Raw genomic sequence first — 54762 nt, forward strand, 5'->3', positions numbered from 1 at the left:
GTGCGGCGACTGACATGTCCAGGCCGACGATATACAGACGGCTCGAACGCTTAGCCGAGCACGGGCTCGTCCGGACGGAGCTGGAGTTCGATCCGGACGGCCACCACCGAAAGCGGTTCCACGCCACCGTCAGCGAGTTCGACTTCGACCTCGGCTCCGACGGGATCGACGTGCATCCGCGAACTCCGGACGACGAACGGTCCTGACAGCGCCGCGGACGGCGCGTCCGCTCACCCGCAGTCGATCGATTCGCCGACGGCGCGGACCGTCTCTCTCGGGGCGTCGCCAAAGACCGTATAGCGATATCCGTCACAGGACCAGATCAGCGACGTGCCGCTTTCGAACGACTGGATCACTGCCTCCTGTCCGTTGATGTCGAGGCGATCGCCCTCGGGGAGAGTACCACTGTCGCCTCTCGGTTCGGACTTCGTCACCCGGAGGGTCGCCGACCCGTTCGTATACTGGAGTGACGTGCGGACCGTGCCGTTGTCGTCGAAATATCGCGCGGAATCGAACTCCAGGGGTTCGGGCACGTCCGGATCGGGAATCGCCATCTCGCTTGCGGCAGCCAGTTCACCGCTGGTCCCGAAAGTCCGGCTGACGATCCTCCGTTCGGTGACCGTCACGTTCGCCGGCGGGTCGAACGTGAACGTGCCGGCCGGGATCGCGGGATTGAATGTCACGTTCCGGTAGGTCGTCGTCACGGTCCGTCGCTCCGTATCGACGACGATCGTCGAGTTCCACTGGAGCGGATAGTACCACTCCTGGTCGATCCACAGCGTGATATTGGCCGTGTTGACGTCCGCCTGTGGGACGGCTTCCACGACGTACGCCTCGCGACCGGCGACTGTCCCGGTCCCTTGGTAGTGCAGCGAGGCGTTTTCGAAACTCTCGACCTGTCCAGTGAACGGCTGTGGGCCGCCGCTTCCGGCAGCGGGTAAAATGAGTGGATCGAGTGCCGCTTCCCGCTCGGACTCGTCCGCCGGTGCGTTCAATCGCCCGAAGATCGACCGCATCGCTCGCGAAATGCTGGTGGTTGACTGCTGGTCCCCCTCGACCCGTCGCGTCCGCTGGACGGTGTTCGCGGCTCGATCGTATCGCCACGTCACGGAGTCGTTTGCGACGACGAGTGACCGCGTTTCACCGGTCTATGTCGTCGATCGACGCCGGTCGGTTCCGACCTCGAACACGGTCTGCCGGGCCGTGATTCGTGTCCCGTCCAGTGTGGACACGACCGTCGCATTCACTGCGTCAAGATCGGCGAGCGACCCCTCGACCGCCTCCGCCGTCGGCAGGTCCGACTGCTGGCTCCCCACTCCTGCACAGCCTGTGAGGACCGCGAGGATCGCGATCGACACCAGGAGGAGCGGTCGAAGCCGGGAGGTGGAGGGCGTCTGCATGTGACACAGTACGTATAGATCCCGAAAAACCTGATGGAGGTCGCTCAGATCGCACACGGTGTAAGCGATCCCCAAACAGTGTGTACCGGAGCCCGAAGGTTCGTGTCCCCGGCACACATGATATCTGTATGGAAGGACCCAGCGTGGTTGTCGTGATCGCCGTCCTGCTGGCCGGCTGTACGCTACCGGGCATCCAGCCGGACGCCGGGACGGCCACATCACCAGAAACCGGTGGCACCGCCGCGGAAACGCCGGCGACGGGGACGCCAGTACTCCCGGCGGAGGAGACCTGGACGGTGACGGTCGTCGAGGTGATCGACGGCGACACGATGGACGTCCGGTTCGCGAATGGGTCCACCGAGCGGGTCCGGTTGCTCGGCGTGGACACGCCCGAACCCTACGCGGAAGTGGCTCCCGCTGAGTGGGACGGCGTTCCCGATACGGAGGCCGGGCGAACGTGGCTTCGCGGCTGGGCTGACAACGCCACGGCGTTCGCCGAGCGGCGACTGGCCGGCGAGGACGTCCGGATCGTCACCGACGAGGTGGCGGGTAGCCGTGGGGGATACGGCCGACTGCTCGTCTACGTAGTGGTCGACGGCGAGGTGTTCGGCGAGCAGTTACTCGAGAAGGGCTACGCGCGGCTGTACGAGACCGAGTTCGGGCTGTACGATCGGTTCGCCGCGGCCGAGGTGCGGGCACAGACGGCCGAAAGTGGCGTCTGGGGGTTCAGCGGCAGGTCACGGTAGCCCGAGGCGATCGTTCCGAGCAGCCCGCGCCGGACGGCCAACCATGTCCGTGGGTTTATATACCAGAGTCAAACCAGGGCAGGCATGACCAAGTCGTACGACATCGAGGGCATCGAGTTGACCGACGACCGCTACACCGTCGTCCAGTCGCTGATTCGCAACAAGTACCGGGCCGAGGACGAGCAGGGGAACGTCGTGCTTCGGGGCAAGCAAAAGCTGTTCAAGCTGAAAGAGAAGTTCCCGTTCGTCGACGCCGACGGCGAGGAGGTCTTCACCGTCACGGCGGGCGGGATCCTCGACGTCGCCGGCGATTACGTCCTCAGCGACGCCCGGACCGGCGAGGACATCGTGATCCTCGACAACGACTACTCGATCTTCCAGGACACGTGGAAGATCCGGGACGCCCGGACGGAGGCCAAACTCGCGGAGATCAACTCCCGGGGCGCGATGGTGACGCTGGCGCGAGCGTACGTCCCCTTCGGTGGCTGGATTCCACACAAATACGAGATCACGGACCTCGACGGCGACCACGTCGGGCGGATCGACGGCGAACTCTCGCTGAAGGATCGCTACGACATCGTGATCGACGATGCGAGTGACGTCCCGAAAGAGCCGATCGTGGCCGCCGCGATGGTCGTCGACGCGATCCAGGGCCACTGACGAGACTCACAGCGACACCGTTGCTCGGCCACCCACGAACCGCCACGGCTTTGTCTCGCCTGGCGAACGTCGAAGTATGACTGCAGTCCTCTGTGACATGGACGGCGTGATCGTCAGTTCCGAGGCCCACTGGAAGCGCCACGAGAGCGAGGACATCTACCCGGCGACGGTCCCCGACCAGGAGGTCCCGCCAGAGGAGACCACGGGCATGTACTACCGCGAGATCTACGACTATCTGGACGACAATTACGGCGCGGCGATCTCTCGCGAGGAATTTCTCGAACTCTTCGAGGAAGCGGGTCGGCAGATCTACGGCGAGGAGGCCGAAATCGTCGCGGGTGTCCCCGAACTGCTCCGGGACGTTCGCGCCGACGGGCACGGCGTCTCGCTGGTGACCTCCTCGCCACATCACTGGATCGATGTCGTGCTCGACCGGTTCGACCTCGAAGACGATTTCGACGCGATCGTCAGCGCGGCCGACGTCGAAGCGGGCAAGCCCGCCCCGGATGTCTACGAGCGGGCGGCCGAGCTTGCCGGCGAGGATCCCACTGACTGTATTGCGATCGAGGACTCGACGAACGGGGCGTCGGCGGCCAAAGCGGCGGGCGCGTTCACGATCGGCTTCACCGGCGTCCACAACGACATCGACCGCTCGATCCCGGACGTCGTCGCCGAGGACGTCGCTGAGTTGCGGGAGCGCCTGCTCGAACGATTGTAAGCACCGACCGTCTCAGTCCGGAGTGAACGACGTCTCCTCGTCGGCCGTCCGGCGACAGACGGCCCGACCGCGCGCCAGGTCGTGCTGGACCCAGACACAGGCCCCGAGCACGAGGCACGCGCCGATCAATGGGGGCTGAATCCGTCGCAGGACGTCCGTAGCCAGCCATGTGGCAGCCCCACCCAGCCCGGCCGGAAGGTCGCTCGTCATCATCAGCAGGGGCTCGGGCGGGATAGCGAGCCAGAGCAGGATCGTGCCGATCGCGAGGACGCGTACTGCCGGATGGTTCTCGATCCGGTAGGCGACCAAGACGAGGGGCGCGACAGCGAGCGTGAAGTAAAACCATTCCAGCGGGACGACCGCAAGCAGGCCGATCACCGTCGCGAGAAAGGCCGTCTCGGCACCGGCCGGCTCGTCGAGTCGACGATAGCACGCGAGCACTGGCGGGCCGAGGAGGCCAGCAGCCCCGATCCAGAGCCACGGGCCCGAGACGCCCAGTGCCGACAGCGGACGCATGACGGTCACGTGGGCCGGTCGAAGCGGCGGCCCACCCGCGAAGACGGCGGTCGAAGACTCCTCAAAGAGGACCGTCGTGACGTAGGAGTGGGTCAACTCGATGCCGACCACGAGGTTCCCTAGCCACCCGACGGCCAGGACCCCGATCGCGACGGCAAGTGCCCGCCAGGAGCGCCGGGCAAACAGCCAGGCCCACGTCCCGCCGGGATAGACTTTGATGAGCGCCCCCAGCCCGAATCCGACCCCTCCTCGCCAGGCGCGGTCGGTGAGGGCGACGAGGAAGCCGCCACCCACACAGAGGGCCACGACCGGGGATATCTGTCCCATCACGAACGTGCTGGTGACTGGCCCGGCGGCGAGGATCGCGAGCGCGGCGAGTCGCCGGTCGATCCGAGACCTCGTTGGGAGGCGAGCCAGGACGAGCCACGCAAGGGTGCCGAGTGCGAGCAGATTGACGCCGACCTGCGTGACGTAAGCGGCGGTCGGCCCGATGAGCCCGTACCCGATCGCGAGAACGGCGACGACAGGTGGGTACTTGAACGTGAATCCGGGGGTACCGGTCGGGCTCACGGCGTAGACCGCCTCGCCGTCCAGCATGGCCCGGCCCGCCCGGGCGTAGACGTCGGTGGCGACCGAGAACTGTGCCGGACGAACCACGGCCATCGAAATGACTGCGGTGAGACCGGCGAGCAGCCCGACGACGAGGGAAAGGCGTACCCACCACCGGCCGCTCGGCCGGTCGCCACCCCCCACCGACGGAATCGAGTTCGGCAGCGCCATATCCCATCTCCAACCGGTCTTCGGAGAAAAGTATCGGTTCGACACTGGGGTTGCTAGCTCGGAGTCGAATCCCGTCCAGGGTGGTTCGATCCAGCGGTGGCCCCGCCGACACCGGATGACGTGCTACTGAGGCGAAAAGGGCTCGATCGGGCCAGCTTCGACCGGACGGCTACAAGAGGGACGGAAGCGTACCCGGATCTGATGTCGGACCTCGAACTCACCGTCGACGATCGAACGCTCGAAGCCGAATGGCTCGACGAGAATCCCGACCTTCGGGACACCCTGGCTGATGCCCTGCCGGTCGAAGGCCAGGCGGCCCGGTGGGGTGACGAACTGTACTTCGACGCGAGTCTGGACGGCCAGCCGGAGACGACGAGCGAGGAAGTGCCGGTCGGCACGATCGCCTACTGGGCAGGCGGTGAAGTGATCGCACTGTTCTGGGGACCGACGCCGGCGAGCACCGACGAGACACCGAAAGCGGCAGCCCCGGTCGCGCCACTCGCGCGGATCGAAGACGTGCGTCCGCTGGCGGATCTCGACGGCGGGGCGACGGTTCGGATCGATTCAGTGGAGTGATTAACACGGGCGCACCGACGAATCGCGTGCAAGAATTTGATCCCGACCACGACTGCAGCGACGACACGCCGGTCAAGCGTGCGTGTGCAAAACGTCGAGCGGTCGGACGAAAATACATATCGCCAAATTCATATTTCTCCTATATGATTTGAATCAGTAACGAGAATTATTTGTGAGAATGGATGAACGACAAAATGAAACTAATCGGCGACGGTTCCTCGGCGTGGTGGCGACAGCACTCGGATCGACGGCCGGTTGTGCAGAAATCAGTCGCCTTCTCGGGGAGCCGAGGGCGCGAAAACGAACGAATCTGAGCTGGCGCGCGTTTGAACCGTACGTGAAGGGGCAACCGACCCTCGATGCGGCACCGGCCGCGGACGCCTGGCTTGCGACCGATCCGGACTGGATCGAACGGAACGTGAGATGGGCAAATCTGACGGGTCACGAACAGGATAGTATGCGCCAATTGCAACAGCGGTTCGAGCCGGGCGAATACTTCTTCACGGCGATCGTCGGTGCGCTCCCGTCTGACTATGGGTTGGGAAAGTACAGAGATGTCAGAATCGACGAGCAAACGATTCACGTCTACGCAAACGGTGCGAAGATGTCGATCGGTGGTGGTTCGGATCCGGATCCCGGCGAAACGGAGTATACCTACGACTACACGTTCACACTCTGGAAACTTCGGGACAATCTGAGCGCGCCGACCGACATCGACTTCAACTTCCGACGTGGTGAATTGCCGACCGACATCTGGTCGAACAGATAGCCCCAGATTCACTCCACCGCGACCAACCGGCCCTCCACCACCGGCCCAATGGCACGTCCGGGAGCGCCACCTCGATCGCGAACTTCAGTTCCTCGGTATCGCCGCCGACGGGCAGCGTCAGGCCCATTCCTGAATTCCAAAGATGAGGTACTTGAAAATCTCAATACCCGGTCGATTAGGGGCTGGATCACCGCAGTAGTAGTCCGTGTCACCCCGAGGACTCAGGCTCAGCCTCTTCAAGCATGGAGTACAGCGACGAAAGAACACTTCCGAGTAGCGCTATCCCTCCAAGTAATAACGGAAGTTTTGCCTGCTGTTCCGCGATGGGGTCAACTCCCCCTATTTCGGTCTGTACTGCCCACAGCATCAATAGGATACTGAATAGGAGCGCGTCTCTTGACAGCGACATGTGTGAATTGGTTGTAGGCATATTTATAAAAATTTTCGTTCTACTGACACCATCGGCGACGAGAACGCCACCTGCCTGGACGCACCACCGGTTGAAAATGCCCACGCGAAATGTGCACTTGCAACCGTCGTTAGGCAAGAGAAGACCCACACCACTGCGGCGGCTTGGCGAAAACGGGTGGTCCCGAGTATGGGGTCACTCAGTCGACACGAACATGCAAATGTGATAGCAGGATAGAAAGACTGATATGATAATCGGATTGGAGATTGTGTATAATGCGTCGACGAAAGTTCCTCTCGCTGGCGTCTACGTCGTTCGCACTGGCAAGCGTTCCTGTATTACGCAGTGTGATGGGACCGACAACCGTCAGCGAGACCGTCTTCGGCGCGAGTGAATCTCCCCTCTCAGAGGCGGACATCAAAACGGCCAATCGACGGGCACTGAAGAATACAGACGAGATCGCGGCCCAGTCGAACGGTGGGGATGCTGCTGCGATGATGCCGTCGCCGGTGACCGGTGAGAACGAAGCCGTCGTCGGCTATCGAGTTGCAGTCGATAGTAGCGGGCATGTCGATTACCTACTCGGGAGTGTCAGTACCGGCCGTGGCGACGAACGACGACGATCCCACGACACGACGGGGGGACGCCAACGCCGTGACAGCGAGGCCACAACCGGCGCGGCCAGTGACGAAAGTCCCGCTCAAAGCGCCGTCGAAAGGGTACACGAAGGATTGAAAGGCGCAACTGATCGAACGGATTCAGCACGATCGGGCGGGTGCTTCGAACCAAGCGGCCTGTTCTCGGATGACACGAATCTGGAAGCGTGGACCGACCAGTGGGGGTGCCCTGATACGAGTGGTCGCAGAGTCACAATCGGGGAGGCCGCCGGCAGAGATCAGTTTACCAACAAGGATGTGGAACGGGCGTTCGGACAACTGTTCGTCGATGAATATGTCTTCCGGCAGAAACGAGACGGCGAGCAACTCATCAGCACCCTGAGCGAGTACGAACTGCGGCCAGGCGAAGCCATAGATGAGGACGGTTTCAAGAACTACAAGCTCGAGGGATTTGAGCCCACCCATGACTACGGAGTGGCCACCAGAAACGAAGTTCGCCAGATCGAGGGGGCACCAACCTACAAAAACGAAGCCCCTTCCGACATTACGGGGTTCTCGATGGATGCCGGTGTCACGCCAGTCAGTATTGATCTGAGTTGGAGCAACGAGCCCGACGAAATTCAGCTGATCAAGCACGGCCATCCTGCTGATGCTATCAGATGGGAACACACGTGGGCGAAGACACAGGCAACACCGACGGTGTTCGCGGCGAGCGCAGCCAGAGTCGCTGACGAGTTTGCGGACGGTGAGAAAGTGCTCCGGACCGAAGCAGAAATGGACGTGATAGATCCAACGCCGTGGTATTTGCCGTTACCAGGGAGCCACGGGTCACTTTTGACCGCCGTGGAATATTATGTGGGAGAAGGGGAGAGTTCGTAGATGAGTGGAGTGGGCCGAATGATCTGAACGGAGCATTCCACCTGATGTAGGAGGACACAGTGACAAACGATCACCTCGGCACCATGTTCCCCGGTACCATACTACTGGATTGCGATGGAACCGGCGATATGATTTGTACCCAGATACCAGCCGGAGTTTCGACAGGGTCGTCGCTCAGACAACTTCGACCGTCCGCGTCTCGACGACCGGCTGAATCGGGAGTTCCGGGAACGACACTTCGACGCGGAAAGTCAGTTCGTCGGCGTCACCCCCGAAGACGCCGACCGGAAGCGTCGCCTCGCCAAGGTAGGTCTCGCTCGCAGTCATCTCGACGCCGTTGACGGTCACCCGGATGCCAGCCTGCCCGCCGCCGGCCGTGTTCCGAATCGTCACCTCGCACATCTCGTTCTCGCCGTGGGGGATCGACTCGGGGAAGGCTCCCCAGTCGATCTCGACCACCGGCAGGTCACGTGCACTCTCGAGGACGCGCTCGGCGACGCCCTCGCTCAGGCCCGCATCGACCAGGCCCTCGACACCCGCCGCGACCACGTCGGCTGGCGTCGCCAGTCCCTCGGCGGCGAGTTTGCTCGCCCGACCGGACCCGACGCCGTCGATGGCCGTCAACCCGACCGCGTCGTCGCTGATGCCGTGTTCGACGCGGGCCTCGATCCGACGGGCGAGGTTCGCCGCGCGTGCGCCGTCGAACTCCGCGAGGAAGGCCTGAAGTGCAGCCAGGAGGCGATTGGCGTTCTGGCGGATCACCCAGGCGTCGCTCTGAAGTTCGGTCGGCGTCGTTCCCCGCATGCTGGCCTCCAGAATCGCCAGGACCTTCCGCTGACCCGAATCGAGATCGACATCGACGACGGTCTCCTGATCGGTCCGGTCGTCGCCCAGGACCGCGTGGACAGCGTCGCGTTCGTCGGTTCGGGCGCTGACGCTGTCGAACTCGCCGGCCCCCGCGACGGCCGAGAGTATGTCCCGTTCGGTGAGTTCGGCCTCGCCCGCGGCGTCGGCGAGATCGCCGAAGTGCCGGGCAGTATCCAGCCGGAGGTAAAAACGCGAGGCGAGGCGGCCAAGGGCGGTCGCCGAGACCCGGAGATCGTCGTCCATCTCGACGAAGCCCCGATCGACGAGCCCACGCATCGTGGAACTGGCCTGCTCCCGAAGCGATCCCGCGGCGTCGTAGCGATCGGGGGCATTGTTCGCGCGCACGTAGTAGAACGTCGTCTCCAGCCAGTCGAGCACGTCATCGAGATCGCGGATCGTCCCCATCGCGATCTCGGCGTTGAGGTGGGCATCCAGACTCTCGGCCAGCCGTGACTCGATCTCCTTGCCGTCTCGGAGGAGTCGTCGGTACTTGTCGGCCTCGCTGCGGTCGGTGATCACCCAGGCGTACCCGTGTTCGTCATAGCCCGGCCGGCCCGCCCGCCCGAGCATCTGAAGCACGTCGAGGGGGCTCATGTCGACCTCGCCCTCCAGCGGATCGTGGAGTTTGGTGTCACGGATCACGACACACCGGGCGGGCAGGTTGACGCCCCACGCGAGCGTGGACGTCGAGAAGAGGATCGCGAGTTTGCCCTCGCGGAACCACTGTTCGACGAGATTCTTGTCCTCCCGGGAGAGGCCGGCGTGGTGGAACCCGACGCCGTCGAGGACCGACTGCCGGAGGGTGTTGTTGTTGAGTTCGGAAGCGTCGTTGTGAAAGTCGTAGTCGCCCCGGGCACCGATCGGAATGTCCCGTTCGGCGAGTTCGTCGCGGGTCTTCTTGGCCGCCTGGACCGTGTCCTGCCGGGAGGAGACGAACACGAGTGACTGCCCGTCCTCCCGGAGGTGGGGTTCGACGAGATCGAGGGCTCGATACAGCCGCCGGTACTTGTCGGCGAAGGCGTTCTCGCCGTGGCTGTAGGTCTTGACGTCGGCGTTGAGGGGGACCGGTCGATAGTCGTCGCCGAAGGCGAAGGTGCTCTCGGCGGGGGCCTCAAGCCACTCGGCGACGTCCCCGATGTTGGTCATCGTCGCCGAGAGGGCCACGATCCGGGGGTCACAGAGGCGTCGAAGTCTGGAAATGGTGACCTCCAGCACGCTCCCGCGACGGTCTGCGTCGAGTAAGTGGACCTCGTCGATGACGACGCAGTCGACGTCGGTGACGAAGCTGTACCGACTGGAGTCGTGCTTGCGGGTCGCCGAGTCGGCCTTCTCGGGCGTCATGACGAGGACGTCCGCGCGTTCGGCACGCCGGGGGTTGAGGTCGCGCTCGCCGGTGACGACGTACACCGAGTGGCCCAGTTCCTCGAAGCGATCCCACTCGCTCTCCTTTTCATTGGTGAGTGCCCGGAGCGGCGCGAGAAAAAGCGCCGTCCCGCCCCGATCGATGGTCTTCGCGATGGCAACCTCCGCGACCGCGGTCTTGCCGCTGGCGGTCGGCGCGCTCACGACGACGTTCTCGTCGCGCTCGAGCAGCGCCGGCAGGGTCTCGGCCTGCATCGCGTTGAACGACTCGAAGGGAAACGCCGGCGCGAAGTCGGGCAATACGTCGGCGACGGGCACCGCTTTTGGGCTCTCGACTGGCTCTGCCACGCGTAGGTCAGAGACGGGGCGGCGCGTGCATAGGCGTTTCTGTCGCGGGTCCCAGCCCGATCGGCCGATCGAGATACCTGGCCAACCGGTCGACACTGGCGGCGACCGGACAACCACCCCGGACAGTCCCCCTGTTTTATCCTGCCAACGAATGAATGCGACCCTATGTACGACCAGATCCTCCTCCCGGTCGACGAGCAGACTGGACCCGCCGAGGTACTCCACCATGCCGGCGAGATCGCCCACCACTTCGACGCAGAGATCCAGATCCTCTACGTCGCTGATACCGACGAGTACAGCGTGACAGTCGTTGACGAAGGGGTGGTCGACGGGCTCGTCGAACACGGCAAGCAGGTCGTCGCCGACGTGGGCGAGACCCTCGACTCCCTCGACGTCGCCCACAGCGCCGATGTCGTCCAGGGGACGCCGGCCGAGACGATCGTCAAGTACGCCAGCGAATACGGCTACGACCTGATCGTGATGCCGACCCACGCCCGCGAGGGACTCTCGCGGTTCCTGCTCGGTAGCGTCACTGAAAAGGTCGTCCGACTCGCGGACGTGCCGGTGCTGACCGCCCGGATGATCGAAGAGGATGCGTTTACCTTCCCATACGAGCGCATCCTGCTCCCGACCGACAGCAGCGAATCGTCACGTCGCGCCGCCGAGCACGGCCTCGACCTCGCGGCGGCCATGGACGCCGCGGTCGACGTGCTCTCGGTGGTCGAGACCGCCGCGCTCGGGCCGGATATCGGCTCGAACGTCACCAGCGGCGACTTCGACCAGGGTGCCCACGAGGCGGTCTCGGAGGTCGCGGGCATGGCCGAAAAGCGGGACGTCGAGGCGAGCACACACGTCGAGACCGGGTCGCCCGACGAGGAGATCCTCTCGGCCGTCGACGAGTACGACTGCCAGGCCGTCGTGATGGGCACGACCGGCCGCCGCGGCGTCGATCGAATCCTGTTGGGCAGCGTCGCCGAGAAGACCGTCCGGTCCGCGCCGGTGCCGGTCGTGACCGTGCGTGAGGAGTGAGCACGCAGACGAGACCGCTATCGGCAATGGATTTTGCGTTCCCCGTGAGTACAGCATCTCCCGCTCGCTTTCGTCGTGACCGGTGACGACTCCGGATCAGAACATATTTATTAGATTTACTGCAAGATTCGATATCATATCGGAGATGATCTCGACATGAACCGACGTCGGTTTCTCGCATCGCTGGGCGGGGCAGGCGCGATCGGTGGCGCTAGCTACATCGCCCTGGATCCATTCCAGCGAGAACACCGACTCTGGTTCGTTCGTCTCAACAGATCGTGGCCTGGAGAAGTCGAAGTCGATGCCCGGGTAAAACGCAATGGCACAGTCGTCTGCGAAGATAGCTACGAAATCCCAGGGATGGACGCGAGTGAAACGCTGGACGAGAAGCCATTAGTTTGGGTTGACGTGAACAGTAGATTACTCTACGGCTGGGATACCGACCCTGCGGCGTTCACTGTCGAAAGTCGCATCTCCGGCCGGGACGAATGGGTGAGTCAATCCTTCGGTCACGTTGAAGCCAATACCAGCATCGGAGCTACCGTCAATATCTTTGGCCTCGGAGTCGCCGGGACCCGCGCACACGAATTCGGATCCGCAACGCAAGCGAAACAGTTCCTCGAAGAAGTCAAACCAGCCAATAGAGATCAGTCGTCCGGGAACACCACCAAGTGACCAAGCCGTCACTCGATGGCAGGCCCAAACAGGCAGATGCGCAGAACCGCGTCGACCCTATTCATGACATCCAAAAATAAATTGAGATCGGCCGAGTGAGGTACATTTTTACCGTATCTTCCCCAGATTCTGGGCATGGAAATCAGTCGGCGTGAGGCCCTCCGACTCGGTGGCACGTCGACGCTGGGCGTTCTCACGGCCGGGTGTACGTCGCTTGGCGGCAAGTCCGGGACGGATACCACGGACGATCTCGAGACGGTCCCGGCAGGTGTCTCGGCCGTGGCCCACGCCGACGTGGCAACCCTTCTGGACGACGATGCAGTGCGGCGCGTCGTCGACGCGGGGCTGGCTCCGCTATTGCCCTGGGAAGATGGCGGTTCGGATGCCGAGAGCCAGTCAGCGCTCGCTGCGCTTTCGACGCGAACTGACCTCGATCCGGCGAACGCAGAGACGGCAGTCGGCTTCGCGAAATACCGGCCGGACACCGACCGTCGATACGTCGGCCTCCGTATCGATTCGAACTGGTCGGCGAAGTCGTTCGTCGACGCCGTCGAGCAGGCCGATTTCCCGCTCACTCGCCACACGTACCGCGACCGGCCGCTGTACGAATCCGGCGACGCCGGCCCGTCTCTCGGGGTCATCGATGACGGGAGCTATGCGATCGGAACGCCGCCGGCAGTCCGGGCGGCGATGGACGTCGATGCAGGCATTCTCGACCCCGTCGACAGCGACCTCCGGCGTCGGCTGGCGGCGACACGGTCGCTGCCGTTCGGTGCCGCCGCGCGCGTGCCCGACGAGTTGCCGTTCGGGACAGCCGGGATCGGCGGGATGGTCGATCCGGGGCAGTTCGTCGCGCTCACGTCGGTCACCGGCAAGGCGTATCGGGACGACGACGGCGTCGGTGCCGTCGTTCGGCTGCACGCCGAAAGTGCTGCCGACGCCGAGGATGTCAAAGCCACCGTCGACGGCGCACTCGCGGGGGCGCGAAGTCTCACGGCCGACGGGGACACACGCGAGGGGCTGGGGGCGGTGACCGTCGACAGGAGTGCCTCGACGGTCGTGGTCGAGGTGTCCGGGCCTGCCGATGTCGCGGTGACTGTCGTTGAGGGCGCTGCCGAGTTCCTCGCGGGGGTGACTGGCGTGGACCTCACAGACACAACCAGGAACGCCGGCGAGCCATGAGGGGCATCGGTCCGCTGCTCCGGAAGGACATCGCCTGGGGGAAACACCGCCTCGCTGCCCTTCTCGTGCTGTTCGTCCTCGTCCCAGCCGTCGTGGCCGGCGGGACGCTGTTCTTCGAGCACACCCTGCCCGAGAACTCCCCGGTTGCGATCACGCCGGCGGACGAGGACGTGACTGAGGCGGACCTCGACGTAGTCCGGGGCGGCGTCGCGTTCGTCTCCGATCCGAAAATCGTCGACTCACGCGACGCGGCCTTTTCCCAGCTCCGTCGTGAGCAGGTCTATGCCGTCATCGAGGTCCCCCCTGGAATCACTGACACCGACGGATCGGCGACGATCGACATCTCCGTCCACGGAAGCGTCACCATCTATCGCATGCCGTCCCAGGTGCTCGGTACCATGCTGTCGGATTCGCTCGACGAAATGCTCCCGGCGGATATCACGGGCGAGCGATACGTCATCGGCGACCGGAAGAGTCTCTCGGAGTACCTCCTGCCGACGATGGCCATGCTCGTGGTCATGCTGGTGGCGTTCGCGTACGTCCCTGCCGTGCTCGCCAGAGAGGCCCAGGTGTTCGACCGCCTCCGGCTGGACAGTTCACTCCATCGGCTGGTGGTCGCGAAACTCGTCTTCGTCACGGGGCTGGTCCTCGTGAGTCTGGGCGTTATCTACCTCGTCGGTCGACTCCTGGGCTACGGCCTCCAGCCGCCATCGGTCGTTGCCGTCGGCGTGTTGGTGTTGTCGTTTCTCGGCCTCTCGGGGCTGAGTATCTCGATCTCGTTCGCGACCGACTTCAGCGACGCCGGCCGCGTCCTGAACGTCGTCTGCTTTTTCGTGTTGGTCGTGCTGTCGAACCTCGCGTATCCGGCCGGGTTTTTCTCCCCGCTGAGCAAGTTCGTCGCACGGCACAACCCACTCCACTACGCGATGATCGTCGTCCGGAGTGAACTCCTGCGGGCGGTTCCGGCCAGAGTGTACGCTCCCTGGATCGCCGCCGTTGCGGTCGTCGCGGGACTGTCACTGTCGGGAATGTGGCTCACGATCGAGACGTACAAACGAGGACACTGATGAAACCGATCGAACTCACGGACGTCGAGAAGTCCTACGGCAAGGCAACGTCCCTCGAAGCGATCTCGCTGTCGTTCGAGCCGGGATGGCACATCGTCCTCGGACCCAACGGCGCTGGCAAGACGACCCTGTTTCGACTCCTCCTCGGGTTGACGGACCCCGACGCCGGACAGCTATCGATCCCCGACGGCTCCGTCGGCTGTAGCTTCCAGGAACCGCAGGTGTACGAGGGGCTCACGGTCCGGGAGAACCTCGAAACCTTCGGGGAGATCGCCGGCTCGTCGACGGACTGGCTCGAAACGCTACTCGAGCGGTGTGGATTGACCCGGATGGCCCATCGACCCGCCGGGGCCCTCTCCGCGGGATTTCGGTCCCGACTCGACGTCGCCCTGGCGTTCGTGAATCGACCGGATATCGTCCTGCTCGACGAACCGCTCGCGGACGTCGACGACGAGTACGTCGGTCGACTCCGGGAGTTCTTCCTCGAGTATGCCGGACCGGACCGGCTGTTCGTCGTCGCGACCCATCACCACGACCGGTTCATCGAGATCGCGGACACGGTGACGATTCTGGCCGATGGCCGCGTCCAGTGGACGGGCGATCCAGCGACGGCACCCGCTCACGACGGCGATATCACGGAACTGTACCGTGACTCGATCAGTGTCGACGGAACGTGATCAACGGCTCCGGAGAACGGCCCCCACCATCCGAGGCTGTAGCCGACGCGTTCAAGAGGAGCCACGGCAAGGGTCTGACAATGGTAGGATCGAACGCGAAAGGCGACCGCCGGGAGCGCGAACTCGTCAACGAACTCGACGAGGCGGGCTTCGCCGTGATGCGTGCGCCCGCGAGCGGGTCGGCCACCGAGCGCGAACTCCCGGACGTGCTGGCTGGCGACGGCGAGGACTTCTATGCGATCGAAGCCAAGTCAAGCGCCGGCGATCCCATCTATCTCGACGGCGAAGAGGTCGAAGCCCTGCTGTTTTTCTCGCGGAACTTCGGCGCGCGCCCGCGGATCGGCGTCCGGTTCGACCGGGAGGCGTGGTACTTCTTCCACCCGGCCGACCTCTATACGACCGACGGCGGCAACTACCGCGTCAAGCGCGAGACGGCGATCGCCGAGGGGACTGACTTTGCGGAACTCGTCGGTCACTCCGAGAAGGTCCGCCTCGACGAGGTCGGTGACGACGGCCCGGATTCGGCGACACTCGACATCCTCGCGGCATTCGAACGCGGCGACATCTCCCGGGAGGAAGCCGCTGAAATGCTCGAGTGATCGGTCGCCCGGTCGTCGGGATCTCCACCTGAAACGTGGGGCTGAAGACACTCGGCCCCCGGGTGGAGCCGTCGGGATGGGGCCCCAACGACAGCAGCGCTTCGAAGCGCTTTTGGACCGCCCTGTGGAACGAACGGGCGAGACAATGGAGCGCCAAACCGCCCTGGAGGCCGCTGTATCTATCACTATCGTCGTGGGATTTATCGGCGCGTTAGCAGTTCTTACCACGGTGTATTCGACCGACGGCGGCCTCGGGCCGACCGGCGGATACGCACTGGTCGCCGCACTGGTCGGGTTCATCATCGTCATGTCCGGGGTCGGACTCGTTCTCACGCGGATGGATTCGGCCGAGGCGGTCGATCCGACGGAAGACGACGACAGCGAGTAGTGGACCTGGTCGACGAACGACCCGCAGCGGGTTCTCGGAATTGTCAAAACGATTAGTCGTCCGCAGCGTCGCGCTCACGCCAGTCGATCATCTCCTCCTCGTCGGCGTCTTCGAGTTTCGCCTCGTAGTAACTGAGCGGATGCGAGATCTCCTCACACAGGTCGTCCATGTTGACACAATCACCGTAGGACTGCATGGTTGCACACGCGGGCGGGGAGTACTCCGTCGGCGATGTTTCCCCCCGAATGTGATCGGTCTGATAGCGGGTCATCTCCTCGCCAAAGCCCGGATTGACCTCGTAGAGGTCGACGATGTCGTCGGTCGCCATCCCGATCGACGCCAGGAACGAGGTGATCGCAAACCGCGAATGATGCGCGAGGTGTTCGCCCTTCTGGACCTGATCGAGCAGTGCGGTCATACACGGCGGGAACAGTTCCGGGACGACAGTGTCGATTTCGCGGGTCAGATCGAGTTCGTCCAGGCGCTCCTCGACGGCCGCGACATCCTCGGCGAGCGCGTCGGCGATCGGTTCCGGAACGGTGAGCGGCAATCCCGCAAAGATCCGCTCTTCGACAGCCTGCCGGAGTAGTTCGAGCAACTCCTCGCGGTCGACCGGCACCCGGCCGTCGGCAAGCGATCGGTTGACGAGTCGCCATGGCTCGCCACGTTGCCCGGCCGCGAGGTCGAGATACGCCCCGACGGCGACCGAAAAGCGGTCCGCCTCCCTCAGTCCGCCGGTCCCGCGGGCCTCGATAGCCCCCGTCAGGTCGAACTCGGCGAGCAGGGTCCGCAGATCGAGTTGCTGTCGGTCGGTCGACCGGAACTCCCCCGCGGCGAGTTCCGCCGTGAAACGTTCGTGTGCCGTTTCGGCTTCCGCGCGGGCGTAGCGATGTGTCAGCGCCGGCTGGTCGATCAGCGAGACGATGACCCGCGCGACTGGATACGAAAGCAATTCGACGCGAGTCTGGCGGTGGGTATCACCGACAGCCCCGTCGAACAGTGCCGACTCCACGCGCTCGCGTCCACGGTCGACGGCCGGGCCGCGCTGGGAAACGACCGTCGCGAGATCGACATCTGCCGCCTCGACGGCCTGCCGGGAGGCGTCGAGGAACGGATACCGGGCGTGAAGCGACTCCATCGACATGGCGATTGGACTGTCCGGGGATAAAGCCTCGGGACTGCAAATGACTCACTGCTCGTACTTCGACTCGATTTCGCGGATGACCTGCTCGTCCTCGCCGCCGTCGCTGATGGCGGCCGCGTATCGCTGATAGTCGTCCCGACTCACTTCGAGGACCCGGGACTCACCCTGGCGCGTCACGCGCAGGCGAACGGTGCCGTGCGGGTCGTTCCGGACGTGGGAGTTCGCAAGCGTGGCAAAGACGAACCAAAGCGAGAGCGAGCCCCCCAGGAAGTAGACGGCCGCAGTGTGAAAGGCCAGCGAGTGCTGGGTTGCCGTCCAGTGGGCCGGATAGGCGTACCAGAAGAGCCCGACGCCGGCAAGCGCGACGATAGTTCCGAGGGCGACACCGAGTCGCTGGCGGCGACTGGAGGGCAACACGGCGACGACGCCCAGGAACGTCCCCGGCACACCCACGCCTGCAACCACTCCGGCAACCCGGTAGGTCGTCGTCGAATCCAGCCCGAGCGCGTCCGAGAGTGGCGTCGTGACGAGCGTGATCGCGACGACGACGGCAAGCGCACCCGCGAGGAAGACAGCGATCCCGGCGTGAATCTGGCGCGGGCGGCGATCGCCCCAGCGGGCGTCGTCGTAGGCTTCGCCGAGGCTCGGCATACCGAAGCCGTCGGTCCCCACACACAAAACGCTACGTCAGACGGACGCAAGACGAAAGTGGCTGTTCGGCCGCAAAACGGGAGAGTCGCCATCGTGCGGTCGAACCGACGGGCTGTTCCGGACCGAAAGCGTGGTCTCGGGTCCAGTCTCGCCGTCTAGTCGCTCTGGACCCGCGGCGCGAGCATGTAGGTGACCGAACCCTGCCCCTCGGCAATATCGAAGTGCATCTTGACGGGGAACTCCTCGCCGAGTTCCATCGTGACCTCGGCGTCGTTCGGGATCGCCTTGTTCATGTCCTTGAGATAGTCCAGCGAGAACAGCGACCGGGCGGACCCGGCGGTCAGGTCGATGAGGTCCTCGCGACCGAGTTCGAGATGGACGTCGTCGGTGTCGCCCTCCGCGTCGACGTAGAACAGCTCGTCGGTCTCGTCGACCCCAAGGGCGACGTGATCGCTAACCATGTCCGAAGCCGTCACGGCGCGGTCGACGTCTCGACCTTCGAGGACGATCTCCGAGGCGAGATCGAGATCGGGCAGATCGGGCTCCTGGCGGATCGAATCCGGGTCGATCAGTGCGAGGGTATATTCGAGGCCGTCGATGGCGATCTCGAGCTTGCGGGTCTCCTCGTCGAGTTCGAGGTGGATGAGTTGGTCGGAATCGGCCATCCCGGCGATGTCTTCGAGCCGCGAGAGATTGACCCCGATGACGCCGCCGTCGGTCTCGTAGGACTCGAAGGCGGCAGCCGACAGCGTCAGATCGACCATGCCGACGTTGGCCGGGTCGACCGCTCGGATCTCCAGCCCGTCCGCTTCGAGCCGCAGCTTACACTCCTCGACCAGCACGCTGACGGAGTCCAGTGCCGTCCGTAGCGTGTCCGCACTCACGATGGCGTTGAACATCTTGGAGCGAGGTACGACCGCATCCATTAAAAAGACTTCACGTTGTGTCGGCGACGGCTCACAATTTGTCCCTTGATAAGTCCAACCGGAAATTATTTTTAAATGGTGTATGTTTTCGACAAATATGTCCTGGAGTGGTGGGCAATGGAAATTGTTCGCGGTCGTTGCATCGGTTCTCATGATCGTCTCGATAGTGCCAGCAGGGACGGTATCTGCCGGGACAGTCACAGAAACCGCGGGGAATACAGCGCCGGTTGATACTGTCCCGAGGTGGCAATGGACGGGCCGCCGGTGATGTTGAAAGCCCAAGCCATGGAACAAGTCGAGAATTTCTCAACCCCTGCGACCGATCTCGAAGCAGCCAGAGAGCGCGCCCGCTCGCGCCTGAACGAGTCGTTCGCGTATTACCAGGATCCGACACGCATCGACGACCAGCACGCGTTCATTCGCGATGCAACAGCGCTCCGCGCACTGACTGACTTCGACGGGACTGATCAGAGCACGCGACTCGACCAGATCGTCGAGTTGGTGGCGACAGCAGACAACCGGTCCGCTCGGCAGGTGATTCGTGATGCCGAGTATGCCTTCACAGCGACTGAAGCGGACCTCGGTCCGGGAATGATCAACAGTGTCGAAGCGCACATCGACAACGCCCGGCGACAACTCGACCGGGCCGAGCGGATTCGTGATCGTGCTGGCAAGAAGTCGGGTGCCCAATCCATCCGCACGACTGCGCAGGCCATCCGGACGTGCGGCTCTGCACTCAAACAGGCCCGGACCGCGTTGCGATTGATCGATCGCAAGGTCGGCTCGGACGTGACGCTGACCCGACGGACGGATCCGATCCGCAACGGGAGCGAGTCGGTACAGTACACACTCGTCGGCAACGTCACGAATCCGACCGGCCTCGACACAACGAACGTTACCGCGACGATCAACGATGACCGTTCAGTCGACCTCCCGCTTCGGAATGACTATGCCAACGGCACTTTCGCGAAACCCATCAACCTCACCGAGCGGGTGAATACGATCGAAATTGCGGCTGTCGAAAGCAAAGACGGTCAGCAGTCGAAAAACAGCAGCGATGGCGGCTCACCAGGTCAATCTAAGGCATCTCAGACAAGTACGGTTGTCCTTCGACTAGACGGTGACGGATTACCCGATACCTACGAGGAAAATATAACGGGCACGGATCCGCTAGATCCGGACAGTGACGCACCGTCGACGGCGGTGAACGAGGCTAATAATGGCACGATCGACGGGCGTGAGGACTTCGACGGCGATCGGTTGATCACTGCTCGCGAACGCAAACTGGGTACGGATCCGCTCGATGCGGACACTGACGATGACGGCCTTCTTGATGGCTGCGAAACCGGGATTGGGACAGAGCCGCTCGACGCCGATACTGACGACGATGGAACACCTGACGGCGAAGAAGACCTCGACAGCGACGGGTTGACCAACGCCGAGGAATACGACGCCGGGACACCGCCACAGTACGCCGACATCGACGGTGACGGGTTGACCGATTCCCAAGAACTCGCCAATGGGACTGATCCGTGGCAAGCCGACACTGACGACGACGGCCTCGACGACGGCGTCGAACCCACCGAACCGTTTGCGACAGACCCACTCGATCCCGACACTGACGACGACGGCACTCAAGATGGCAACGAGACATACACAACCAGAACGAGCAATGAAAGTCTGGGCGTTGACGTTGAGATAACCGGTCAGGGGAACGCTGCAGCCGAAACAACAGTGCAAAAACCGTCGAACGTTCAATTCTCGGAAAAGTATGGTCCGCCGAACGTCTCAGCATCGTCGTACGTCTCCATCGAAACCCAGGCCGAGATAGACAACGCGACAGTACAGATCGACTATGACGCAGCCAATATATCGAACGAATCAGCACTCGCTGTATACACGTTCAATCAGACCAGGAATACCTATCAACCGCTCCCCAGTACCGTGGACGCTTCGAACGAATCAGTAACAGCACGAACGGAGCATTTCTCGAAGTTCGTCGTCTTCAACCAGCCTGCCTGGCACGCGTTCCTCGACCGCCGCGCAACGTCTCCGATTGAGACGCATGGGATCAGCGTGATCAATGAGACGTTCGAGAACCTGACGAAGTGGACGTGTTCAAATATCCCGCGGGATCCAGACGACTCCTCCCTCGATTCGCCGACGAAAGGATTCTGTAAAATCGAGGACGGCGCGGCAAAAGTCCAGGAGGAGACCAACCGGGCGAGGTTCCTCAATCGGACGGTTCGTTTACCCCGTTCGGAGCTTCTCGGTAACCGTTCATTGTACTTCAAGAGTTCTCTCCAGGCACACGTCAATGCCGAGTGGTCAAACGCAGCGATCAATCTATATATTTCGCCAGTCAGCGACACCGATGCCGGAACGAAATCCCAGCGGATTTTCACATTGAGTAACGACGGGAGCAACGAAGACGAGACGGTGGCTGCCGCGCCAACCATTGACATCAGCGAGTATGCCGGCCAGAATGTCCGTATCTCGCTCGAAGCGGACGGACGGTGGACCTATCAGAATCAGAATACGACGGCGTGGATCAAAGTTGACTACATCAACATCAGTACGGCGAAGGCGGCGGGTGAAAATGCCGATCGTGACGGTGACGGCATTCCGGATCGTCTCGAAAAACGTGGCGTCCCACTCGCGAACGGGGAGCGCGTCACCCTCACGTGGCTTCCAAGCGAGACGGAATCAGAAGAAGCGCCCGGATACGATACGGACAATGACGGGCTTGCAGATAGCCAGGAAGTGCTGATCGACCAGCCGGTGTACGCGGACACCAGCTATCGAGGAAGGACGTTCGTCGGATACGAGTGGCGGAGTCATCCGACGGATCCGGACTCCGATGACGACAAATTGCTCGACTCGACGGAAGTCAACGGTTGGGAGATCGATACGATCAACAAGAGCGGACAGGCGTATCGATGGGCAAACAGCACCGAACAGCCAGCGAATGGGACACTAGAAGTCTCCTCGGATCCCCAATCCACGGATTCGGACGGTGATGGACTGACCGACTTCGAGGAGAAGAGACACACGCATACGGATCCGCGGAGTTCTGTGACGTATTCACTCTCTCAAGAAAGAGCAGAATTACTTGATGGTGTACGAATGCACCGGGATAAAGAGTTCCTGATGGATGTTCTGGGTGTCTCTCCTCAGCTGGCTCGCGGTCCGATCGCGGCGCAACCGGGTATCGTTGACGACGCCGGAACTGATTTCGACTTCGTCGTCGATGATTCGGTATCCCCGGGCGGATCTAAACCTCGACCAATCGACCGCGTGACGTTCATCGGCCTCGATGACAAGAATCAAACAGATATCTGGATGTCGAACGAGGAAGAACTCAGCTGGAAGGCACCTCCAAGGTGGGACGCAGAAAAACCGCTTGACCCGTGGGATCCTGACACTGATGACGATGGCCTGACTGACGGCCAGGAAGTGGATGGACGTTCCGTGGCTACTGGCGGGTGGAATGACCATCAGTATACGTGGGATCGGATGTATGATTCTTCGAACCCGACCGATCCTGACACGGACGGCGACGGCTACTGGGACGGCTTCATTGGCGTCCACGGTGTCGGGTATTCGGAGAACGTGATTCTGTATCGGGAACACTTACACGATAGTGATTCAGGTGTCCCAGCACCGAGCGGGGTTCGCGGGGATGAAACGGTCCCTGAGCAGGCGTTACTGCACGAGGTGTCCGGAGAGACGCCGGGCGCTAATATCTACGATAATGGGACTCGGTATCACTCGAAGGTTCACGTCGGTGAGTTGCATTGGGGCACGTCGCCGACTGACGAACACAGCGAACCCGACACGTCCTGGACGATCGAAGTGGATTTCTACGATGGGATCCAACACGAGGCGATCAACACGTCAACGTGGGAAAACGGTATTGAGCAGAACATGCAGTTGTACGGTCTGGACGTGGATCTGATCCGTGACGAAACGATAACCGACCAGATGTTTCGCAACAAAATAGGTGAGGAACCGAAAGGCATGCCAGATCAGGAACTAACCGATGGAATCTCATATACTCTCCCGGAAGGGGGCAAGGAGTTAGAAACGACATACGGCAATTTCGGCGAATCCCGACAATCCAGCGACGAATGGCTTCTCGTCGGTCCGAATATACAAAACAATCTCCAGTTTACCCTTTACGGAGGGAACCCCATCGGACCGACGATGGCCGTACATGTGCCAGATCTCCAATCACTCCGCTCTAATATTTCGGTGCCAGTCCAGCACTCACCCTATCAATCGGAACTGGCCATGCTGACGGCCGATACCACAATGCACGAGATCGCCCATTCGTATTGTGTGGGTCTCGCCGACGACGAGGGTGTGGATATGAACAAGTGCCTGATGCAGGATGAAATCTACAGTGGAAGCAACGCGGATGAGACACCGGAATACATTTGGAATGAAAAGGAGCGATCGTTGATGGGTGTGAATTACAGGCTACAATTTGGCGATCCGATGGAAGGTGAATATTTCATCTTCAGCATTCAGGAATTGTTGAGCACCAATGAACCCGAATAAGCGAACCATCGTCATTGGGATCGGTCTGTCGGTCGTCATTGTACTCGTGAGCGTTGTCGCATTTCAAAGTATTTTCTTGCACGAACAACCAGAACCGTCAGGAGATCGCTCACGGATACACACGAGAGTTGACTTTGATGGACAGTTCTCAGTAGAACCACAGTTCAATATCAACGGAACAATCGGAACGTACGGAATTGGTCAACGCCAGACGCGGTTCAATAACCTCAGTATTAGACTGTATCGCGAAGACGGCACACTCATCAAGAGCCAGTGTCTGGGGACACTCACGTACGAACACAATATATATTTCTCTCTAAGGTCGGAGGAGTTGCCAAAGTACGTGGTCTTTGTGTCGCCCGAATTCTGGACAAAACCTACCGTAGACGATTTTCAGGTGGATTATTTCTATTACGGAAATGGAAATTATTTGCCGATCACCTGGACGGAGCCATCTGACGTATCGATCGACCTCAAGCGCCATCGACCATGCCAGAACACCGACCAAAGCCGCTGAATCCCGCTCATCATACCACAATGCACGAGATCGCCCATTCGTATTGTGTGGGTCTCGCCGACGACGAGGGTGTGGACATGAACAAGTGCCTGATGGAGAATGAAACCTACAGTGGAAGCAACGCGGATGAAACGCCGGAAGAGATCTGGGATTTATATCGACGATCGTTGATGAGCTCAAATTACAAGCAGCAAGCAGGCACGCCGATGAACGGTCGTTACTTTATTTTTAGTATTCAAGAGTTGCTAACGATCCATGAACCGAAATAAAAGAGTTATCGCTGTCAGTCTCGTCTTGGTAGTCTTGATAGTTGCGGGTAGTTTCATCTTTATATTCGAGGATAGTTCAGAGACAAATGCCGATAAACAGCTGAATCCTCCAAGACAGCATAATATCGTCTACTTCAGTGGGGATATCACCGCCGAACCGGGGTTCAATATCACGGGAAATATTCAATTATCTGGTCTTCATCAGCAACAGACGAGGTTCGACAATTTCAGTATCCGGCTGTACCGAGAAGACGGATCACTCATCAAGAGCCACTGTATGGGAACGCTCACGGATAATCGGAATCTGAACGTCTCACTCACATCTAACGAGTTGCCAACGTATGTGGTTTTTGCGTCCCCCGAGTTCTGGACCAAATCTACCGTAGATGATTTTCAGGTGGCGTATTATTATTTCGGGAATGGCGATTATCTCCACATTCGTTGGACGGAACCATCTGACGTATCGATCGACATCAAGCGCCATCGACCATGCCAAAACGCCAACTGAACCGACAGAACTCCGCCGGTCGTCTATTCGATTTAGAATCTACTAGTAGGACTGAAGCCACTGTCAGCAATCAAGAGCTGCTAACGATCCATGAACCTGAATAACAAACTCCTCGTTGGGAGTCTCATCTTCGTGGTTCTAGTAGTGGCTGGTGGTTCTATATTTGTCTTCACGGGCGGTATTGGTCACGAGGAGAAACAAACACCGAACTCACCACCACAACAGCATACGGATATCGATTTTGATGGAGATATTTCAACAGATCCACGATTCAATCTCACGGGGACTATTGAGATTGGAGGCATACTCAATGGATATCCCTCTTTCACAAACGTAAGCATCCGACTCTATCGAGACGATGGGTCGATTATCGATAGTCGTTGTCTAGGAACTATCTCTGAGGAAAAGGCATTGAACGTCTCACTCACGGCCAACGAGTTGCCAAAGTACGTCATCTTTGCGTCGCCCGAATTCTGGACAAAACCTACCGTAGACGATTTTCAAGTGGATTATTTCTATTACGGAAATGGAAATTATTTGCCGATCGCCTGGACGGAGCCATCTGACGTATCGATCGGCCTCAAGCGCCATCGACCATGCCAGAATACCGACTAAAGCGATAGATCCCCGCCGACCACCCATTTCCTTCAAAATCCACTTCCAAGACCGAAGCCACTGCTATCATCCGGTAGTTGCTAACAGATCGGGCACTCTATAGCGATACTATCGGCCCGGACACGACAGTGAGGCGATCCCTCACCGAACAGTATCGGCCCCCAGCCACCAACCGCCACTGTCATTGAGCACCATGACCAGGGGACAGACATGGATGAAATCTGGTTCGTCGCCGCCGGGGTGGGCCTCGTTCTCGCGATCGTGATAGTCCTGTGGTGGGGCCGATCGTCGGAGAGGGCCGCCTCGCGGCAGGCACACGAGGCCGCCCAGGGCCGGGAGCCACCGGTCGAACTGGGCGAAGTCTACGAGTTCGGCGTCGTCGAGTTCACCGATCACCACTCCGGCGAGCGAATCGCCGTCGGAAAGGTCGAGGGGTTCGTGCTATTTACCGAGGACGTCCCGGCCGCCGTCAGCGAAGGTGATGTCATCCGGGCGAAGGTGCTCTCGTTCAACGAGGGCCGGACCTCGGCGGACGCGACGTTCGTCGAAAAACGTTGAGGGGCCGCGCGACGGCCGGCGAACAGCACCGTGAGAGGGCGCCTATCCGCGAAGGGCTTTCGCACCTTTCGAGAGGAGCAGGTACAGGACCGCAAACGGTAACAGGGGCAACAGCAACAGCAGGATCGGCAGCAAGACAAGATAGCCAACCACGTTCATCTGGAGGTTGGGACGTTCCGTCGTCAGCGGCGTCACCGTCCGGAGCGCCTCCTCGATAGCCCCGTCTTCGTCGGACGTGCTCATACGACGACTATGGCCAGACGGGCTATAAAAGGTCCGCACTGTCCACAAGATCCGCCGGCTACGTTGGGTGGAGCGCGATCATCGCGATCGAATCCCGGGCCGACCTACCAGGAGACGACGGTTTCGCCCTCGGGGGCGTGCTCTTTGACGGTGAGCATCTCCTCGCGGGCCGACTGGCGGGTGTCGTGGGGTTCGACGCTCTCGGCGAGCGCCGAGCCGTTCTCGTCGATGAGTCGCCAGATCCAGCCGTCGTCGCGCTGGGCGAACTCGAAGGAGACCTCGTCGATCTCGAGGATGCTCGCTTTCCCGGTCGTCTCACGCGCCTCGTCGATGGCGTCGGCGACTGCGTCCCGAGTCTCGTATCTGCCGGCGCTGACCGCCCGTACCGTCTCGTCCTCGTCGATGAGTCGCCACCGCCACTGTCCGGCTGCATCGCCATCCGCGTCACCGGCGACGGACGTCTCGCCCGCGAGGTCACCCTCCCGGTAGGGCTCGAACGCAAGCGTCTCGATATCCATCCGTTCGGCATCGCCGGCCCGGGCCTGGACCATCTCGACGTCGTCGATGACGTCCCCGCGGCTCTCGTAGGTCCGGGGACTCACCGCGAGATCCCGCCGATCCGCGTCGATGAGCCGCCATTGCCACTGCTCGCCCCGCCGGTCGACCCAGATGACGCCACGGCCGATGTCGAAGACCGGGGCGTCGGCGGCATCGGAAATGAGGCGGTCGATGTCCGTCTCGGCGGCGGTCCGGGTTTCGTAGGTCCGTTCGCCGCCGGCGACGAGGTTGCGATCCCCGTCGATGAGCCGCCAGTGATAGCCGGCGTTCTGGCGGAGCTGTACCGTCACTGCCCCCATCGTGTCGATCGATCCCTGAGCGCCAGCCTCGCGGACGTTGGCGATCGTCGTCGTGACGTCGTCGTATGTGGGGTACTCCTCGACAGATTCGGCGAGGATCGTCCCGTCGGTGTCGACCAGCCAGAAGCCCCAGGTCTCCTCGTCGCTGACGAGCTGGAAGGTGGCATGTTCCATCGCACGAACGGCCGCGTCGTCGATGTGATCGATCAGGAAGTTAACGGCCTCCCGGGCCTCGGCCCGTGAGGGATAGGACGTGGCGCTCTCGGCGATGAGTTTCCCGCCCTCGTCGATAAGCCGCCAGGCGTAATCGCCGCCACCAGTCAGGTGGATCTCGAACGCGGCAGTGTCGATCTCAAGAACCTCCGCGTCGGGCGCGTTCTCTTTCAGCGTCCGCATCCCCTCGGTGACCTCGGCTTTGTCCTCGTAGGACTCGCCGCTGTCGGCCATCACCTTCCCGTCCTCGTCGATGAGTCGCCAGCGCCACTCGCCGTCGGACTCGTACTGCTGGAATGCGGCCTGCTCGAATTCGATGAGGTCGGCAGCAAGCGCCTGTTCACGAACGCGGTCGGCCGCCGTCTCGGCCTCTTCTCTGTCCGCGAAGGCCACAGTACTGTCCGCGAGCACATCACGATCAGCCGAGACCAGCCGCCAGTGCCACTGCTCGTCGGCGGGGTACACCTCGTAATCCGCCCCCTCGAATTCGATCGTCTCGGTCTCGCTCAGGGCCGAACGCGTGCGTTCCGCACTAGCCGTGGCGTCGCCTTCGTCGGTTGCGTGGCCGTGCATCGTGGCGATGATTTCGTCGGCACGATCCCGGAGTCGCCACGTCCAGCCCGCGTTGGCTGGTTCGAACTCGGAATCAGCGCCCGACCAACTGTCGCTTTCGTAGACCTCGTATCCCGGTGAGCCGTGTTCGATGACGGCCGCCGCCGAGAGTTGCCGGGCCATGGTCGTCCCGGCGGCCTCAGCCTCACCGCGCGAGTCGAAGGTCCCGTCGCTCGTGACCAGCGGATTGTCGGCGTCGTCGATGACGCGCCACCGCCAGCCGTCGCCGTCCTCAAACAGCTCGATGGCGATGGTCTCTACGGCGAGCGCGCGTGGATCCTCGACCCATTCGAGGAAGCGATCGATGGCAGCCTCGGCGTTGGCCTCCTCACCATAGGCGTCGGGCCCCGCAGCGAGTGGACGGTGGCGTTCGTCGATGAGTCGCCAGTGCCAGCGGTCACCCTCGTCCTGAGTGATGTCGAAGGCCGCCCCCTGGATCTCGACGAGGCTGGCGTTCGGCGTCTCCTCTTTCAAGAAGTTGACTGCCGACTCGATCGCGTCACGGTCCGCGTGGGCGTCATCGCTGGCCGAGATGATACTCCCGTCGGCGGTGACCAGCGACCACTCCCACTCCTCACTCTCGGTCTGGTACAGTCGGAAGGCCGCGGTCGTGATATCGAGCAGCCCGGCACCGGCGATCTTCTCACGGACCGCCTGGACTTCCATCCGTGCGTCGGTGTCGGTCGCCACCGTCGTGGCACTCTGCCCGATCGCGTCACGCTGGATCGTCCGCCAGGTCCAGTCGTTCGTCGGCGTCTCGAAGACGGTGAAAAACGCATCCCGAGTCGCATCGCCGACGAGTATCGGTGCCTCGTCGTCGCCCAAGCCGAGTTCGGGTTCGACCAACAGCCCCTTTTCGCCGGTGACGATCGGGACGAGGATGGCGACAGCGACGATAGTCCCGATGCCGAGCGTATAGACGGCAATGATTTCAGCGCTATAGGCCGGCCCAACCGTCCAGGCACCGGGATAGATCTGTGTGAAAGCGATGATGCTCAGGAAGGCAATAGCGAGGCCAAGAATACTGGCTTGCATACCACGCCGACGGACCGGCAAGAGCACGACCACGGCGAATAGCCCCAAAGCCAGTCCGATGGCCGAGAGGACGATGGCGATCTCCCGGATTTCGAAGTTCCCCGCAAAGAAGTGCTGTTCGATCTGGAAGACGAAGACCCCGAGCAGCCCCGTGAGACTCCCCAAAAGCAACAGCCAATAACCGTAGATGTCACGTTTGGACTCCGGTTCCCCGATGTACCGGTGATACAGTTCGACGAGTTTCTGATCTCGAATGTCGTCGACAGCCATGTGTTGCCATCACCGTATCTAGGATCGGACTAAATAAATATACGACACGTTTCAAGCTCATTCGATCCCGAAATGACTCTTATAATATCGATATCAGCAATAAGTTTGGAGCCATTCGGTCGAGCCGACAGGAAGACAGCGAGGGAATGGTTTTCAGAATGCGCAAAAACCGCGATCAATTCATATATCTTACGTTTCTGCCGGATCGCCGCGGATCAATGACAGTCGAAACGGTACAGACAGCGGTCGCGGGACGAACGAGTCGGGAAAGCGACAAACTGGTCGATACCGACCCGGGAGTGTAGCCCGTCGCGATCACTCCTCGATGTCGATCGCCGGGCGGCCGGGTTCGGTCTTGCCGACGAGGTCGTCGGGCGCGTCCTCCGCAGCCAGGACCGTAACCGCGGCGTCGAACTCCCGTTCGATCAACCAGGCGGCCCGCTCGAGGGCGGCCTGTTCGCGCTCGGGAGCGAGGAACTCCTCGACGTGACCCCGGCCGGCGAGTTCCTTCGCGTAGTCGGCGGCGTCCTCGCCGTAGCGTTGGAGGTCCTCGTTCTGCATGACCGCCGGGACGACGTTCTCGGCGTCGCGAGCGATCTCGGCGACCTGGTGCATCCAGGCGGGCGCAACCGCGAGCGTGATCTCGTCGGGATCCTCGATGCCGACCGTCTCGACGATGTCCCGGACGTCCTCGCGAGTGTCCTCGATCAGGCGGCGTTCGAGGGTATACTCCTCAGGGGCTTCCCCCGCGGGCCACTCGGCTTCGACCAGCAAGCCGTCGGTGCCGAGAACGTCGGCGATCTCCTCGCCGACGTGTGGCGCAACCGGCGCGAGGAGTTTCGTTGCTGTCGCCAGTCCATGCTCGAACGTCTCGGTATCGACGGCTGTCACGTCCCGGTACCGGCGCAGCAGGGAAACGAGTTCCCGGACCGCCTGCAAGGCATGGTTGAACCGGAAGTCCTCGTACTCCGCAGTCGTCCTGGCGGCGGTCGCCTCGATCTCACGGGAGACGTACTCCGCGATCGCCCTGTCGGTGTCGTTCCCGTCGTCGGCCGTCGCTACCTCACCCGCCTCGTACTCGACTGCCAGCGTGTAGAGGCTTTGCAGGAAGTCATGGGCCGAGCGGACGCCCTCCGGGTTCCAGGCGAGTTCCTTCTCGGGCTGGGCGGCCTCCATGATGAACAGCCGCGCCGTGTCGGCGCCGTACTCCTCGATGATTCGCTGAGGGGAGACGCCGTTGCCGCGGCTCTTTGACATCTTGTTGCCGTCCTCGCCCAGGACCATCCCCTGGTTGGTGAGGTTCTCGAAGGGTTCCCGGACCCCGGAAAGCAGGTCGATATCGTCGAGGACCTTCGTGAAAAAGCGCGCATAGAGCAAGTGCATCACGGCGTGTTCGATCCCGCCGACGTACTGATCGACCGGCATCCACTCGCTTGCCCGCTCGCTGTCGAACGGGGCATCCTCGAGATCCGGCGAAGCGTATCGCAGGAAGTACCACGACGACCCGATGAAGGTGTCCATGGTGTCGGTCTCGCGTTCGGCGGGGCCACCGCATTCGGGACACTCGACGTGCTTCCAGTCCTCGGCGGCGTCCAAGGGGTTGCCGGTCGTGTGGACGAACTCCGGCAGTTCGACGGGGAGGTCCTCCTCGGGCACGGGGACCGCGTCGCACTCGTCACACCAGACCATCGGAATCGGCGTCCCCCAGTAGCGCTGCCGTGAGATGCCCCAGTCCCGCAGGTTGTACTCCGTGCGGTGCTCGCCGTCGAATTCCTCGACGAATCGCTCGCGGGCGTCTGCGCTTTCCAGCCCGTCGAACTCGCCGCTGTTGACGAGCACACCGTCCTCGGTGTAGGCAGCCTCCTGAACGTCGATGTCTTCGGGATCGATATCGGCGTCTTCGGTCGGTTCGACGACCTGCTGGATCGGGATGTCGTGGGCCGTCGCGAACTCGTGGTCGCGGTCGTCGTGAGCGGGCACCGCGTAGAGCGCGCCGGTCCCGATATCGGTCAGCACGTAGTCGGCGACGTAGACCGGGATCTCCTCGCCCGTGGCGGGATTGACGGCGTACTCGCCGGTGAACACGCCCGAGGTGACGTCCAGGTCGTCCTCGTCGGCTTGTTCGGCCATCTCGACGTATTCGGCGACCTCGTCGTTCTCGTCGGCGATCTCCCGGGCGACGGGGTGTCCCGGCGCGAGCGAGAAGTACGTCGCGCCGTAGATCGTGTCCAGGCGGGTCGTGAAGATGTCGACCTCGCCGTAGCCGGGAATCTCGAAGGCGACGCTGGCGCCCGCCTGTTTGCCGATCCAGTTGCGCTGCATCTCCCGGACGTTGTTGGGCCACCCATCCAGCCCGTCTAAGGCCTCGTAGAGTTCCTCGGCGTAGTCGGTGATCGTGAGGAACCACTGGTCCATCTCGCGGGTCTCGATCGGCGTGTCACACCGCCAGCAGAGTTCCGCTTCGCCTTCGACCTGTTCGTCCGCCAGGACCGTCTCGCAGGAGGGACACCAGTTCAACTCGGACGCCTGGCGTTCGACGAGTCCTTCCTCGTGGAAGCGCTCGAACAGCCACTGGTTCCAGCGGTAGTACTCGGGGTCACAGGTCGCCAGTTCTCGCTCCCAATCGTAGCCAAAGCCCATCCGGGAGAGTTGCTCGCGCATCGAGTCGATGCAGGAAAGCGTCCAGTCACGTGGGTTGGTGTCACGCTCCTCGGCGGCGTTCTCGGCGGGGAGGCCGAAGGAGTCCCACCCCATCGGATGGAGGACTTCCTCCCCGCGCATGCGCTCGAATCGAGCGAACGCGTCGGTGATCGTATAGACGCGGACGTGTCCCATGTGGAGGTTCCCCGAGGTGTAGGGGAACATCGCCAGGACGTACGCCGGATCCTCCGCGTCGTCGGGGATGCGGAAGACGTCAGCCTCCGCCCATTCGTCCTGCCAGGCGGGCTCGATCTCGGTGTGATCGAACCCGTGATCGCGCTGATCGTGCTCTGTGGCCATCTTGGCCCCATCTGAGAGGGCGATACTGCTATACCTTTCTCTTCCGGGGTCACTGTAGCGCGAACACGATCGTGGGCAAGCGGTGACTGTGAAACGGCGTTCGCGCCCGTATCGAGGGAACGATTATTGGCTGTGGGGACGTCACCTCGGGAGATCATGGAACTCCCCGAGCAGGTCACCACGATCGTCGAGACGATCCGGGAAAGAGCCGCCGTCGAGACCGTCTACGGCGAGCCGATCGAACGCGACGGCCGGACGGTCGTCCCCGTCGCCCGCATTTCGTCGGGCTTTGGCGGCGGGTTCGGCGAAGGGGACGGCGGAAGCGGTGTCAGCGGCGGTGGCGGTCTCTCGGCGAAGCCGGCCGGGGCGCTCGAAATCACCGACGAACACACCCGATTCGTCCGGTTCGACGATCGGAAGCCGCTGTTCGGCGCAGCCGTCCTCGGCATTGCAATCGGGTGGCTGCTCGGACGAGTGCGTGAGTGACTGGTTCCCGTGTGACCGAATCTCGAGTGGAAACGAAGGGGTTGAGACGGATGGCGACTCCGAGCGATACGTGAGATCAGTTAGAAAATCAGTCTGAATTCACGATATTTGCTTCCGCCCGGAGTGTGGCCGCTTCGATATGTCCGAACTCCGCCCGGCGATGGCAGGACGGACACAAGGAAACGACATTGTCGATGGTGTGGGCGTCTGTTTTCTCATACCCATCTGAGTTGACAAACGCTCGAACCGGGATGATATGGTGAACATCGGGGTTCCGACCGAGACTATCGGAGTCAATTCCACAGTGTATGCACTCGAATTCGTCACGTTCGAGTGCTTCGCGGCGGACTGCATTCCATCCCTGACCGTAGTTTCCGGTGTCACCACCCCGCCAGTTTGGATGACCGTCACCGCTGAAAGCGTCGGAGAGCCATTCGTGGTGACAGGCTGGACTACAGAGGGTGACTTCACCGTCCATCTCACTTGGATATCGTTCGACAGTCGTCCCGCAAACGTCACACGACACCGTCACTTTCCCACCGTTCCAGCGTGGATTAGCCGGTCCGTCGATGTCGGGCAATTCCCGCCATGAGACAGATTCGACGCAAGTACTGCATAGAACCCCTTCTTTCTCGGAGGGGTAGTACTCAAATTCCGTACCACAGCTGTCGCAGGTGGTCGTCTCTTTGCCACCGGAGTAGTTCGGATTGTGTTCGCCTGCGAACGATATCGCCTTCGATCGACAATCCTCCGAACAGTATGTTTTCTCGTACTCACAGTAAAACTGTTCGCCACATTCAGCACACTCTCGATTCGGCAATTGCTCACCGTGGCGACGACTGTGATGGACACCAAGACCACGCCTCGTTTCGAACACGCGTTCACACGTCGGACACTGAAATTCCTGCACAAGTACTGTGGCACCGCACCGAGTGATAAACGAGAGCCGTCAGCCTCAGATATGATTCACACTTTTAGATCGCGGAAATAAGGTCCGGGTGCGAGAATCGAACCCGCCTCTCAGCCTCCACAAGGCTGAAGGATAACCACTACCCCAACCCGGACACGCTGAGAGCACTTGCATCTATCTCGCTGTCGTTCAAATACGTTACGACTCATTCGGGCGCTGTCCCGACGTTCATACCCCGGCGTGTGTGGACACGAAAGCGCGAACTAGCCCGTGCTGAGACAACCCGAGGACCGGGCCCGATTCTCGCACCCGGACTGTGCGAGATCGCGAATTCTTGAGCGATCTCGATTTCTGCGAGCGGGGAACGAAGTGACCCGCGAGCATTCTACGGCGAGCAAACCGCGAGCCCCGCAGAAATCCACAGAGAATCGAATCGGACCGAGGTTCTGCGCGGAGCGCAGGCCCTCACAAGAAACAACCGCAACGAGCGGTTAGTCAAGGCTTGGACTATCTGATGCCGCAACGGAGATAGTAGTATGAAGAAGATTTTTGTGACAGTGGAAATGAACGATTTGTATGAAGTGAGTCAAAGACACGGTGATCTCGAACCTCGCTGGCCTGACCGTGGCCATCTGTACACTCGGCATCGTGTTCTCCTTCGGGGGGGGGCAGCTGTTGGGGGACCCTGGCCCAATATGATTGTCGTCGGGCTGCTCGCGATCCCGATCGTGCTGTACTTCCTCTGGCCGACACTGGATCGACGGCTCACGCGATTTCGGACGCGACAGGACGCCGAATAGCGTCCACCAGGATCCGGGCCGGCAATGACTCACGGGCGTTCCGGGGGACAAAAACGATCGCGTCCTGAAGCCAGCGGGACCAAATATCAGTGCACCGAAAGAAATAATCCAATATACAGCAAACAACTTTCAAGGGATGAATATACCGGACGGGTTCGTCTTCATCATAGCGGGCCTGATGCTTATGTGTATCAATCTCCTGAGAGCGTCCCGATCGGGACAACAGCGAAAGTATCACCTCGTCGCAGCCGCCGGGTTCGCCGCATTCGCGCTCGGGGGATTCACCGGCGGTGTCGCAAAGATCGCAACGATGGGCGTCTCGGTGATCATACTGAGTGCCGCGTTGGTAGTGCAGAAGAGAGAGACAACGAAGACGACGTCGTCGTAGATCAGACTGACAGAGCCACAGGAGGGGGCTACGTACAAACCCGATTTCGGATTGCTGGCCGCCGGACGTCCCACCCGAGATATTCAGCTGGTGAGGCCCGGACATACAATTCCGTCATCCGAGACCCTTTTTGCGCACTGGCCCCATTTTCCGGTCGTCGTGGCGATCACCGACAAGATCTACATCAAGAACCACCGCCAGCTTGTCTCTCAACTAGAGACCTCGTTCCCGAAGAGCGCCTTCGCCGGCGCGACGCTGGACGTCCTCTTTCACGGCGAGAACCTGGGCAAACTCGACGACGCGACCCGTGATCGCGTGCTTGACTTCGCCGAGGACTTCATGGACTGTGACTGCCAGTCGGCCCCCCATTGTGGTCATCCGGAGGAGAAATTCGTCCGCTACCTCCTGGAGTTGCGTGCCGACGGCCTCGGCCCGGACGCTATCGTCGACGTGATGGGCGACGACTACATGCTGTATGCCTATCCCGGCGACGTCCTCTCGTTTCTGGACGGCGCGGTCCGGACGCTGGAAGCCGTCGAATCACTGGCGGACGTCGAGGGAGAGACGGACGCAGCCAGACAGGCCCAAAACAGACGCGAGCAGTTGTTATAGCGGGGTTAAACCGGCTCGTCGAACTCGCCGATCCGATAGGCGGATTCGTCCTCGTCCTCCTCGCCGTCTAGATCTTCGAGCTGAATCACGTCTTCTTCGTCCCCGTTGACCTCCTCCCGGAGCTTTGTCACGTAGCGTTTGTACTCCTCAAGTTGCTCCCGGAGGTGGTCGGATTCGAGTTCGAGACGCTCGTGCTCGCGGATGAACGATTTCGGCACCTCGACTTTCGGCGGGAAGCTCTCGTCGTCGCTTTCGGATTCACCGCTGAGTTCGTGCTCCGGAACGACTTCGACCTTGCCGCTGTGGTCGACGAGCATGTCGACGTAATCCCGGAAGACGGCCGACAGCGAAAGGTCTCGCTCCTCGGCGATCTCTCTCAGGGTCTCGAATTTCTCCTCGCTGACCCGAAAGGAGATGGTCTTGTTCTTGTTACTCATGGTTGGCGACAATCGTTTGCCCACCTACTTAATCATTTGTCAGACGGCGGAGAGAGTCGCCGCGATCTCAGGCCTCAGGTTCGGCCGTCTCCTCTTCCAAGCTCTCTAAGGCCTCGACGACGAGCCGTCGATAGTTCTCGACCGCCGGTTCGTACTCGTCGTGAGCCATCTGGACGTACTCGTCAGCCGCGTAGTCGTCCTGAGTCGGGTCGGCCTCCTGGTAGCCCTGGACGCGCTCGAGCGTCCGTTCGGCCGTCTCGACCACCCAGCGATTCCGGGTCGTCTCGTCGACCGGCGTGATCGACTCCGGCCGGATCGAGACGTTGACCTCGCCGTCGTCGGTCTCGTAGGTCCGGGGCTTGCCGACGATGGAGACGTACGCCGGTGGTTCGAGTTCCCGCAACATCGAGGCGGCGTCGGGCTGGTACTGCCCGGCGTAGGCGAAGTAGGTGTCGCCGTTCGGGTCGACAATCCGGCCCTGCCAATATTCGCTGTCCTCGCCGACGTCCTCGGTCTCGGTCAGCGTGCCGACGACGAAGACGCGATTGGCGCGCTCGCCCGTCGGCAGGAGGACGTACACCGGCGCGCGGTCGTCGTCGCTTTCCTTGAACGTGTAGGTCGCGTCGTTGAACTCGCCCGCGAAGACGCGGCGGGCGACCTCTCGGGTCGGTGTCGCCGCCATTATATCGACCTCGCTTTGATCAGCGTCGCTTCAGGATCGACCGCGTCGGTCAGCGTCTCGACCTCGTCGGCCAGCAGGTACCGCCCGAAGGTCGGCCCCTCGACGCGATAGTACCGCCCCATGATCGTCCCCTGCATCTCCTCGACGACGACGCTCGTATCCAGGGCGTCCATCGCCATGTCCTTGGCCTCTTCTAAGGTGATGCCAGTGAGATTCTCGGTCGCGTCCTGATCGAAGATGACCTCCGTCACGTCCTCGCCGTCGTCGAGGACGCCCTTGATCCGAAGGTCGAACTCGCCCTCGACTTCGCCGTGTTCGCTACACCGGCCGTTCTGGAGGACGCGCGTGCAGTCCTCGTCGGGACAGCGCTTGATCAGCCCGCTGCCGCTCTGGATGTCGACTAAGGCCCCCTCGACCTCGAGGGCGTCGTCGCCGACCTCGATCTCCTCGTCGGTCTCCTCGATCACCGTCGTCCGGTTGAGTTTGACCGAGAACCGGCCCTGGTACTCGTCGGTGACGACGTTCCGGAGGTGGTAGGTCGCGCCCTCGTCGAGTTCGGGGAGGTCGGATTTGGACCACTTGGTGAACTTGATCGTCCCGGTCTCGTCGCCCAGCAGACCGACCTGGGCGACGGCGTCGCTCCGGGGCTCCCAGAGCTCGACGACCTTTGCCGTCATGTCGACCCACTCCTCGGGCGCGTCGACATCGGCAGCCTGGACGGTCTCGTTACCGCCGCTGCCGCCGCCGATGTCCTCGCGATCCAGCCCCGCCTCGTCGAGGTAGGAGTTGGTGACGCTCCGACGGGCTTCACTGATCGGTACCTGGTACTCGTTGACCAGCGTGTCGAGTCGTTCCTCGACATCGTCGACACTGACGTCTAGCTGGTCTGTGAACTGCTCGTGTATCTCTTCCGCGTGGGTATGCAAATCCGTCATGGCTGTGCTGTCTCCGCGTGTTTTCGATGGGAGACGATTGACAGTTGGTCGGCCTCCTATATAAAGTCGCGGCGACCGCGGCGGAAGTGAAACAGTAGGGGGAGGGTTAGCAGCCCGGTTTCCCGAGAGAAGATTCATAGGAAGGGAGTTCACAGCCCAACCATGGCCGAGGACGGGCAGCGGCTCCCGCAGTTCCTGCGATCGGGTATCGAGTCCGCCGGCCGGCAACTGGCCGAGGCCAGGCGTGCCTACGAAAGCGCAAAGCACGCGGCCCGGAGTGATCTCCCGCTCGCCGAGGACGGGCGGGCGCGGATCGTCTGCCGGCGACACGCCGAGCGGCGGGCCGTCCGGGTGGACGGGAGCGGTCGCCCGGAGTGCGTCGATCCGGAGCACCCTGACTGCCAGGGATGCGTCGAGGACGTGCGGGCGGGGACCATCGAAACGTGGGAACCGAACGACTCTCGGTGACCGACCGGCTCGAAACCCGGATGACTACATCGCGTGCAATCGTGGATGAGTCATTATAAGGGGTGGCTGAATATCACGTGTCATGACAGCGGACGCAAGTGCGATCACGGCAAGGGGAGTGACAAAACGCTACGGGGCGACGGTCGCCGTCGACGGGCTGGATCTCGACGTGCCCGCGGGCGTCGTCTACGGCTTTCTTGGCCCCAACGGCGCGGGGAAGACCACGACGATGCGGATTTTGACGGGATTGATCGAACCGACGAACGGCGACGGGTTCGTCGACGGCGTCCACTGTACCGACCGATCGAGCCTCGTCGAGCACATCGGGCTCCTCCCGGAGGAGCCGCCGGTGTACCGGGAGTTGACCGGTCGTGAACAGTTGCACTTTGCCGCGGATCTGCGGGGGATCCCCTGGAACCGCGTCGAAGACCGGGCGCTCGACATAGCTGAGTCGCTGGATCTCGCGGCGGATCTGGACCGGCGGATCGACGGCTACTCCAAGGGGATGAAACAGAAGACGGCATTTATCCAGGCCGTCCAGCACGATCCCGCCGTGGTGTTCCTCGATGAGCCGACATCCGGCCTCGACCCGCGGGCGGCCAAGACCCTCCGAGAGTTGATCGTCGACCTGGCCGCCGGTGACACGACGGTATTCCTCTCGACGCACATCCTTCCCGTCGTCGAGGAGATCGCCGACCGGGTGGGCGTCCTCTACGACGGCCGACTGGTCTCGGAGGGGTCGCCCGACGGGCTCGCCGCAGCGGCCGACGAAAACGGCGAGGCCGACCTCGAGGACGCGTTCCTGGAGCTGACCGCTGATCCCGAGAGAGCCTGGCAATGACGGGGCGCGAGCGATCGAGACGGGAGGTCTGGCGAGGGGCGTGGACGCTCTCCCGGACGGAGTTGCGCACGACGATCCGGAACGTGCGTGGAAACGGCCGACAGCTCGTGGGATTCGCAGTTATCGGCCTGATGGTGTTCGGGTTTCCGCTGGTGCTGTGGGAACAGACGGCCGGGTTCGGTCGGAATGTCGCGACCGGGTCGCCGCCGATCGGCACGCTCGCCGCGAGTTACCTCGGGGTCGCGTTCGCGGGCGGCTACGTGGGGTTCGTGGGCGGGTTCAACCAGTCGCGAGTCGGCGTCGTCGGCCCCCTGGTCAGGACGTCGATCCCGCCGACGGCGGTGTCGATCGGGCGCTTTCTCACGCGAACGATCGAGGGCTTCGCCGGGTTCGTTCCGGCGGGGATCGTGGTGCTCGCCGGCGTCGGCGTCGGTGCCGGGAGCATGCTCGTCCCCATGCTCGTCGGCCTCGGTTCCCTGCCGCTGGTGGGAACGGGACTGATGGCTGGTCGACTCGTCGGTGACACCGCTCGCTACCTCAACGAGCGTGTACAGTTGTCGCTGTGGGTTCGGGCGGGGCTGTTCCTTGGCCTCACGATCGCCGTCTTCGTCGGAACCCAGGCGGTGTTGGCCCCAGTCTTCGAGGGAGGGGATGGGTTCGGACCCGGCTCGATCGGCGCGATACTGCCCGGCAATCCGGTCCAGGCCTACGCTGGTCTCGTGCTCGCTCCCCTGGGCGGGACAGTCACGGCGGTCGGCGTCGTCATCGCCGGCGTGCTCGCCGTTGTCGTCCCGCTCGGGTTCGTCGTCACGATCCGGCTGGAGACGCTGTTGCTCGTCCGGAACGTTGGTGGCGATAGCTCGACCACGCGTGTGGCGGGGACCCACGGCGTCCCCTGGCTGTTCAACCGTACGCCCTCGGCACGCATCGCCTGGCGGTACCTGCTCCGAACGCGGCGCGACCCGCGGACGCTCGCCCATCTCACGCCCGTGTTGTTCGGCGCGCTGGGGATGAGCGGAACGGTACTCGAAGACCCCCACACATTGCTGTCGATCGGTCCACCGGCGGCCGTCATCGCCGGGGCCATCCTCGCGGGTGGCGCGTACTGTCTCAATCCACTCGGCGACGACCGCGATCAGCTCCCGTTGCTGTTTTCGAGCACGTCGTCGGTCGTCCCGCTGCTCCGAGGGCGAATGCTTGCCGGGATCGTGCTGGGGTTGATCGTCGGGCTCGGCGTTGGGACCCCGCTCGCGCTGGCCGAACACGAGCCGGCGTTCATCGTCGGCCAGATACTGCTGGCCGTGGTGCTCGCCGTCGCTTCGACGGGGGTCGCACTCGGCCTGGGCGCGGCCGTCCCGAAGTTCGAACGCCGCGAGTACATGAACGTCGAGCGAGCCCACCCCTCGCTCGTGGTCACGATGATCTTCTTCATGGGCGGCCTGCTCGTCGGCGCAATCGGGTTCGTCCTCCTGTGGGTCGCGATCACGGACCATCTCGTCGGCGGGGTCCTTGCCCTCGTGGGGTATACAGCGGTCCTGGGTCTCGTCGCTGCCGGCGGGTACTGGTACGCCATCCGGCGGTTTCGAACGCTGACACTCGACAGGTTGTGAACGCAAGCGGACACGGGACCCGAGGACCCCGTCCCGGAAGTTAGAATAGGGCACCCGGAGAACCCGCGTGTATGCGTGGGTTCGTCTGGTTCTGGTTGTTCGCCCTGTCGGTCCTTGCGGCACTGAGTGCGATCGTCGTCCTGATCGTCGACTTCTTCTACCCGAACCCGCCGTGGGGCGGGATGCCGCCGATCGGCTACGTCGTCGCGATGGGCGTTGCCCTCATCGCCCTCGGCGTAATGCTCACGCTCTCGATGACCAGGCCCGACGGCCGCTGAAGCGGTGACGGCTGATCAACTCCGCATCCACAACTGGGTCAACTCCGCATCGACCCGCCGTCGATCGGAACGGCTGCGCCCGTCACGAAACTCGCCCGGGGACTCAAGAGAAAGGCCACGACGTCGCCGAGTTCCCGCGGCTCGCCGATGCGGCCCATCGGAACGTCCGCCGCCCAGTCGTCGTAGCCCTCCCCGTAGGAATCGTATTCGCCACGCTCGACGGCATCGTCGATCAACTCCTCGATGCGGGCCGTCTCGTGGGCCCCCGGTAGGACGGCGTTGACGCGAACGTCCGGCGCGAACTCTCGGGCCTGGGTCTTCATCAGCCCGATGACCGCCCGCCGGACGGCGTTCGAGAGCACGAGGTCGTCGATGACCTCTCGGACCGACCGGGACGTGATATTGACGATCGAGCCCGCGTCGCTCTCTTTGAGGTGGGGGTAGGCGGCCCGCGTCGTCCGGACGGCGCTCATCACCAACAGGTCGTAGGCGTCGTACCAGGCATCGGTCGGGGTGTCGAGAAAGGAACCGCTCGGCGGTCCGCCGGCGCTCGTAACCAGGTGATCCAGCCCGCCAAAGGTCTCGACGGTCTCCGCAACGAGTGCCTCGACGTGATCGGGATCGGTGATGTCGGCCTCGATCGCCCGGACATCGCCCGGCCCTGCCGCCGCGAGTTGCTCGCGGGCGGATTCCAGCCGTGATTCGGTTCGGCCACAGACGACGACGTTCGCACCTTCCGCGGCGAGTGCCTTGGCGCTCGCGAGTCCGAGGCCGCTAGTTGCGGCCGTCGCCACCGCGACGTTGCCCTCGAGTTCAAGATCCATATCCAGACGTACGTCGCCGAGGAGAAAAGCGTCACGAGCGATGCGTCAGCTGATAGATCGACTGCAAGAACGGAGATCGACGGACTGCCAGCCCGGCCGTCAGCTGCCCCAGAAGTTGTCCCGACTGCCGAGCTCGGGCCGGTCCGGCCCGTCGTCGCGGCCGTCCCCGTCGTCGGAAGACTCCTCGTCGCTGGATTCACCGGCCTCGTCGCCGTCCTCGCCCTCGGATTCCTCCGGATCGAGTTCGAGGCGTTCGACTTCCTCGGCCCGGGCGTGGTTCGAGTGGACAGTCGTCACGCGAACTTTGGCGCGAGCCTCGGGCAGGACGCCGTCGATCAGGAGGATGAAGCCGTCCTCGGTTCGACCGACGCCAGCCCCGCTCTCGTGGATGTCCTCGACAGTGACGACCACTTCTTCGCCCGGCTGGACCGGCTGGGATTTGAGGTCGGAAATCGGCTGGTTGTAGTGGTTGCACCACTCGGCCCCGCCGCGGTCGCCGTAGTGGGTACACCCCATCCCCTCGATCCGCTCGGTGAACTCGGGGCAATCGTCGGCGAGTGGACAGTCCGCCATGCTGAATCGGCGTAGTTGGTGGGCAAGCAAAACGTTTGCGTCTGGTCACCCGCTGAGGAAGGAACGAGATTCAAGGACGAACACAACCGGTGTCCGAAGAGAGAATACCGCTCCCAGCCGCTGGGAGCGGTCTGGACTGACGAGTATCCTCCGTATCAGCAACTGGAGCGAGAGCATCGAATAGTTTCTCACGATGAAGAATCCGTCTCAGCAGATGGTATCCAAACCAACCAAGCGAAGTGTCTCTGATCATAGCTGGGGACGGAAATCACAGAGGTCCGCGGACGTTCCAAGCAGGACTTGCAACACCCCACTCGCAACGATTTTTGCGATCATTGAACCGCACAGGAGCCCAACTCATGGAGTTCTCGACTGCTTCGCTGCCGTGTTTTTCGCCAATCTGCGTAGAGCAGTAGCTGTATTACCGTCGATGCGGCCGTTGGCATGGCAGGGGCTTCCCGGAATTGTCTCGTAGCTCTTTCCTACCTTTCAGAAATCACTCGGTATCAAATGGATTTACCTCAGCGCGGGCGAATACGGGGTACGAACCGTAACTAATTTGACCTTATAAACATACAAAAAGACGCATGTCATACACATCCCCGATCTTGCAAGTCATAACCGGGACCATAGTAATCATCACGTTGACATACAGCGGTCCGACTACTGGCGACCATATCTCGGTATTTCTTTTCTTTGGTGGTATATTCGCCCTTGGGATGTTCGTCGCAGTCCACGGCCTGTTCCAGGGTATTGAGGCCGCGGTTGCCGCTGCTATAGAGACGGACGAGAAAGAAACTGGGGCCGAATGAAAGAAGGCACTTCCATGTGGACATGCTAAGTTTAAGACCGAGCGCAAATAAACCGACGAAGACTCACCCAACCCATTTTGGCATTCAAAATATATTAATCGTTATTAATATCTAATGGCTCGTAGCCATCTCCTCGCGGTATTTTTATCAGCCAATTACCGACAATGCAGGCTACAACGAGAGAACCAATGTCGCCACGCCGTAGGAAACCACGGTCAATGCGACGACGCTTACCGATGCCGCCATCGCAACGGGTGTCCCCACGATCACGCCACCGAGATCCGTAATGCCAACACGACGACTATCTCAACCATCCCCAACGATACACTAGCAGTCTAATAGCTCAGTGTCTGACAAGAATTAGCTGACACCGCTTTCATGCCGGTCGAATTATCCAATAGGTAAGTCTAGCAGACCGCGGCAGGCCGACTACTCAACGTGGAGCGTAAAAGCATCGTTACGAGGTATCAAGATCGGACAGGAAACGACCGACCAGACCTCTGGGGGGCGGTCAATCAAAGTTACGTGTTTATCAAACAACCGTGTTGCAAAAATCTTGTTCAATAGGACGGATACCATAGATGTCCTGGTAGTAGCAGTGGACGTAGACGCGCATCATCCCTAGTGATTTATAATCATTTAATCCCTCAACACAGACGGTACGAATACGTCGAACTCTTTGAGAAACTCGAAAGAGAAGTACTCAAACAGGGTAGAGTCTCTACCTTCACGACATTGAAAATTGAATCTGCCAAAGGGTTATCTTATAGCGTCGCTGAACTCATTCAGATCAGCGTTCACTCTGCTTTTTGATGTGCTACGTTCTATTGCACCTCTCCTAAACCGGCCTCTCAAAACCATCTACGGTATGGGAATTAGATATAAGGACAAACAAGAATGCAAAAGCAAAAACATTATAGTAGAGTCTGTTTTCATTCTGAATATGAAGCGCAGAACCTACCTCAAGGGTATCACAGCATCAACTAGCCTACTCGGACTTTCTGGATTTGGCCAAACACTCGGCAAAAGTAGGAAAAATACAAACAACTTAGAAGAAATACAGGTATTAAAAGGAACAGAGGACGATCCAATCAGTTCAAAAGCGATCCAAAATGCGAACCAAAAGATCCGAAATGGTAGAAAAAGGAACCACAGTGTCCGAAATAATACAAAGAGTGCCCAATCGATCAAAAACAATAGAAGACTCGTGTTGCCGAATCCGAGAATTCCAGACAGCCGAAAGACAGTGAGCTATATGATTGGAACAACCGCGTCTGGACAAGTCAAATACTTCTGCGGAACGGTTCCCAAAGGCAATCATCACTCAAAGGCTGCAAAAGCCAATCATGAAAAGATGGACCAGTACGTTACTGAAGTCAGTTCTACTGATTCATTTGCAACCAATTCTGTCAGTTCGCAAAGTACTTGTTCAGATGAGGGGATCCCCAGTATGGCCCAGATGGATGGTTCAAAACAAGCAGTAGAAGGATTTGGCTGCCCACAGATTGGAGGGCGAAGAATTGACGAAGGTTCATCTGACGGGTCTGACTCTTACAAGGATACTATGTCTGAAGGTGAAGTTACTGTAGAAGAAAAATTCTACCACGACTATTTGGAGGGTTACGATGATGAAACAGCAGACCAGTGGTGTGGGGCCCTTACCGCAGTTAGAGCTACTCCTGGTTCTGAGTTAACTTCTTCATCGGCTAATGACGAATTCGTCCTCGGACATTGCAATACATCCCATAATTGGGATCAAAATGCCTACATGAGTCCGGAATCAGGCCGTGATGATCAATCTAATGCAATATATGGAAACAATAAAAATTCAGGAGGTACCAAAATATCCTCCGTGAGTATTTCTGCCGGCCCAAAGAGCTTCGGATTCGGAATTGGCTGGACGCCGGAAGATTCGAAAATCACCACTAGCATTGACTCTAGCCGTGCAAGGTGGGAAGTCAATTATAATAATCCTCGAGCTCGAACAGCAACCCACACTTGGGGGAGTATCTGTCAGTATGAAGAGAAAGCAAATAGTGGCGATAAAGTCTTAACTTCTCGTGTTGACACCGAATTTCAAGACTTTATTGGGCCCTTTTTGATTTCAAGAGGGAACAGTCACACCGAGGTAGACTATACATTTGGTTGAAATTATCAGATAATTGAATATGGCCAATATTAAAATTCTCTTAAAAAGAGACCCCATTACATCATCTATATTATATTTATAGACAACATTATTTAGAAATACTTAATATGTGCCAACATATTATCCAGGATATGAGTGAAAGAACTCATGACCGGCGAACAATAGTTAAAAATCTTGGAGTTGTTGGCGCCGCTGGTGTTCTGTCTGCAACGACTGCAATAGCAGCGTCTCGTAGAAAAGTTGAGTTCGGCGCTAAATATGCCGGCAACAAAATTGACTTTGAAGCTTGGTTTACATCAACTGATGTTGAGGGTGAAAATGCCATTGCTCGAAACAATGAAATTGGTACCAAAAGTAAAAATGAGGACTCTTATGGCTATATTAGCGTAAGCACTTCCTCAGAAAACTCGTGCCAGTATTCTATTCCTAGCGACTCGTTTATTCACCTTATTAGAGTGAATTCGGGAGAGCTTGAGTTCGAAACTGGAGATGTGCCCGACTCCGATACTGAATCTGATGTAGAAATCGGGTCCATGAGTGGAGATCGAACACGTTATCATGTTTCCGTTGCAGGTGATATTTCTCCTCGGGATAACGTTGAAAATACATTCTTGATTGGTCAAGATGGTATAGTAACTGATGTGAATGGTAATAGGCGAATGAATGGAAACGTAACAGACGGCGAAGACACTTATGATATAAGTGGTCAATTCGTGCAAATGAACCTAGAACCAGATATCCAACTAGAGCGATACGCATGAGATATTGATTATTCAGAAGCCAGTTGTGCAAAATAGGTGAAGTCCAGATACAGTAGTTCAATGCGAACGTGAATGTTTTGAGCCAGTCGTTGGGCGTATTTTCACCAGAATGGCAGAAAAAGTTTGAGAATATAGTAATTCGATATGTTACCTCGCGAAGGACACGTTCGACACTGTTCCGAATTCCATTATGTTCATATCTATAATTGTGGGCGTACGGTTGCAGGCATCTTTCAAAAGTGGGAAGCATTGAAAAATTACGGTCTCGTCAACATCGTGCTACCCACGCATTCTGAAGAACGAGTTAGCAATGACTGATTTAATTGTTGGCTCAACCGCTGAAGTGGTGTATTCGTTTCTGAATCGACGACAGATTACAGCCAGTATCGCTCGTCATCGGATCGGATTGTCGGTTGCAACGGAATTGGATTACTGGCCAGTTTCGAGCTGTAAAACGGCTTTGTGAGGATAGTGTGAACACTTGAATGAGCGTGTTGGACCCCGAGTAACCCCAAAATATGAACAGTATTCGAAACGGGTACTCAAGCAAGGTGTGACTAAACACGCAGCTTCAACAGAAATTGCTGTGTCGCTTCTCGCTCCACAAACCGAAGTCGATCTTATCGATATTCACATTTGGCAGGTATTTTCGGGCTCAAGTACCGTGAAAGCGCACACCTCAGACGTCAATCCGTATCTGAGCACTGCCGGTGACCCATCCTGTCTCGGATTGATTTTTCGGGAGACACCGTCGATCTACTCCCCGGACGTCGAGACGTCTTCGCCCGCGCCATCAGCGTCGATCGTCAGCGTCCGGTCGGTCTCGATCGATTCGATCCCGTCGATCTCGCAGATCGCTCCGACGGCAGTTTGAGGGACGGAAACGGCCAGTGTCTCGAACTCCAGGCTCTCCTCGATCGTCCCACCGACAGTTTCGATCCGGTCGCGGATCGCGGTGACGTCGTCAGCCGCACGGACCAGTAGCGTGACCGATTCGTCCTCGGCCGGGTGCTCACGGATCGACCGGACAGCCGGAGAGACGTACATATGGGATCGATACGCCGGCGCTCACTTCGGTGCTTCGCTGACAATCAGGTGATCTCCTCGGCCGGCCCACATTCGACGAGGATTTCTGTCGAGTCCAATACGCTGCCATCAGCCGAGCGCACTTCGATATCGAATCTCGTCGGCTCTTCGTGTTGAAACGTGAGTTCACCCGCTTGGCTGTTCCAGGGTTGGCGGGCAAGGACTTCCCCGTCGGCGACAATGACAGTAGAGACGCCGGAGTGGTTCGTTTCGAGGGCGTAATACACGGACACTGTCGTCTCGTTAGCCCGAATCATTTCGATGCTCAACGTCTCACCGGTTTGCCCACGGTTCGACGCGCCACATAGTGTCCCCTCCTCGGACCCGCCGGTCCCCTCGACTGGAGATCTGAGATAAACGTATACACCTACTCCGCCAGCGACTGTCGCGCCGGCTGACGCCAAGAGTTGCCTTCTAGTAACCATTGCTTTACAGTCGTTAGTACACTTCCTGGGTGGGATACATATAATTTTTTATTTATATTTCGATAATTTGATTCCACAGTAGTGGTGTCGCAGGTCGGCCGACAACCCGGCGCCCCAAAGTTAACTACGTCGGGGTCGTGACTCCATCGCATGGACGTTCGTGAGGCGGTCGAAGCCGATGCCGATGCCCTGGCGGCACTTGCTGACTCGCCAGTGGACGTGATGCGAAATCTCGTCCACGACCGGACGGTCCGGGTCGCCATCGATCCCGACGCGATCGAAAGTGGGCCAGGGGGTGATGTCGAGCACGACGGCAATACCCAAGACGACGAATCGTCGTCGATCGTCGGATTCGTGAGCTTCGACGCTCGCGACGAGACAGTCTACGTCACGCAACTCGCCGGCTCCGAGGGGGCGTGTGCGCGACTGCTCGAGGAGCCGGTCCGGTTCGCCCGTGGGGAAGCGATGGCCGTCGAACTGCTCGTGCCTGACGGCGAAGCTGCCGTCAAAAACGCCGCCGAGGCGGCTGACTTCGCCACCGCAGGCTCCGGCCCGCGGTTCTCCGGGCAGCCGACGACACGCTACCGGCTGGAACCTGACCCCGACGCGACGTGAGTGTCCGGCTGCAGTGCCCGCCGGTCGCTACATGAAGTCGCCGATCCCCGTCTGCCTGCTCGTATCGTCCTCGAAGACGCGCTTGATCGCGCGATCCAAGATCTCCAAGCGCTGTTTGGTGTACTCCCGGGCTCCGAACTCCTCGGCCACGCGCGTGGCCGTGTCGATGTACTTGTTGACCGACCCCTCGTGGACGGTCAGGTTCACGTCGCCGCCACACTCCCGACAGGTGCCGGTGAGGGGCATCCGGCGGTACTTCTCGCCACATCCGAGACACCGGACATCCTGCCGCGAGAAGGCTCGCAGGTTGCCGATCAGGTCCGGCAGGAAGTGATACTCGATGATACGCTCGGCGACGTCGGTCTCGTCGACCGCCCTGAGTTTGCGAGAGATCTCGAGCTGGGCGTCCATCTTGTCCTCCATCGATCCCAGGGTCTTGTACGCCGAGAGATCCGGCCCGAGCGCGATATTGCTGGTGTCGTGGGTGTGGGCGAATCCAGTGTATTCGTCCTCAGTGCCCAGGGTGTCCTCGGCAATCTTGACGTCGACATCTTCGGGGTGGGCCATCTCGCGGGTGGCCTCGTAAAGTTCCAGTGGATACTGCTCGACGATGTCGATATTGTGGGCCTCGTCGTCGATCTCGGCCGGGTCGATCCGGGAAGACATGACCAGGGGCGCGTCCATTCGGCCGCCTCGCTGATTTGGTAAGTACTTGACACTAAAGTTCAAGAGTCCATCAAGGAGAAGCATTACACAATCTTCATCTCCGTCACAATTCCGGCGCTTCGCGGCGTGAAAGTACGGATGGGCGTACCCGACAGCAGCCGAGGTGAAGCCGATGACGCGGCCGACGGTCGCCGCGCTGGTGTGGGGAGCCATCCCGAAGACGAGTTCGCCGATGAGGTCGTCGCGGTCGTCGAGTTCGTAGTAGGGATCGAGACCGTAGTAGGATTCGAGGAGGTCGTCGATGAAGTCCGCCGTCTTGAGCATGTGCTCGGCCGCGCCGTTCGAGAGGACGACGTCCTGAACGTTCAACTCGACGAGTTGATCGTCGTGGACGAGCGGATCGCCGCGGATGTCTGCCTCGTAGCCCAGCTCGCGGAACTGCTCGACGGTGACGTCGAGTTCGGCCGGCCGGACCGACGTGACCGGAAGGTCGGTCATGTCATAGCGGACCGTCCCGTCCTTGAATGCACTAATGTCGTGTTTGGCCCGAAGCACGCCTTTCTCCATCGGCTCGGGGGTTTTCTCCTTCGAGGTCAGCCCTTTGACGCCCTTGAGCACGTCAAAGGCGACCTCGCGCTCGCCCACGTTGTCCATGGCCTGCTGGTAGACCTCGCCGACGTCGATCGTCGTCATTCTCGTCGGTGAGGCAAGCGTCTCACACCGCGGGCACTCGGCGCGGCCGGACTCGTCGGGGTCGACCTCGCGGTCGCAGTCCGGGCAGACGTAGACCGTCTCGGTGGTCCCACCGCAGTCGGGACACCGTGCCCGGTAGGTCTCCGTCCTACAGTCGACACAGCGCCGGCGGCCCACTTCCAGATCGACCTCGCCGGGTGCGTCACCCATCTCGTCGGCGTGACCCGCCGCCTTCGCGACGTCGCGCTGATTGCCGCCCGCTTCGCCGATCGGGAACAACGTGTGCACTGCCGGGGAGAGTTCCCGTTCCTCGGACTTCTCGGGGCGGCCCATCCGGTTGCCGATCCGGGTCGGCGCTCGCTCCCGGACATCGAAGGGGGCGATCTCGTTGACGGCCTCGATGGCGTTCTCCCCATCGTCGTACGTGCGGGCGCGCTCCGAGAGGTCCTCGATCGTCCACGTCCGCGTCAGATCGTCGTCAAAGCCCAGCGTCTCGACGAGCGGTCGCCAGGTCGGGACGATAAGCGAGGCCTCGGTCTGGGTGTGTTCGACCAGCAGGGATTCGAGGGTCCGCGTGGCGGTCTCACTCCGCGGGAGGACGAGATCGCCGGTCGTCGTCTCCGCTGATACGTCCCGGGCAGGTGGATCGGCGGCTGCACCGTCGCCAGTGACGATCTCGCCGTCGGCGATCGCGTCGGCCAGCGCGTCGATCGCTTCGACGCTCACGTCGTGATAGACGTAAGTGTATTTCGGGTGCAGCGGGGCATTATACTCCCGTGCCCACTCGAGAGCCTTGGCCGGCGTCGGCTCGTCGAGGTCGATCCCGACGGAGTCCGCCATCGCCTGGACGTCGGCGCCGGCGGCCTCGAATTCCTGGATCCACCACTCGACGGTGTAGGAGGCCGGCGCAAGCGGATGGTTGTTCTCGATGAACTCGCCGTAGTTGACGAGATACTCCCCGAGATCCAGGACCGACTCGACGCCGTTGCGGACTTCCTTGGCCTCTTCGGGGTCGTCGATCCGCCGGACGTCACCGTTGGCGAGTCGAACTGTCGGTCCCTCGATGGTGTCGACTGGAACGACGCCGGCGGCCTTCCCCGGGCGCTCGGTCTTGATCTGGGTGCCCGTCGCGAGGAAGTCGTCGACGAGGTGCATCGTTGCCGGGTGGACGCCCGCCGTCGCGTTGCCGTGGTTTCTGGCGCGGCCGTAGCGCAGTCGAAACCCACCCGATTCGCTCGGATGCGAGAAGACTGGCCGACCCGCGATGAGGTCCCGGAGGTACTTCTTCGAGGGGTCGGCTCTTGGTGGCCCCTCGGTTTCGCCTGGAGCGTCCTCGCCGTCGTCGGCCTCGTCGCTCGCTTCACTCGTGTCGGCCTCCTCGGCCTCGGCGTCCTCGTCGTCGCCGATCGTCCCGTCGATGAGGTCCTGGAGCCACGGCCACTCGACCTCGTCGAGTTGGCGGGTGTACCGTTGGATCTTCGGGGCTTTCAGCGCGATCCCCTCGGCCATAACCAGGCACATCCCGCCCCTGGCGCTGTTGGAGTCGACGCGTTCGAGGTCCCGGTAGCCCGAAACCTCCTCGTCGCCGGTGGCCTCGCCGTCGAGCATGATCGGCATGTTTTCGGCGATGTGACGGGTCTCCTTGTCCTTCGGCGAGTACTGGAGGCCGGTGTCCTCGTCGTAGAGCTCGATCTCCTCGACGTAGCGACCGATCTCCTCTTCCCGGGCGTGGTACTCTTCGATGTCCAGCAGCGTTCGCGCGTAGTCGGCCACGAGGACCGAGAGCGCCTGGGCAGTCCCGCCGGCGGAGCGGATCGGGCCGGCGTAGTAGACGTTGACGAACTGGGTACCGTCGTCGTTGTCGAGGAGTTCGACGCGATCGATCCCCTCGATCGGCGCGGCGACGACCCCCTCGGTGAGAAGGGCGACGGCCGTCCGGACCGCGCCCTCGATCTTGCCCGCCTTCGTGTCGTAGTCGCCGACAGTCCCCTCGACGAAGTCCTCGACCAGGGCGAGGGCGGCCTCCTCGCGGGACATCTCGCCTTCGAGGTCACGGACGCGCTCGGCCACCCCGTCGATGCCGAGGATGTTCTCGACGCGGTCGGCCATGTCCTTGGCGACCGGGATCTCGACGTCGGTCGTCGGATCGCCCCCCGCCTCCCGAGCGTTCCGGGCCACGTCCATCGCCCGGTCGAGTTCGTCTTCCAGGCGCGCGAAGTAGCGCTCGTCTTCCTCGCGCATCTACAGCGCCCAGAGATCGCCGCCGGTCGTCTCGTCGGGAACCCGTTCGAGCGATTCCTCGAACGTCCGGACGTACAGTTCACCGATGAACGTCTCCCCCGCGTCGAGGTGGCCGGCGATCGCCGTCCCGTCCTCCCGAGAGAGCACGACGTGCGTGTGCGCGAAGGGATCACCGTCGACATCGAGCGAGATGTTCCCGACGCAGGCCGCGACTTCCAGCGGTTCGTCGAAGACCGTCTCGCGATACGTCTGTTCGTCCTGGTCGTAATACCAGATCGCCGCATTCTGGACGGTTCCGAGGCCGAAGAAGACGGCCGCCTCGATGTCCTCGCTGCGGGCGAACGCCTCGATCTGGCCGCGCCAGTCCTCGCCGTGGGTCAGGCTGGCGACGAACTCACGCGATCCGGTGAGCTCCCGGTAGTTCATGTGTCTACCCACGGCGACGAAGACAAAAAGGATTGCTCACGGGCCGCGGCGGCGGGGGCTAGCCGATCACAAAGTCCCCGACCACGTTCAGTCCCGCCAGGTGTCAGGGACCTGGATCTGGTAGCGACCGTCCTCCTGAAGCGCGATGATGTACTCCTCGCGCTCGTAGAGCTCCATGAGGTTGAGTTCGTACTGGCCGGGTTCGACGATCCGGATGGACTCGAACTGATCGTTGAGTTCCTCACGTAGTTCGGCAAGGTCGGGGCGGTCTTCGGTCACCGTTCGGGGGTCAGCGGCTGGCTCTTCGCTGGCGATTCCGGCATCGCCACCTGTCGAACCGACGGCCACGTTGCCGGTCGATTCAGGGAGTTCATCCGGCGAGACGACGGCCGACCGGGCCGACGCCTGGGCTTCGTCCTCGATCCCGGCCGTGGGGCCAGTCCCGCTGCGGTTCGATTCGGTGGCCGTATCGGCCCGTGCGCTGTTTCTCGGCGTTCCCCCAGTGACCCCGTCCCCCGTTTCAGGTCGAGCCGTGGACGCTACGTCTTCGGTGTCGGTTGCAGCGCCAGCAACATCGCTCGGCCATGGTGACAGCGGATCAGCCTCGTCGGGATCGACGCCGGTCGCCGGTTTTTCATCACCGCCGATGAAGTTCTTGACCGTCTGGGCCGCGTTGCCGACGGTCCGGGCGACCGAATCCTCGGATTGCGGTCGCTCAGGCGGCTCCGCGTCGGGATCCGGCTCGGAAGCGGTGTCGCTGCCCGGGTGATACTGGAACGTGTTGCCAGCACACTCCGGACAACCCGAGAGCATCTCTGTGGAGCCGTCCTCGAAAACCGTGCCACACTCCGTACACTGGTGGGGCATTATTTCCTGGAGACGAGGGCGCTGATGAGCGTTTCGTCCTTGTGGAGTGTCTCGATCTGGTTGGCCGGCCCGATCACGGTGAGTTTCTTCGTCGACTCCTTGCCCATCAGCCGGTCGAGGAGACTCTTGTCTCTGGCCTCCGACTGGGGGTAGGTCTCGATCTCGATCCCGTTGAACTCGTCCGGACTGATCTCGGTCATCGTCACTTCGATCAACCGTGACTCCTCGTCGGGACTGAGACCCTCCTCTAAGACAACGATGTTGCCGTCACGGACGCCATCCAGAATCATCCGGATCTTCTCCATGCTGGCCATCCCGTCCATCCGCTGGCCGCTGATCAGGTCGATCTGGACACCGTCGCGTGCTTTGTTTGTGACTTCAGCCATCCTCGATCACCCGAAGTACTCCGCGATCTTGTCGTAAACTTCGTCCATGTTGTCGCCTTCGAGCGCGGACAGCGGGACGGTCTCGTGTTGGGGGAAAGCGTTGCTGATCCGCTTGACACTGGAATCATCGAGGTCGATCTTGTTAGCGAAGATCAACACCGGCAGGTCCTGGCTCTCGATGATGCCGATCAACATCGTGTTGACCTGCGTGAAGGGATCCTCGGCGGAATCCAACACGTAGATGACACCGTCGACGTCCTCCCGGAGCCAGTGCATCGCTTCAGCGACACCCTCCGTGGCTTCACGGGATCGACGGACGGCATCGTCTTTCTCCATGTCGTGATCGAGGAACTCGGTGTAGTCGACCTTGGTCGTCACGCCCGGCGTGTCGACGATGTCGATCTGAACCGACTTGCCGTCACGTTCGATCTCGACGTTCTCCTTGCGGCGCGCGCGTCTGGTTTCGTGTGGAACGGCACTTTCCGGCCCAACCGCGTCGCCGGTCCAGTCCCTGGCGATCCGATTCGCCAGGGTGGTCTTGCCGGCGTTGGGCGGTCCGTAGATGCCGATGCGTTTCGGATCCTGTTCTGAGAACAGGCTCGAAGCGGCACGTGAAATGCTGTCTCTGAGTTCTGTGAGCAGGCCCATCCTATCCTCCCGCGCCCGAGCGAATCGGGGCATCTGCGCAAAAGACTTTCCCGAATTCACTTAACTGTACGTCAGACATATATAACGAATTCTGAACGAACTGGCCGTTTCGGCGTACAATCGGTGTCAAACCCACCTTCTGTAATGATTTACTTCGAGAGAGGTATGACAGTAATGCTCCAGTGCCCGCTGTTGGTGGGTTCGGTTCGTGGCTGGATCCAAACCTATCCCGTTGGTGTTTGTTGTGTTTCGGCGTTCATTTTGTCGGCCCTGCTCGTCACTGCCACCAAAATCGCGATAGAGTGTAACTAGCGAATAGTCGCCTACACCCCCCACCCCTTCGTTTCAAGTGGAACCGTGCGAACCACCGGGTGGAGCGTGGGCTGATCGGGACCAGTCGTGGAACGTGGCGAAATCCCGCAGGTTTGCCGGCTTGGCCGCGATCCGACATTGCCGACGGGCGGATATGACGAATTTGTGATGGTGACCCGGTATACAACAGTATATAATGGATTGTGACTCACCCCAATTTCGGGATCATTTCCACTGGAGTCATCGTGCCGATCAGTGCCCTTCGCCATGTGCTTCCTGCTGTAGAATCGGACAGCGAAGATCCGAATTATACGAGTAAAGCAACGAAATGGGACCGATCGCATACTGAAATCCCATGCCAAAGTATCGCCCGGAAAAGCGACCACAAAGCATCGAATCAGGAGACGAAGTGAACACGAAATAAGGTAGAGAGTAGTGAATCAAACCTCTAGTCAGATCTAGTACTTTTATTCTAGCTGTAGCTAGTACTACTTTCCACTAGATATAATATATTAACTCCAAAAGTATATTGATTTGCAGTGCGGTTACTGTTTTAGATACATCCTAATAAAACCCAGCCTTACTA

Annotated in this window: 54 protein-coding genes and 1 tRNA gene; 28 read left to right on the forward strand and 27 right to left on the reverse strand. The window is 60.9% G+C overall.

Features of this window, described 5'->3' with window-relative positions; all coding sequences use genetic code 11:
- Positions 1 to 50 precede the first annotated feature (50 nt).
- Genes SVXhr_RS14340 through SVXhr_RS14350 form a run of 3 tightly spaced genes read right to left on the reverse strand, consistent with a single transcriptional unit; the run spans position 51 to position 1400 of the window.
- Complete coding sequence (locus SVXhr_RS14340; protein ID WP_275738207.1) at positions 51 to 176, reverse strand: hypothetical protein; 126 nt, start codon at positions 174 to 176, stop codon at positions 51 to 53.
- Between the two features lie 54 nt (positions 177 to 230).
- Positions 231 to 1109: a DUF2092 domain-containing protein gene (locus tag SVXhr_RS14345; protein ID WP_275738209.1), complete on the reverse strand. Its 879-nt coding sequence runs from the start codon at positions 1107 to 1109 to the stop codon at positions 231 to 233.
- Between the two features lie 39 nt (positions 1110 to 1148).
- The gene (locus SVXhr_RS14350) at positions 1149 to 1400 is read right to left on the reverse strand and encodes a hypothetical protein (protein ID WP_275738211.1); all 252 of its coding nucleotides are present in this window, start codon (positions 1398 to 1400) and stop codon (positions 1149 to 1151) included.
- Between the two features lie 128 nt (positions 1401 to 1528).
- Here SVXhr_RS14350 and SVXhr_RS14355 point away from each other — a divergent pair, with 128 nt between their 5' ends.
- From SVXhr_RS14355 to SVXhr_RS14365, 3 genes are all read left to right on the forward strand, one after another.
- Positions 1529 to 2146 (forward strand): thermonuclease family protein, encoded by a 618-nt coding sequence (locus SVXhr_RS14355; RefSeq protein ID WP_275738213.1) that lies wholly within the window; start codon positions 1529 to 1531, stop codon positions 2144 to 2146.
- Between the two features lie 84 nt (positions 2147 to 2230).
- On the forward strand, positions 2231 to 2806 hold the full coding sequence (locus SVXhr_RS14360; protein WP_275738215.1) for a hypothetical protein: 576 nt from the start codon (positions 2231 to 2233) through the stop codon (positions 2804 to 2806).
- A gap of 76 nt (positions 2807 to 2882) precedes the next feature.
- Complete coding sequence (locus tag SVXhr_RS14365) at positions 2883 to 3524, forward strand: HAD family phosphatase (protein WP_275738217.1); 642 nt, start codon at positions 2883 to 2885, stop codon at positions 3522 to 3524.
- Positions 3525 to 3536: 12 nt separating this feature from the next.
- Here the strand turns inward: SVXhr_RS14365 and SVXhr_RS14370 are convergent, their stop codons facing one another.
- Positions 3537 to 4820: a glycosyltransferase family 87 protein gene (locus SVXhr_RS14370; RefSeq protein WP_275738220.1), complete on the reverse strand. Its 1284-nt coding sequence runs from the start codon at positions 4818 to 4820 to the stop codon at positions 3537 to 3539.
- A gap of 201 nt (positions 4821 to 5021) precedes the next feature.
- On the opposite strand from SVXhr_RS14370, the gene SVXhr_RS14375 reads away from it, so the two are divergent.
- The gene (locus SVXhr_RS14375; protein WP_275738222.1) at positions 5022 to 5396 is read left to right on the forward strand and encodes a cyclophilin-like fold protein; all 375 of its coding nucleotides are present in this window, start codon (positions 5022 to 5024) and stop codon (positions 5394 to 5396) included.
- Positions 5397 to 5733: 337 nt separating this feature from the next.
- Positions 5734 to 6165 (forward strand): hypothetical protein, encoded by a 432-nt coding sequence (locus tag SVXhr_RS14380; RefSeq protein ID WP_275738224.1) that lies wholly within the window; start codon positions 5734 to 5736, stop codon positions 6163 to 6165.
- Between the two features lie 208 nt (positions 6166 to 6373).
- Here the strand turns inward: SVXhr_RS14380 and SVXhr_RS14385 are convergent, their stop codons facing one another.
- Entirely contained in the window at positions 6374 to 6574 is a 201-nt protein-coding gene (locus SVXhr_RS14385; RefSeq protein ID WP_275738225.1) for a hypothetical protein, read from the reverse strand.
- 494 nt (positions 6575 to 7068) lie between these two features.
- Here SVXhr_RS14385 and SVXhr_RS14390 point away from each other — a divergent pair, with 494 nt between their 5' ends.
- Entirely contained in the window at positions 7069 to 8070 is a 1002-nt protein-coding gene (locus SVXhr_RS14390) for a hypothetical protein (protein WP_275738227.1), read from the forward strand.
- Positions 8071 to 8244: 174 nt separating this feature from the next.
- Here the strand turns inward: SVXhr_RS14390 and SVXhr_RS14395 are convergent, their stop codons facing one another.
- A complete protein-coding gene (locus SVXhr_RS14395) occupies positions 8245 to 10617 on the reverse strand; it encodes a DEAD/DEAH box helicase (RefSeq protein WP_275740960.1) in 2373 nt (790 codons plus the stop codon).
- Between the two features lie 195 nt (positions 10618 to 10812).
- Between SVXhr_RS14395 and SVXhr_RS14400 the strand changes: the two genes are divergently transcribed.
- From SVXhr_RS14400 to SVXhr_RS14430, 7 genes are all read left to right on the forward strand, one after another.
- A complete protein-coding gene (locus SVXhr_RS14400; protein WP_275738230.1) occupies positions 10813 to 11676 on the forward strand; it encodes a universal stress protein in 864 nt (287 codons plus the stop codon).
- A gap of 156 nt (positions 11677 to 11832) precedes the next feature.
- Positions 11833 to 12351, forward strand: coding sequence for a hypothetical protein (locus SVXhr_RS14405; RefSeq protein ID WP_275738232.1), 519 nt, complete (start codon positions 11833 to 11835; stop codon positions 12349 to 12351).
- Positions 12352 to 12486: 135 nt separating this feature from the next.
- Positions 12487 to 13533, forward strand: a complete 1047-nt coding sequence (locus tag SVXhr_RS14410; RefSeq protein ID WP_275738234.1) for a hypothetical protein — start codon at positions 12487 to 12489, stop codon at positions 13531 to 13533.
- Positions 13530 to 14600, forward strand: coding sequence for an ABC transporter permease (locus tag SVXhr_RS14415; protein ID WP_275738236.1), 1071 nt, complete (start codon positions 13530 to 13532; stop codon positions 14598 to 14600). The genes SVXhr_RS14410 and SVXhr_RS14415 overlap by 4 nt, the downstream gene beginning before the upstream one ends.
- Positions 14600 to 15277, forward strand: a complete 678-nt coding sequence (locus tag SVXhr_RS14420; protein ID WP_275738238.1) for an ABC transporter ATP-binding protein — start codon at positions 14600 to 14602, stop codon at positions 15275 to 15277. Before SVXhr_RS14415 ends, SVXhr_RS14420 begins: the two co-directional genes overlap by 1 nt.
- Positions 15278 to 15357: 80 nt before the next feature.
- Positions 15358 to 15876 carry a Holliday junction resolvase Hjc gene (gene hjc / locus SVXhr_RS14425; protein WP_275738240.1) on the forward strand — a complete coding sequence of 173 codons (519 nt, stop codon included), beginning with the start codon at positions 15358 to 15360 and terminating at the stop codon, positions 15874 to 15876.
- A 145-nt stretch (positions 15877 to 16021) separates the two neighbouring features.
- On the forward strand, positions 16022 to 16264 hold the full coding sequence (locus SVXhr_RS14430) for a hypothetical protein (protein ID WP_275738242.1): 243 nt from the start codon (positions 16022 to 16024) through the stop codon (positions 16262 to 16264).
- 52 nt (positions 16265 to 16316) lie between these two features.
- On the opposite strand, the gene priL is transcribed toward SVXhr_RS14430, so the two are convergent.
- The 4 genes from priL to SVXhr_RS14450 all read right to left on the reverse strand — a co-directional run bounded on the left by priL (position 16317) and on the right by SVXhr_RS14450 (position 20623).
- Positions 16317 to 17402, reverse strand: coding sequence for a DNA primase regulatory subunit PriL (gene priL, locus SVXhr_RS14435; protein WP_275738244.1), 1086 nt, complete (start codon positions 17400 to 17402; stop codon positions 16317 to 16319).
- A 51-nt stretch (positions 17403 to 17453) separates the two neighbouring features.
- Complete coding sequence (locus SVXhr_RS14440; RefSeq protein WP_275738246.1) at positions 17454 to 18059, reverse strand: hypothetical protein; 606 nt, start codon at positions 18057 to 18059, stop codon at positions 17454 to 17456.
- 155 nt (positions 18060 to 18214) lie between these two features.
- Entirely contained in the window at positions 18215 to 18958 is a 744-nt protein-coding gene (locus SVXhr_RS14445) for a DNA polymerase sliding clamp (protein ID WP_275738248.1), read from the reverse strand.
- Between the two features lie 1197 nt (positions 18959 to 20155).
- Entirely contained in the window at positions 20156 to 20623 is a 468-nt protein-coding gene (locus SVXhr_RS14450; RefSeq protein WP_275738250.1) for a hypothetical protein, read from the reverse strand.
- A 96-nt stretch (positions 20624 to 20719) separates the two neighbouring features.
- Here SVXhr_RS14450 and SVXhr_RS14455 point away from each other — a divergent pair, with 96 nt between their 5' ends.
- From SVXhr_RS14455 to SVXhr_RS14470, 4 genes are all read left to right on the forward strand, one after another.
- On the forward strand, positions 20720 to 23548 hold the full coding sequence (locus tag SVXhr_RS14455) for a binary toxin-like calcium binding domain-containing protein (RefSeq protein ID WP_275738252.1): 2829 nt from the start codon (positions 20720 to 20722) through the stop codon (positions 23546 to 23548).
- Between the two features lie 489 nt (positions 23549 to 24037).
- On the forward strand, positions 24038 to 24334 hold the full coding sequence (locus SVXhr_RS14460; RefSeq protein ID WP_275738254.1) for a hypothetical protein: 297 nt from the start codon (positions 24038 to 24040) through the stop codon (positions 24332 to 24334).
- Positions 24335 to 24932: 598 nt separating this feature from the next.
- On the forward strand, positions 24933 to 25457 hold the full coding sequence (locus tag SVXhr_RS14465; RefSeq protein WP_275738255.1) for a hypothetical protein: 525 nt from the start codon (positions 24933 to 24935) through the stop codon (positions 25455 to 25457).
- Positions 25458 to 25667: 210 nt separating this feature from the next.
- Positions 25668 to 26015 (forward strand): hypothetical protein, encoded by a 348-nt coding sequence (locus SVXhr_RS14470; RefSeq protein ID WP_275738257.1) that lies wholly within the window; start codon positions 25668 to 25670, stop codon positions 26013 to 26015.
- Positions 26016 to 26057: 42 nt separating this feature from the next.
- Here SVXhr_RS14470 and SVXhr_RS14475 read toward each other — a convergent pair whose 3' ends face one another.
- The 3 genes from SVXhr_RS14475 to leuS form a co-directional block, all read right to left on the reverse strand.
- Positions 26058 to 26258 (reverse strand): hypothetical protein, encoded by a 201-nt coding sequence (locus SVXhr_RS14475; RefSeq protein WP_275738259.1) that lies wholly within the window; start codon positions 26256 to 26258, stop codon positions 26058 to 26060.
- A 104-nt stretch (positions 26259 to 26362) separates the two neighbouring features.
- Positions 26363 to 29245, reverse strand: a complete 2883-nt coding sequence (locus SVXhr_RS14480) for a YegP family protein (protein WP_275738261.1) — start codon at positions 29243 to 29245, stop codon at positions 26363 to 26365.
- A gap of 315 nt (positions 29246 to 29560) precedes the next feature.
- Positions 29561 to 32245, reverse strand: a complete 2685-nt coding sequence (gene leuS / locus SVXhr_RS14485; RefSeq protein ID WP_275738263.1) for a leucine--tRNA ligase — start codon at positions 32243 to 32245, stop codon at positions 29561 to 29563.
- Positions 32246 to 32401: 156 nt separating this feature from the next.
- On the opposite strand from leuS, the gene SVXhr_RS14490 reads away from it, so the two are divergent.
- Complete coding sequence (locus tag SVXhr_RS14490; RefSeq protein WP_275738266.1) at positions 32402 to 32731, forward strand: spore germination protein GerW family protein; 330 nt, start codon at positions 32402 to 32404, stop codon at positions 32729 to 32731.
- 88 nt (positions 32732 to 32819) lie between these two features.
- Here the strand turns inward: SVXhr_RS14490 and SVXhr_RS14665 are convergent, their stop codons facing one another.
- Positions 32820 to 33209, reverse strand: coding sequence for an HNH endonuclease (locus tag SVXhr_RS14665; RefSeq protein WP_345799496.1), 390 nt, complete (start codon positions 33207 to 33209; stop codon positions 32820 to 32822).
- A 514-nt stretch (positions 33210 to 33723) separates the two neighbouring features.
- Positions 33724 to 33795 (reverse strand) — tRNA-His (locus SVXhr_RS14500).
- A gap of 782 nt (positions 33796 to 34577) precedes the next feature.
- On the opposite strand from SVXhr_RS14500, the gene SVXhr_RS14505 reads away from it, so the two are divergent.
- Together SVXhr_RS14505 and SVXhr_RS14510 are read left to right on the forward strand one after the other, a co-directional pair.
- Positions 34578 to 34829, forward strand: a complete 252-nt coding sequence (locus SVXhr_RS14505) for a hypothetical protein (RefSeq protein ID WP_275738269.1) — start codon at positions 34578 to 34580, stop codon at positions 34827 to 34829.
- A 159-nt stretch (positions 34830 to 34988) separates the two neighbouring features.
- Complete coding sequence (locus SVXhr_RS14510; RefSeq protein ID WP_275738271.1) at positions 34989 to 35441, forward strand: DUF5814 domain-containing protein; 453 nt, start codon at positions 34989 to 34991, stop codon at positions 35439 to 35441.
- A 5-nt stretch (positions 35442 to 35446) separates the two neighbouring features.
- On the opposite strand, the gene SVXhr_RS14515 is transcribed toward SVXhr_RS14510, so the two are convergent.
- The 3 genes from SVXhr_RS14515 to SVXhr_RS14525 all read right to left on the reverse strand — a co-directional run bounded on the left by SVXhr_RS14515 (position 35447) and on the right by SVXhr_RS14525 (position 37495).
- A complete protein-coding gene (locus tag SVXhr_RS14515; RefSeq protein ID WP_275738273.1) occupies positions 35447 to 35878 on the reverse strand; it encodes a CopG family transcriptional regulator in 432 nt (143 codons plus the stop codon).
- 67 nt (positions 35879 to 35945) lie between these two features.
- Positions 35946 to 36560 carry a DNA-binding protein gene (locus SVXhr_RS14520; protein WP_275738275.1) on the reverse strand — a complete coding sequence of 205 codons (615 nt, stop codon included), beginning with the start codon at positions 36558 to 36560 and terminating at the stop codon, positions 35946 to 35948.
- Positions 36560 to 37495, reverse strand: a complete 936-nt coding sequence (locus tag SVXhr_RS14525; RefSeq protein ID WP_275738277.1) for a replication factor A — start codon at positions 37493 to 37495, stop codon at positions 36560 to 36562. Before SVXhr_RS14525 ends, SVXhr_RS14520 begins: the two co-directional genes overlap by 1 nt.
- A 162-nt stretch (positions 37496 to 37657) precedes the next feature.
- On the opposite strand from SVXhr_RS14525, the gene SVXhr_RS14530 reads away from it, so the two are divergent.
- The 4 genes from SVXhr_RS14530 to SVXhr_RS14545 all read left to right on the forward strand — a co-directional run bounded on the left by SVXhr_RS14530 (position 37658) and on the right by SVXhr_RS14545 (position 40692).
- A complete protein-coding gene (locus SVXhr_RS14530; RefSeq protein WP_275738279.1) occupies positions 37658 to 37963 on the forward strand; it encodes a hypothetical protein in 306 nt (101 codons plus the stop codon).
- 82 nt (positions 37964 to 38045) lie between these two features.
- Positions 38046 to 38804, forward strand: a complete 759-nt coding sequence (locus tag SVXhr_RS14535) for an ABC transporter ATP-binding protein (RefSeq protein ID WP_275738281.1) — start codon at positions 38046 to 38048, stop codon at positions 38802 to 38804.
- On the forward strand, positions 38801 to 40414 hold the full coding sequence (locus SVXhr_RS14540) for a hypothetical protein (protein ID WP_275738283.1): 1614 nt from the start codon (positions 38801 to 38803) through the stop codon (positions 40412 to 40414). Before SVXhr_RS14535 ends, SVXhr_RS14540 begins: the two co-directional genes overlap by 4 nt.
- Positions 40415 to 40485: 71 nt before the next feature.
- Positions 40486 to 40692, forward strand: coding sequence for a hypothetical protein (locus tag SVXhr_RS14545; protein WP_008526118.1), 207 nt, complete (start codon positions 40486 to 40488; stop codon positions 40690 to 40692).
- Positions 40693 to 40730: 38 nt separating this feature from the next.
- Here SVXhr_RS14545 and SVXhr_RS14550 read toward each other — a convergent pair whose 3' ends face one another.
- Both SVXhr_RS14550 and SVXhr_RS14555 read right to left on the reverse strand, forming a co-directional pair.
- On the reverse strand, positions 40731 to 41516 hold the full coding sequence (locus SVXhr_RS14550; RefSeq protein WP_275738289.1) for an SDR family oxidoreductase: 786 nt from the start codon (positions 41514 to 41516) through the stop codon (positions 40731 to 40733).
- Between the two features lie 99 nt (positions 41517 to 41615).
- On the reverse strand, positions 41616 to 42089 hold the full coding sequence (locus SVXhr_RS14555) for a TRAM domain-containing protein (protein WP_015789369.1): 474 nt from the start codon (positions 42087 to 42089) through the stop codon (positions 41616 to 41618).
- A 587-nt stretch (positions 42090 to 42676) separates the two neighbouring features.
- On the opposite strand from SVXhr_RS14555, the gene SVXhr_RS14560 reads away from it, so the two are divergent.
- The 3 genes from SVXhr_RS14560 (at position 42677) to SVXhr_RS14570 (ending at position 45811) form a co-directional block, all read left to right on the forward strand.
- Positions 42677 to 42901 carry a hypothetical protein gene (locus tag SVXhr_RS14560; protein ID WP_275738292.1) on the forward strand — a complete coding sequence of 75 codons (225 nt, stop codon included), beginning with the start codon at positions 42677 to 42679 and terminating at the stop codon, positions 42899 to 42901.
- A 943-nt stretch (positions 42902 to 43844) separates the two neighbouring features.
- Positions 43845 to 45050, forward strand: coding sequence for a hypothetical protein (locus SVXhr_RS14565; RefSeq protein WP_275738294.1), 1206 nt, complete (start codon positions 43845 to 43847; stop codon positions 45048 to 45050).
- A gap of 131 nt (positions 45051 to 45181) precedes the next feature.
- Complete coding sequence (locus SVXhr_RS14570; RefSeq protein ID WP_275738296.1) at positions 45182 to 45811, forward strand: hypothetical protein; 630 nt, start codon at positions 45182 to 45184, stop codon at positions 45809 to 45811.
- 756 nt (positions 45812 to 46567) lie between these two features.
- Here the strand turns inward: SVXhr_RS14570 and SVXhr_RS14575 are convergent.
- Positions 46568 to 46858: a hypothetical protein gene (locus SVXhr_RS14575; RefSeq protein WP_275738298.1), complete on the reverse strand. Its 291-nt coding sequence runs from the start codon at positions 46856 to 46858 to the stop codon at positions 46568 to 46570.
- 44 nt (positions 46859 to 46902) lie between these two features.
- Positions 46903 to 47130 (reverse strand): hypothetical protein, encoded by a 228-nt coding sequence (locus SVXhr_RS14580; protein ID WP_275738300.1) that lies wholly within the window; start codon positions 47128 to 47130, stop codon positions 46903 to 46905.
- A gap of 342 nt (positions 47131 to 47472) precedes the next feature.
- Between SVXhr_RS14580 and SVXhr_RS14585 the strand changes: the two genes are divergently transcribed.
- Positions 47473 to 47937, forward strand: coding sequence for a hypothetical protein (locus SVXhr_RS14585; RefSeq protein WP_275738302.1), 465 nt, complete (start codon positions 47473 to 47475; stop codon positions 47935 to 47937).
- A 27-nt stretch (positions 47938 to 47964) separates the two neighbouring features.
- On the opposite strand, the gene SVXhr_RS14590 is transcribed toward SVXhr_RS14585, so the two are convergent.
- The 5 genes from SVXhr_RS14590 to SVXhr_RS14610 form a co-directional block, all read right to left on the reverse strand.
- On the reverse strand, positions 47965 to 51537 hold the full coding sequence (locus SVXhr_RS14590; protein WP_275738303.1) for a DNA polymerase II large subunit: 3573 nt from the start codon (positions 51535 to 51537) through the stop codon (positions 47965 to 47967).
- The gene (locus SVXhr_RS14595) at positions 51538 to 51963 is read right to left on the reverse strand and encodes a PPC domain-containing DNA-binding protein (RefSeq protein ID WP_275738305.1); all 426 of its coding nucleotides are present in this window, start codon (positions 51961 to 51963) and stop codon (positions 51538 to 51540) included.
- Positions 51964 to 52050: 87 nt separating this feature from the next.
- On the reverse strand, positions 52051 to 52830 hold the full coding sequence (locus tag SVXhr_RS14600; protein ID WP_275738307.1) for a Zn-ribbon containing protein: 780 nt from the start codon (positions 52828 to 52830) through the stop codon (positions 52051 to 52053).
- Positions 52830 to 53216, reverse strand: coding sequence for a DUF2073 domain-containing protein (locus tag SVXhr_RS14605; RefSeq protein WP_275738309.1), 387 nt, complete (start codon positions 53214 to 53216; stop codon positions 52830 to 52832). Before SVXhr_RS14605 ends, SVXhr_RS14600 begins: the two co-directional genes overlap by 1 nt.
- Positions 53217 to 53222: 6 nt before the next feature.
- A complete protein-coding gene (locus tag SVXhr_RS14610) occupies positions 53223 to 53864 on the reverse strand; it encodes a GTP-binding protein (RefSeq protein WP_275740962.1) in 642 nt (213 codons plus the stop codon).
- Positions 53865 to 54762 lie beyond the last annotated feature (898 nt).

Source organism: Halorhabdus sp. SVX81, from assembly GCF_029207715.1.
In the GTDB taxonomy this organism is placed as follows: Archaea; Halobacteriota; Halobacteria; order Halobacteriales; family Haloarculaceae; genus Halorhabdus.

Coding starts and splice junctions, on each gene's coding strand:
- priL (WP_275738244.1), bottom strand. CDS start 17,402: ATGGAGTCGCTTCACGCCCGGTATCCGTTCCTCGACGCCTCCCGGCAG.
- SVXhr_RS14480 (WP_275738261.1), bottom strand. CDS start 29,245: ATGGCTGTCGACGACATTCGAGATCAGAAACTCGTCGAACTGTATCAC.
- SVXhr_RS14530 (WP_275738279.1), top strand. CDS start 37,658: ATGGCCGAGGACGGGCAGCGGCTCCCGCAGTTCCTGCGATCGGGTATC.
- SVXhr_RS14595 (WP_275738305.1), bottom strand. CDS start 51,963: ATGAACTACCGGGAGCTCACCGGATCGCGTGAGTTCGTCGCCAGCCTG.
- SVXhr_RS14520 (WP_275738275.1), bottom strand. CDS start 36,560: ATGGCGGCGACACCGACCCGAGAGGTCGCCCGCCGCGTCTTCGCGGGC.
- SVXhr_RS14365 (WP_275738217.1), top strand. CDS start 2,883: ATGACTGCAGTCCTCTGTGACATGGACGGCGTGATCGTCAGTTCCGAG.
- SVXhr_RS14585 (WP_275738302.1), top strand. CDS start 47,473: ATGGACGTTCGTGAGGCGGTCGAAGCCGATGCCGATGCCCTGGCGGCA.
- SVXhr_RS14385 (WP_275738225.1), bottom strand. CDS start 6,574: ATGTCGCTGTCAAGAGACGCGCTCCTATTCAGTATCCTATTGATGCTG.
- SVXhr_RS14410 (WP_275738234.1), top strand. CDS start 12,487: ATGGAAATCAGTCGGCGTGAGGCCCTCCGACTCGGTGGCACGTCGACG.
- SVXhr_RS14540 (WP_275738283.1), top strand. CDS start 38,801: ATGACGGGGCGCGAGCGATCGAGACGGGAGGTCTGGCGAGGGGCGTGG.
- SVXhr_RS14610 (WP_275740962.1), bottom strand. CDS start 53,864: ATGGGCCTGCTCACAGAACTCAGAGACAGCATTTCACGTGCCGCTTCG.
- SVXhr_RS14360 (WP_275738215.1), top strand. CDS start 2,231: ATGACCAAGTCGTACGACATCGAGGGCATCGAGTTGACCGACGACCGC.
- SVXhr_RS14405 (WP_275738232.1), top strand. CDS start 11,833: ATGAACCGACGTCGGTTTCTCGCATCGCTGGGCGGGGCAGGCGCGATC.
- SVXhr_RS14440 (WP_275738246.1), bottom strand. CDS start 18,059: ATGCCGAGCCTCGGCGAAGCCTACGACGACGCCCGCTGGGGCGATCGC.
- SVXhr_RS14375 (WP_275738222.1), top strand. CDS start 5,022: ATGTCGGACCTCGAACTCACCGTCGACGATCGAACGCTCGAAGCCGAA.
- SVXhr_RS14515 (WP_275738273.1), bottom strand. CDS start 35,878: ATGAGTAACAAGAACAAGACCATCTCCTTTCGGGTCAGCGAGGAGAAA.
- SVXhr_RS14355 (WP_275738213.1), top strand. CDS start 1,529: ATGGAAGGACCCAGCGTGGTTGTCGTGATCGCCGTCCTGCTGGCCGGC.
- SVXhr_RS14605 (WP_275738309.1), bottom strand. CDS start 53,216: ATGGCTGAAGTCACAAACAAAGCACGCGACGGTGTCCAGATCGACCTG.
- SVXhr_RS14430 (WP_275738242.1), top strand. CDS start 16,022: ATGGAGCGCCAAACCGCCCTGGAGGCCGCTGTATCTATCACTATCGTC.
- SVXhr_RS14475 (WP_275738259.1), bottom strand. CDS start 26,258: ATGAGCACGTCCGACGAAGACGGGGCTATCGAGGAGGCGCTCCGGACG.
- SVXhr_RS14420 (WP_275738238.1), top strand. CDS start 14,600: ATGAAACCGATCGAACTCACGGACGTCGAGAAGTCCTACGGCAAGGCA.
- SVXhr_RS14665 (WP_345799496.1), bottom strand. CDS start 33,209: ATGGACGGTGAAGTCACCCTCTGTAGTCCAGCCTGTCACCACGAATGG.
- SVXhr_RS14445 (WP_275738248.1), bottom strand. CDS start 18,958: ATGTTCAACGCCATCGTGAGTGCGGACACGCTACGGACGGCACTGGAC.
- SVXhr_RS14545 (WP_008526118.1), top strand. CDS start 40,486: ATGCGTGGGTTCGTCTGGTTCTGGTTGTTCGCCCTGTCGGTCCTTGCG.
- SVXhr_RS14570 (WP_275738296.1), top strand. CDS start 45,182: ATGAGTGAAAGAACTCATGACCGGCGAACAATAGTTAAAAATCTTGGA.
- SVXhr_RS14370 (WP_275738220.1), bottom strand. CDS start 4,820: ATGGCGCTGCCGAACTCGATTCCGTCGGTGGGGGGTGGCGACCGGCCG.
- SVXhr_RS14525 (WP_275738277.1), bottom strand. CDS start 37,495: ATGACGGATTTGCATACCCACGCGGAAGAGATACACGAGCAGTTCACA.
- SVXhr_RS14390 (WP_275738227.1), top strand. CDS start 7,069: ATGATGCCGTCGCCGGTGACCGGTGAGAACGAAGCCGTCGTCGGCTAT.
- SVXhr_RS14505 (WP_275738269.1), top strand. CDS start 34,578: ATGAATATACCGGACGGGTTCGTCTTCATCATAGCGGGCCTGATGCTT.
- SVXhr_RS14555 (WP_015789369.1), bottom strand. CDS start 42,089: ATGGCGGACTGTCCACTCGCCGACGATTGCCCCGAGTTCACCGAGCGG.
- SVXhr_RS14550 (WP_275738289.1), bottom strand. CDS start 41,516: ATGGATCTTGAACTCGAGGGCAACGTCGCGGTGGCGACGGCCGCAACT.
- SVXhr_RS14340 (WP_275738207.1), bottom strand. CDS start 176: ATGCACGTCGATCCCGTCGGAGCCGAGGTCGAAGTCGAACTCGCTGAC.
- hjc (WP_275738240.1), top strand. CDS start 15,358: ATGGTAGGATCGAACGCGAAAGGCGACCGCCGGGAGCGCGAACTCGTC.
- SVXhr_RS14415 (WP_275738236.1), top strand. CDS start 13,530: ATGAGGGGCATCGGTCCGCTGCTCCGGAAGGACATCGCCTGGGGGAAA.
- SVXhr_RS14350 (WP_275738211.1), bottom strand. CDS start 1,400: ATGCAGACGCCCTCCACCTCCCGGCTTCGACCGCTCCTCCTGGTGTCG.
- SVXhr_RS14465 (WP_275738255.1), top strand. CDS start 24,933: ATGAACCTGAATAACAAACTCCTCGTTGGGAGTCTCATCTTCGTGGTT.
- SVXhr_RS14470 (WP_275738257.1), top strand. CDS start 25,668: ATGGATGAAATCTGGTTCGTCGCCGCCGGGGTGGGCCTCGTTCTCGCG.
- leuS (WP_275738263.1), bottom strand. CDS start 32,245: ATGGCCACAGAGCACGATCAGCGCGATCACGGGTTCGATCACACCGAG.
- SVXhr_RS14490 (WP_275738266.1), top strand. CDS start 32,402: ATGGAACTCCCCGAGCAGGTCACCACGATCGTCGAGACGATCCGGGAA.
- SVXhr_RS14575 (WP_275738298.1), bottom strand. CDS start 46,858: ATGTACGTCTCTCCGGCTGTCCGGTCGATCCGTGAGCACCCGGCCGAG.
- SVXhr_RS14460 (WP_275738254.1), top strand. CDS start 24,038: ATGCCAGAACACCGACCAAAGCCGCTGAATCCCGCTCATCATACCACA.
- SVXhr_RS14565 (WP_275738294.1), top strand. CDS start 43,845: ATGAAGCGCAGAACCTACCTCAAGGGTATCACAGCATCAACTAGCCTA.
- SVXhr_RS14400 (WP_275738230.1), top strand. CDS start 10,813: ATGTACGACCAGATCCTCCTCCCGGTCGACGAGCAGACTGGACCCGCC.
- SVXhr_RS14560 (WP_275738292.1), top strand. CDS start 42,677: ATGTCATACACATCCCCGATCTTGCAAGTCATAACCGGGACCATAGTA.
- SVXhr_RS14600 (WP_275738307.1), bottom strand. CDS start 52,830: ATGCCCCACCAGTGTACGGAGTGTGGCACGGTTTTCGAGGACGGCTCC.
- SVXhr_RS14535 (WP_275738281.1), top strand. CDS start 38,046: ATGACAGCGGACGCAAGTGCGATCACGGCAAGGGGAGTGACAAAACGC.
- SVXhr_RS14590 (WP_275738303.1), bottom strand. CDS start 51,537: ATGCGCGAGGAAGACGAGCGCTACTTCGCGCGCCTGGAAGACGAACTC.